Here is a 56,611-nt window from a genome sequence, read left to right as displayed (position 1 = left end):
CAACCCTGAGGGCACCAAGGCGAACCTGTTTGCCACGATCGGCCCCAAGGATATCGGCGGTGTGGTGCTGTCCGGGCATACCGACGTGGTGCCGGTGGACGGCCAGGCGTGGACGGTTGATCCATTTGAACTGACTGAGCGCGATGGGCGGCTGTATGGCCGTGGTGCCGCCGACATGAAGGGGTTCATTGCCTCGGTGCTGGCTGCGGTGCCGGCGTTTCTGGCGCAGCCGCTACGCATGCCGGTGCACCTGGCGTTCTCCTATGACGAGGAAGTTGGCTGCCTGGGCGTGCGCTCGATGCTTGCGGCGCTCGAACAGCGCCCGCACAAGCCGCGCATGTGCCTGATCGGCGAGCCCACCGAGCTCAAGCCGGTGCTCGGGCACAAGGGCAAACTGGCCATGCGCTGCCAGGTGCATGGCGCCGCGTGCCATTCGGCCTATGCGCCTTACGGGGTCAATGCCATCGAGTATGCCGCCAGGCTGATCGGGAAACTGGGCGAGATCGGGGATGCACTGGCGTTGCCTGAGCAGCATGACGAGCGTTTCGACCCACCGTTCTCGACGGTACAGACCGGTGTTATCAAAGGGGGCAGGGCATTGAACATCGTGCCCGAGGAGTGTGCCTTCGACTTCGAGGTGCGTGCCTTGCCAGGCTTCGAAGCACAGACGGTGGCCGACCAACTGCAGACGTATGCCGAAGCAGAGTTGCTGCCCCGTATGCGCAAGGTGAATACAGCCAGTAACATCCGCCTGGAGCCGATCAGTGCATATCCGGGCTTGGCGACGCCAGCCGACAGCGAGGCGGCGCGGTTGCTCGCCAAGCTCTGTGGGTCGCAGGCTTTCGGCACGGTGGCCTTTGGTACGGAAGGCGGGCTGTTCGATCAGGCGGGTATCCCGACCGTGGTGTGTGGCCCGGGGAGCATGGAGCAGGGGCACAAGCCGGATGAGTTTGTCAGCGTGGAGCAGTTGCAGGGCTGTGATGCAATGCTGCTGAGGCTGGTGGATTACCTCCAGCAGGGCTGACGGCGACGGCCGCTTCGCGGGGCGAGCCCGTTCCCACAGATTGGACAGTTGTTCCTGGAACCTGTGGGAGCGGGCTTGCCCCGTGAATGGGCCGCAAAGCGGCCCCGAAGCCTCAGAAAGTCGCCTTGACCTGCAGGCCGACCACCAGCGCGTTATCGATGTCCTTACCGGAGAAGGCTCCTGGCTCGATGATGTACTGCACATCCGGGCGCAGGTTCAACCACGGGGTAGCCTGGTAGCCATAGCTCAGTTCGATCAACTGCTCGGCACTGTCGATGTTCGAGAACTGCTGCCCGGCATTGAACGCGGCGTCTTCCAGCACGTCGCGGCTGCGCGGGTTGGGTACGGCGCGGCCATAGCCCAGCGACAGGGTGTCACGCGGGCGGCCTTCGAACGGCTTGTACAACACGACGCCGGTGCCATACCACTTGGTGAACGGCGAGGCTGCTTCGCTCGACGCCGAATACTGGCCAAAGGCATGCAGGCTGCGGCCTGGCGAGCTGGCATCGTTCCACACCGCCTGGTCGATCAGCAGGTAATGGCCGCCACGGCCGGACACTTCCTTGTCGCTGCCGATGCGTTTGACGTCGGAGCTGTCGTAGTAGTAGCCCAGCTTGTACTCACCCGGCAGTTCACCCTGCAGCTTGTACACCAGCTCAACCGGTACCACGGTGCCGGTGGTGTGCTTGGGGCCCAGGTGCCAGGCGCGGCTGGAGTTGCCGTTGCTTTCCGGGTCGACGTTGAACGCCGCCACGCGCAGTTGCCAGGACGGTGACAGGTCGTACTTCACGCGTACACCGAGGTGGGCGTTGGGGTAGTTGGTCCAGCCGCTGCCACCGGACATGTTCAGCGGGTGGCCGCAGAAGCCGGCGTTCATGAAGTTGCACAGGATGCCGCTGTCCAGGCCGCCGAGGTCGTTGCCCATGGCCATGTAGCCGAGCTTGACGTTGAGCGCCGGGGTGAACAGGCTGCGCTCGTAGCTCAGTTCGGTCAGACGGGTGTACAGGCCACCGTAGTTTTCCTGGATCGGCAGGCGGTTGCCCACCAGGTCCTCCGAGGCGCTGTTGCCGCGGCGGTCGTTGATGGTCAACTGGACCTTGCCGCCGTTGTCCAGGCCATACAGTTTCGACAGGTCGAACTGCACGCCGAACTTGAGGTTCTGCGAGTAGCGCGCCGAACGGTGCAGGCCACCGTGGGCGTTGTAGGCGGTTTCACCGCTGTAGTCGCCGGTGATCTTGACACCGTCTTCCTCGAGCTGGTGACGCAAGCCACCCCAGTCACCGGTCATGGTGCTGCGGGTCAGGAGGTCACCGTCGGCCAGGGCAGTGGTGCTGGCCAAGGCCAGAAGCAGGGGAGAAGTGATACGAATAACGGATGGCATTGCTGGGTCTCGGTTGAACTGTCAGGGCCTCATCGCCGGCAAGCCGGCTCCCACAACGGGTTTCAACCACCCAGGGGGAGCCGGCATGCCGGCGATGAAAGCGACGCGGTTTACGGCAGAGCGTAAGAAATCACATAGTCGCCACGGTCAGTCGACTGACGGGCGCCGCCCGCAGTGATTACCACGTACTGCTTGCCAGTCTTCGGCGAGACATAGGTCATCGGGCCGCCCTGGCTACCCACCGGCAGGCGAGCCTTCCAGATTTCGTTACCGTTGCTGCTGTCGTAGGCGCGCAGGTAGAAGTCCTGGGTGCCGGCGATGAACACCAGGCCGCCTTGGGTCGACAGGGTGCCGCCCAGGGTTGGCAGGCCAATCTTGATCGGCAGGTGCATGCGGATGCCGAGCGGGCCGGTATCTTCCACAGTGCCGACCGGTACTTGCCAGGCCACCTGGCGGGTCTTCATGTCGATGGCAGTGAGGGTACCGAACGGCGGTGCCTGGCACGGGATGCCGGCGATCGACAGGAAGCGGTTCTTGTTCACTGCATACGGGGTGCCCTTGAGCGGTACAGCGCCCATGCCGGTGTTCAGCGCTTCGCCACCGGAAGCGGCCTGGCCCTTGTTCTGCGACGGGATCATCTGGATCCACAGGCCCAGGCGCATGTCATTGACGAAGATGAAACCATGCACCGGGTCGGTGGAGAGGCTGCCCCAGTTCATGCCACCCAGCGAACCCGGGAAGCTCAGTGATATGTCGGTGCCCGGTGCGGTGTACAGGCCGTCATAGCGCATCTTCTTGAAGTCGATACGGCACAGCAGCTGGTCGTAAGGCGTGGCGCCCCACATGTCCGATTCGGTCAGGGTCTGCGCGCCGATCTGCGGCATGCCCACCGATTTGGGCTGGGTTGGGGAATACGGTTCGTTCGGGATGTCGCTTGGCTTGACCGGTACTTCGTCGACCTGGGTCAGCGGCTTGCCGGTGGCGCGGTCGAGCACGTAGATCTGCCCGGCCTTGGTGCCGATCACGACTGCAGGGACCGACTTGCCGTCGTCCTTGGTGAAGTCGATCAGGCTTGGCTGCATCGGCAGGTCGAAGTCCCACAGGTCGTTGTGCACGGTCTGGAACACCCACTTCTCGTTGCCAGTGGTCGCGTCCAAGGCCAGCACCGAAGCGCCGTAGGTGTGGTCCAGCTTGTTGCGCTCGACACCGTAGATGTCGGTGGACGACGAGCCCATCGGCAGGAATACGGTATTCATCGCCGGGTCGTAGGACATCGGCGCCCAGCTGTTCGGGGTGCTGCGCACATAGGTGCTGCCATCAGCCGGGGCGTTGCGGTCTTCCGGGTTGCCCGGGTCGAAAGCCCAGCGCATGGCCCCGGTGATCACGTCGAAGCCACGGATCACGCCGCCTGGCATGTCGGTCTGGACGTTGTCGGCGACACGCCCGCCAACCACCACGGTGGTACCGGCCATCAGTGGCGCGGAGGACAGCTGGTAGAAGGAGTCCGGCACATCACCGAGGCCTTCCATCAGGTTGACCTGGCCATTGTTGCCGAAGCCCTGGCAGAACTCACCGGTGTCGGCATCAACGGCGATCAGGCGGCCGTCGATGGTGTTGGTCAGCAGGCGACGCTGGCAGTTGGCACCGGCCGCTACGCTGCCGACGGTGATCGGCGAGCTGTTCGGCTGGGTTGGCTGGGCGATCGGCGCGGTGGCGTCGAAGTACGCCATGCCGCGGCAACGCTGCCAGACCTTGGACTGGGCGTTGATCTCGTTCTTCCACAGCTCTTTGCCGGTGTCGGCGTCCAGCGCGATCAGGTTGTTGTGCGGGGTGCAGATGAACACCTTGTTACCGACCTGCAGCGGGGTCAGCTGGTCTTCGGCACCGTTGCCGTCGCTGATGGCCACGTCGCCGGTGTGGTAGGTCCACGCCACCTTGAGCTTGTCGACGTTGTCGCGGTTGATCTGGTCCAGCGCGGCGAAGCGGCTGCCACCTTCGGTATTACCGTAGTGGGCCCAGTCCTTCTGCTCCTTGCCGGCTTCTACCGGGGTCATGCCCGGGCCTTTGCCGGTGGGCGCGACGCTTGGGTGGGCAACGAACATGTTGCCGGCGGCGATCACCAGCACCACGGCCAGCACGCCGGCGATGCCGTAGGCACCACGGCCGGTGCTACCGCCATTGGCGCGGACCAGCAGCGGGTAGACCAGCGCCACGACCATGCCGATTGCGCCGAACATGAACAGGCGCGAGAACAGCGGCCAGAACACCAGTCCGGCGTCGATCACTGCCCACAGGGCAGTACCGACCAGGAAAGCAGCGTACAGCCAGGCACCAGCTTTTTTGCGCCGGGCGATGAGCACCCCAGCGATGGCCATGGCCAGGCCGCCGATCAGGAAGTACCAGGAACCGCCCAGGCCAGCCAGCTTGATGCCGCCAGCAGCCAGGAGAAGGCCGAGCAGGGCGACGATAACGCCCAAGCCGACCAGGATGATTTTTGTGGCGCCAGAGGCGCGCGGTGTTTCGTTCATGCCAGGGATCTCAGCAGGTGGAATGGGCGCAGTTTAAGCCCTTAGCAAGCTAATTAACAAGTTAGTACATAATATTGTGAGGCTGATTGTCGCAGGGTTGAACTTGCGCGGTTGTCGCGAAAAGTGTAGATCACGCGGTGAAGTCTGCGGCAAACAACGTGTTTGCTCGCGGTTGATGAACGTGGATCATACTTTTGTCTTAGTCCTGAAGGCCTGCCGTAAAGCAGGCCTTTTTCTACTTAGAAGCGATAATTGCCGGTCAGGATTGCCGCCCGGCTCGCGCCGTACTCGACGGCCGATGAGCGTGCAGCGCCGCCCCTCTGCTGACGCACCCGCTCCACATAAGCCTTGTCGAATACGTTGTTGACGTTCAGCTGAAGGTCCAGTTGCCGGCTCACTCGATAACCGAGCATGGCATTGTGAAGCCAGTAAGCATCGAGCTTGGCGGTGGTGCTGGAGGTCACGTTGCGTTCGCTGACATGCCGGGCGCCGTAGCCTAGGGTCCAGTCATCGGTGACCTGGTAGGTAGTCCAGAGGTTCATCGAGCGGGGCGGTGTATTGCCCAGTGCCTGGCCTTTGCTGGCGAAGCTCTTCCCCTCGGCGACGGCTTCGAGGGTTTCACTGTCCAGGAAGGTATAGTTGGCAAACACCGTCCAGCGTTCGCTCAGGTGGCCCGTGAGCCCCAGCTCCACGCCTTGAACGCGTTGTTTGCCGGACAACTCGGTGGAGCCGTCCGCCAAGGCTTCGCGGGCGTTGCTCTTGATGATTTGAAATACCGCCGCATCCAGTTCCAGCCGCTGGTCAAGCAAGTCCCACTTGCTGCCCAGCTCCCAGGTCTGATTCCTTTCCGGGGCAAGGCCTGCGGTTGCCACGGTTAGATCGCGCCCGTTACCGGCCAATGCTTCGGCCGACGGGTTGAAGGAATTGCCCCAGGCGAGGTAGACGCGGCCGTGCTCCGTTGGCGAGTAGACCAACCCTGCACGGCTGCTCAGGGTGTTGTCCTCGGTGTTGAGCGCCGAGTTGCGAACGTTGGCCGAGGAGTAACCTTTGGCGCTGCCGGTGAAGCGGTCATGGCGCAGGCCAAGGTGCAAGCTCCAGGCGTCATTCAGCGCCACGGTGTCGAACAGGTACAGTGCCTGGTCGGTCAACGCGGTTTTGCTGTACCCCATGACCGCCTTTTGCTGTGGCCCGGTCCAATATACGGGCGGGTTACCCAGTTCATAGCCGTTGCCTGGGTAATGTTCTTTGCCAAGGCCGTGATGGTAGGTGTTCAAGTTCAGCGTCTCGCGGGACAACTCAACGCCAACTACCCAATCATGCCTCATGCCCAGCAACTGATTGTGGCCACGCAGGCTGGTCTGGCTGATCCACATGTACGTGCTGGCATCGCGGCCATACCCCTGTGGCCCAGCCGGGCGGTAACGCCCAGGCGGCAAACCTTCGGTGTTGACATGGGAGGCAGACACCACCGTGTCGCGCTTGAGCTGCCCATGGCGGGCCAACTGCTGCAGCTGCAATTGTTCGTTGAAGTCGTGCTCCAGCTTGAGCGTGAACTGGTTCTGCACGATGTGCTCCTTGTCGAGGTTTTTCCAGCCGAAGTAGGCCTTGCGGTCGACACCTGCCAGGCGCTTGCCATCCAGGGCTGGCACACCGTAGTCGGGCAGGTTGTCATCAACCTGATGCAAGGCGCTCAGGGTCAGCCAGGTGGCGTCGCTCAGGCCTAGCTGAAGCGCGGGCGCGATGCCCCAGCGCTGCTGTTCGATGCCGGGGCGGCCAGGCACCTCGTTGCGGTGCGTCATCAGGTTGATGCGCACCGCACCGCCTTGGCCGATGTTGCCCAGTGGCTGGTTGCTGTCCAGGGTCAGGCGTTGATAGTGGGCGCTGCCCACGCTGCCACCCAGGTGGGTGAAGGGCTGGTACTGCGGCTGCTTGCTGATGAGGTTGATGGTGCCGCCGGTAGTGCCGGCACCGCCAAACACCGAGTTGGGGCCTTTGATGACCTCGACCTGCTCGGTGTTGAACGTGTCGGAACGTGTGGTCTGGGCGCTGTCGCGCAGGCCGTCGACCTGGATGTTGTTGTTGGCGGAGAAGCCACGGATGTTGATGCTGTCGCCCGAGCCGCCACCGCCTTCACCGGCATTGAAGGTGATGCCGGAAACATTCGACAGCACCTGGCGCAAGCTGAGCGCCTGTTGCTGAGCAAGCACGGGGGCAGGCACCACCGTGATGGTCTGCGGTGTGTCGAGCAGCGGTGCAACCTGCTTGACCGACGCTGAGCGTTCGGTGCGCGGGCTGATCGCGGCCGGCGCTGTGACATCGGTGTCCTGCAGTTCGATGGCCGGTGGCGCGGCGAGGGCGGTGCCGCAGAAGGAGGCGGCACCCAGGCCGAAGGCGGAGCTGCGCAAGGCGTTGCGGATCGTGCGGTCGGTAGCGATGTGATGCATGCGGGAAGTCCAGCGTTGGGGTTGAAGCCGTGCTGTGAGTAGCGTTTCACAGGCGAGCGGGGGCACTGCGCCATGGCCGGGAGCCGCGCAGGCGTTAAAAGGGGCTGTTTGGAGCGGTCAGGTCAGCTGGCTGGCCAGGGCGCTGCGCTGCTGTAGAACACGGCGAGCCAGACGGTGTGGGTGCCGGGGGCGGTCCACTCGACGCGATGGCGGCAATGGGCGGGGATGTCGAGGCAATCACCCGGTGCCAGCAGCCGGGTGTGCGCTTCATGTTCCAGGCGCAGCCCTGCACCGCCGCTCAGCAGTACGATCCATTCGCCTTCGGGCTGGTCGTACCAGAAGCCTGGCGGGCTGCATTGGCCGCTGGAAACGATACGTTCGATGCGTAGCCCGGGGCGTTGCAGCAGGTCATCGACGCACTCGGGCGCGGCAGGGTCGCAAGGGGGAAGGGGGGTCAGCACGTTGGCGGGTTTCATAGGAATACTCACTCTATGGGAGGTAATTCACTATGGACTGCATTGAAAGGCGGCGCGCTTCTTGACCGCCCATGCAGGATGTAGGACTTTTCTGAGACTTCAAGCAAAGGGAATCATATGGACAAGCTGCTGGCGATGAAGATGTTCACCGCGACCGTCGACGCCCAGGGCTTTTCCGCCGCAGCGCGCACGCTTGGGGTGGCCACTTCGTCGGTGACCCGCCTGGTCGATGCACTGGAGTCGGCGCTCGGTACCACATTGCTCAACCGCTCCACGCGCCAGGTCACCCTGACTGAGGCCGGCGCCCGATATTACGCCCGTGCACGGGACATCTTCGCAGCGTTGGAAGAGGCCGACGCCAGTGTCGCCGACCGTGGCAATGAGCCTGTCGGTGTACTGCGCCTGTGCCTGCCGGTGGAGTTCGGCCGGCGCGTGATAGCGCCGCACCTGGGGCCGTTTCTGGCGCGCCATGCTGCGCTGGAGCTGGACATCGACATGAGCGACCGGCTCGACGACCTGCTGGACGGCCGCTACGACCTGTCGATTCGCCTAGGCGACCCTTCGCCGAACGACGAACTGGTGTGCCGGCAGCTCGGCCGCTTCGAGCGCTGGTTGGTGGCCAGCCCTGAATACCTGGCTGGGCGCGAAGCGTTGCAGCACCCCGGGCAATTGCTGGAACACGCCTGCCTGCGCTTTCGCTACGGGCAGAAGGCGCGGCCCTGGCGGCTGCAGCGCGGCGACCAGGCCCTGGAACTGGACGTGAGCGGCCCGCTGCGCAGTGCCAACGCCGACCTGCTGCGTGAAGCAGCATTGGCGGGCAGCGGCATCGCGCTGCTGGCCGACTGGCTGGTGCGCGAAGACGTGCTTGCTGGCCGTTTGCAGCGGCTGTTCAGCGATTGGCGGATCAGCCCTGGGGCCGCCAACGACAGCATCAATGCCTTGTACTTGCCCAACCATCGCGGGTCACGGCGCGTTCAGGCCTTCATCACGTTCTGCGAAGGCCTGATCGCGCCTTGAGCTGCTGGCGTTGCGCGCGGCGCAAAGGCTCGTTGCGCCGCGCCAGGATTCCCTTGCCAGCACGGCCCCGCTAATGTGCCCGGCATATTCCACCCCAATGCCGAGGAATCTCGCATGAACCCCTCCCTTGCCGCCACGCAGGCCACAGCGCCGGGCCTGAGCCGCGCCCTGGTTACGCTGCTGGCGTTCTGCTGCGGCGCGATCGTCGCCAATATCTACTATGCCCAACCCATCGTCGGGCTGATTGCCCCGGACCTTGGCTTGTCCAGCGAGCGGGCCAGCCTGATCGTCTCACTGACCCAATTGGGCTATGCACTGGGCCTGTTGTTGCTGGTGCCGTTGGCCGACCTGGTTGAAAACCGCCGCTTGATGATCGTCACCGCAGTACTTGCCTGCGTGAGCCTGCTGCTGGCAGGCACCAGCGGCCATGGTCAGGGCCAGTTGTTTCTCGGCTATGCCTTGCTGATCGGCTTCAGTTCGGTGGCGGTGCAGATGCTTATCCCCCTGGCTGCGCACTTGGCGCCGGAGCAACAGCGCGGCCGGGTGGTCGGCAACATCATGGGCGGCCTGCTGCTGGGCATCTTGCTGGCGCGGCCGTTGTCGAGCCTGGTGGCTGACCATTTCGGCTGGCGCACGGTGTTCATCGGTGCGGCGGGCCTGATGCTGGCGATCATCCTGCTGTTGGCGTTGACCCTGCCGCGGCGTGTGCCCGACCACAAGGCCAGCTATGCCCAGCTGATGGTGTCGTTGATCGCCCTGTTGCGCCAGCACGCCGTGCTGCGCCAGCGTTCGCTGTATCAGGCGTTGATGTTCGCGGCCTTCAGCCTCTACTGGACGGCAGTACCACTGGCCCTGGCGTCGGAGCATGGCCTGTCGCAAAGTCAGATTGCGTTGTTTGCCCTGGTGGGCGCGGTCGGCGCCATCGCAGCGCCGATGGCGGGGCGCCTGGCCGATGCCGGCCATGCCCGCGCCGCTTCACTGTTAGCCCTGATCCTGGCGCCCGCGGCGCTGCTGCTGGGGCTCACCACTCCAGGGTATAGCGTGGTCGGCCTGGGGCTCACCGGCGTACTGTTGGATTTTGCCGTGCAGATGAACATGGTGATCGGCCAGCGCGAGGTCTACGCGCTCGACCCTGCCAGCCGCGGGCGGCTCAATGCGCTGTACATGACCAGTATCTTCCTCGGCGGGGCCGTGGGCTCGGCAGTGGCCAGTGCGCTGTTTACCCACTATGGCTGGCAGGGCGTGGCAGTGCTGGGCGCCGCCTTGCCTGGCATCGCGCTGCTGGTGTTCCTGCTGGCTTCGCGGCGCAAACCCTAGCGCCCGAGCGGCAATGCCACGCCAATCAACGCAAACAAGCCCCCGCAGCAGCGATTGAAACCTCTACCGCCCTTGGCCAGCCAAGGCTTGATACGGAACGCCAACCGCGCCAGCAGGTATTCGACCACGAATTCCACGCTGGCGAAGGTCGCTGCCATGATCACGAACTGCACGAACAACCCCCGCTGCGGGTCGATGAACTGTGGCAGGAACGCCCCATAAAACAGCAGCACCTTGGGGTTGGCCATGGCCGACAGCAGCCCTTGGCGGAACATCCCGGCATTGCTCAGCCGTGCAGCCCGGGTATTCACCTCCAGCTGCAGCGCCGGGCTGCGCCACAGCTGGATACCCAGCCACAGCAGATACGCGCCGCCCACCCACTTCAGCACGGTCAGTACAGACGCCGATGCCTGCAGCAGGGCAGTGAGCCCGAACATGGCCAAAGCGATCAATGCGCTGAAGCCGAACACCCCGCCAATGATGGTCAACAAGGTGCGACGCGCGCCATACAGTGCGCCGTGGGTCAGGGCCAGCAGGCTGTTCGGGCCGGGTGTCAGTGACAGGCCGATGCTTGCCAGCAGGTAGAGAAGCCAGGTGTCCAGAGCCATGTCAGCGCCTTGCGTCAGCCAATGATCAAGGGCGCAGTTTAAGCGACCACAGCGAACAAGCAGGGTATTATCCGGACATCTGATGGTTGTTTCTGGACATCCTTGCATGCCCCCCGATATTCGCCTGTTGATCCTGCCATTGCCGGACTTCGCCTTGCTGCCGTTCGGTGCGTTTCTCGACAAGCTGCGCTTCAGTGCCGACGACGAAGACTACAGCCGCCAACGTTATTGCAGCTGGACACTGGCTGGGCTGACCCGCGAGCCCGTGGTGTCGAGCAGCGGCGCGGTGATGCAGGTGGAAGCGATTGCCGAGCAGCTCGCGTTGGCCGACTACGACTACCTGGTGCTGTTCGGCAGCCGCAATGCCGCGGCCACTGCCGGCCTCGCGCCACGCTATGAAAGCCTGCTAAAGCGCGCCGCCAAGGCGGGCGTCAAGCTGGTGGCCATCGACAACGCGGCTTTTCTGCTGGCGGCCTGTGGCTTGCTGGACGGCTACAAGATGGTTGTGCATTGGCGGCATGAAGCTGAGTTTCGCGCCTCATTTCCCCACCTGCAGTTGCTGCCCGAGCAGCTGTACTGCATCGACGGTGCACGTATTACCTGTGCCGGCGGTACCGCGGCCATCGACCTTGCGGTAGCCCTGCTGTCGGCCGCCTGCGGTCGCGCACGCGCGCTCAAAGGCCTGGCCGACATGCTGGTGGATGAGTCCCGCGATAGCCGCCACGCCTTGCGATCACTGGACGCCGAGGCGGGGCAGGGGCGTCAGGTACAACGCGCATTGGCGTTGATGCGCCATCATTTGGGGGAGCGTTTGACTATCGAACAACTGGCAGCGGAACTGGCGATCAGCCGACGGCAACTGGACCGGCAGTTCCAGGCCAGCCACGGCATGAGCGCCAAGGCCTGGTGGTTGGAAATGCGCCTGCAGCAGGCCCGGTGGCGCCTGCTCAATTCCAGCCACAGCCTTGCGCAAATTGCCGACGAGGTGGGGCTGGGTGACGCGAGCTACCTGGGCCGGTGCGTGCGCCGGCGGTTTGGCTGCACGGCGCTGGCGCTACGCCGTGATGGTCACTGCGGGGTACCGAACAACCCCGTCCAGTAAATGCCCGCATCGCTCTTCGGGTCCACGGCATAAGCAGCACCGACCTCACGGAAGTCCGGGTTCATCAACGTGGCGCAATGCCCGGGGCTTGCCAGCCAGCCATCGACTACTTTCTGCGCGGTGTCGCGCCCGGCGGCGATATTCTCGCCAATCTGTTGGTACAGGTAGCCCGCGAGCTCCGCACGGTCGCCCGGCGTACGCCCGTCGCGGTCGATGTGGTCGAAGAAGTTCTGGTTGGCCATGGCCCGCGTATGGTTGGCCGCGACCCCCGCCAGGGCAGTGCTCCAGCTAAGCGCAGGGGCTGCGGCGAACGGTTGCCCACCGCATTGGCGCGGGGCCTTGCGTGCAACGTTGATCGCCTGCATCAGCTTCTGCCCCTCGGCCTGCCAATCGCCGAGGCGCCCGCTGAGCAGCGGGCGCGCCAGCACCACGCGCCAGTCGCGGCCCTCCTGGCTGACGCCAATGTCGACGAATTGCGGGTCGAGCACCACCTGGCAGAAGCTTTCTTCGATGGCGTGCATGGCGGCGCGGGCATCGCGCGGGCCGGACAGGCTGATGGCCTGCACGTTGACCATCGGGTAGGCGGCACGGGTCATGGCCTGCTGCAGGTCGCGGGTGCCTTCTGGCGACAGCGCCAGGCGGGTATCGCTGTTGAGCGGTGGCAGCTCCAGCGATGCTTCGCCGCCGCAAGGCTGAGCCTGGCTGCGGTAGGCATTGATCGAATCGATCAGTTGCGCCTCTTCGCCGGTGGCCGCCAGGCTTGAAGTCGAAACGACCAGGCCCAGCGACAAGGCGGCAACGGATGACAGGACGCGCATGTGGATCTCCCTGTGACTGGCAGCGTCTTGGTATGCGCTGCTCATCCTACACAAGCCCAAGGCTTTTGGCCCGGTGTCGTGCAAAGCAATGAAAACGCCAGCAAAGGCTTGAAGGTGGCAAAAGAGGGAGTAGACCACTGTGGGCCTGAAAAGTGCGACGGTTTGGTAATCATTCGTAACTGTGCCGAGAAAACAGTGGTCGCCAGGCTCAGGGCGACCACTGCCTGGTCAACGGCTCGGGTCAGCGCGCCAGTGCCTGGTTCGGCTTGTAGAAGAGGAAGTGACGGGTTTCGGCGGTCCTGCGGTAGGCCTTGGCCCAGTCCGGGCGCACCCTGCGGTCATGGAAATACAGTGCGCCACCGGTACTGTCCTTGAGCTGCTGGTTGAGCGCCTTGCGCGCAATCTCCTTGGCGATGTCATAGCGCTGCGGTTCCTCGACCTGGTCGGAGCGCCCGTCACACCACCAGGAAAACTGGCAGGACTTGCTCTCCACACCCTGCTTGACCACACCGCAGATCGAGTCCGGGAAGCCGTCCTTGCCCAGGCGGTTGATCACCACGCTGGCCACTGCGCTCATGTCTTTTTCATCGGCGCCTTTGGCTTCCCAGTAGATGGTGCGTGCCAGGCAGGTGATGCTGTCGTCCATCGGTGCCTGGCCCGCCGGGTCGACCGCCTTGACCTCGACAGGCGTGAGGGTTTCGGCCTTTTTTGGTGGTGGCGCGTCTTCGACCACTTTTTTCTCCAGCACCTCGGCCTTGTCTTCGGCCACTGCGGCCTTGGCAGTGTCGGCGGCATGTGTAGGGCCTGCGAGCAGGGCCGAGGTCAAGCCGATCACCATCCACGAAAGGCGCATGGTCGAGGTTCCGAACTGTGGGTTGCTTGACAGTCTAGCCAAGCGTATTCAATTCAGCGAAAGCATTAACACCAAGGGCAAGGTCACGGCGGCGGCCACCGTCTGCAGGGCGATGATGGTCGCCATCAACGGTGCGTTGCCGCCCATCTGCCGTGCCATCACATAGGATGACGAAGCCGTCGGCAGCGCCTGGAACAGCACCGCCACCACCGCCGCCTGACCGCCCAGGCCAAGCAGGCGGCACAGGCCCCAGGTGGTCAAGGGCATGACTAGAAATTTGAACATCGAGGCGGCCAGCAGCGGCCGCACCTGGCGGCCGATGCTGGCGCCACCCAGCGCGGCGCCGACGCACAGCAGGCCCAGGGGCAGGGCAGCCTGGCCCAGTGCTTTGACCGTCGGCTCGATACCTGCCGGCAAGCCCAGGCCAGTGACGCGCAGCAGCAACCCACCGGCACAGCCGACGATCAGCGGGTTGGCGAAGATCGCCCGCAGCACCGTGGCCGGGGAGCTATGGCGTGCACTGAAACGAGCGAACACCAGCACACACAGCAGGTTCACCAACGGCACGATGGCGGCATTGGCCACCGCCGCCAGTGCAATGCCGGCACTGCCGTAGATACCCGCCGCCAACGTGGCGCCGATGTAATTGTTGAAACGCACGCCGCCCTGGAACACCGAGGTGAAGTCCGCACCGTCGTGGTTCACCGCGCCCTGATAGAGCACCAGCAGCGCAGCGCCGAGCACGGTCGAGAGCATCAGCACGCCGACCATGCCCAGCACCGGCACGCCATCAAGGTTGGCGGTGGCCAGGCCGTGGAGAAACAGCGAGGGCAGCAGCACGTAGTAGCTCAGGCGCTCCGCGCCCGGCCAGAAATGCTCCCCGAGAAAACCGTGCACGCGAAGCAGGGTACCCAGGGCGATCAACAGAACGATGGGCAGCAGGGTGGTCAGCAGCAACTGGAGCATGGGTGACGGTCCGTGGTCGGGTACCGGCACAGGGTAGCTTGGCTGACTGATTGGTAAAAACGCTGATTTCTGCAGTGACTGTTGAGAAAAACTGCAGGGTTATCGCAGCCCGATCAAGCTTCCAGTGCGGTCTTCAACACTGCACTCAGATGCCGTCGCTGGCTTTTCTCATGCTCCAGCAGCACCACCCGCCGTTTCAGCTGCGGTTCGCCAAACGGCAGGCAGGTGGCCGGCGGCAAGCGCTGCAGGTCTTCGTCCGACACGGGGATGATCGCAACCCCCAGGCCCATCACCGCCATGTGCGCCAGCGCTTCCTGGCTGTCGAGCTCCATCTGTTCGCTGACCTGCAGGTGCTGGCGGCGCAGTTCCTGTTCGATCTGCCGGCCAGCCCAGGCGCGCTTGTCGAAGCGCAGAAACGGCTGGCTGGCCAACAGCTGCGGCAGGCTCTGGCCAGCGAGCTCGGGGCTGGCAATGGCCCAGAAGCGGTCCTCGAACAAGGGGGTGAAGTTCAGGCTCTGCGGGTAGGGGCTGACTGGCTCGGTGGTGATGGCAGCATCCAGGTCGCCGTCCTCGATGCGCCGCGCCAGTTCCGCCGACATGCCCGACGCCACGCTGATGTGCAGGTCAGGGTGATGTGCCTTGATCCACACCAGCGCCTTGGGCAGGCGCCGCGCCAATACCGTATGGATCGCGCCCAGGCGCAGCCGGCCGCGCAGGCGCGGGCCGCTGGCCAGGGCATCGGCCAGTTCGTCGTAGGCCGCCAGGATGGTTTCGGCCCGCGCCACGGCCAGCTGCCCGGCCTCGGTCAGCACCACCTGCCGGCGGCTGCGGTCGAACAAGGGCACCTGCAGCTCATCCTCCAGCGTCTTGATGTGCAAACTCACCGCCGAGGGCGTGAGGCTGAGCAGGTCGGCGGCACGCGCGAAGGTGCCATGGCGAGCGATTGTCACGAGGGTACGCAAGGCTTTGAGGGACACGCGGACAGGCTCCGGAAGGAAGTATTTCATTCTGTGGCCGGATGGAATGCCTGGCAACCTGCGCAGTCCCACCTGTTATGTGGGTACGACACCCGCGCATCCCAAGCCATGGAGACACGACATGAAAGCAGTGCTATTCACCGCGTTACTGGCCACCGCCGGCCTCGCTCAGGCCGCGCAGACGGTGGAGCTCAAGCTCGCCGGGCCCGATGGCCCCGGCAAAGTGATCGGCACCATCAGCATCGAACAGAACAAATACGGCACCGTGCTCACGCCGGACCTCAAGGACCTGCCGCCAGGCGTGCATGGCTTTCACCTGCACCAGAACCCCTCTTGTGCACCGGCCGAGGAGAACGGCAAGCCCGTGCCTGCAGGCGCAGCGGGCGGCCATTGGGACCCGGACAAGACCAATGCGCACAAGGGTCCCTATGACGACAGCGGCCACCGTGGTGACCTGCCAGCGCTGTATGTCGGCGCTGACGGCAAGGCCACTTACCCCGTATTGGCGCCACGCCTGAAGGCGGCTGATTTCAAAGGGCATGCGCTGATGGTGCATGCCGGGGGTGATAACCACAGCGATCACCCCGAGAAACTCGGTGGCGGTGGTGCACGGTTTGCCTGCGGGGTCGTTGAGTAACGACAGCGCCAGTGGGCTGGCCGCGCATCCCGCAGCCAGCCCACGGTTTTCACCTGGCCAGCGCGCTACGCACTTTCACGGCCTATCAGCTCACATTCCAGCAAGTTCAGGCGTTGCACCTCACCCTCATGCGCCACGGCCCCCAGGTGCTGCAGTACTCGCAACGCAGCCAACTCGCCGATCTGCCGCGATGGCGGGCGCAAGGTGGTCAGGCTCGGCAACAGCATTTCGGCAAACGCATAGTCACCAAACCCCACGATTGCCATGTCCTCGGGCAGCCGCAGCCCGGCGCGCTGGCCGGCGAGGAGGGCACCTGCAGCCAGGTTGTCGTTGGCGAAGATGATCGCCTGCGGCCGCGGGCTGCGCCGAATCAATGCCTCCATGGCCTGCTTGCCCGCTTCGAACGGAGCGGTATTGGCAGACGGCACAAACACCCAGGGCTCAAGCCCGGCTGCCTTGAGCGTTTCGATGTAACCGTCGCGCCGCTTCAGGGCACTCAGGTCGCCCGCAGCGCTGTTCTGCACGAAGGCGATCCGTCGGTGGCCCTTGTCCAGCAGGTAACGGCAGGCCTGCACGCCAACCTGATGATGCAGAAAACCAACCTGCAAAGGCGTGCGCTGCGGGCTGTAGTCCCAGATCTCCACCACCGGCACGTCGGCGTCCGCCAGCATTTTTTCGGTGCCCGGGCTGTGAAAACGGCTGGTGACAACCAGCGCAGCAGGCGACCACCCCAGAAAGGCACGCACGGCGCTTTCTTCCTGCGCCTCATCGAAGTAACTGGAAGCCAAAAGCAGCTGATAGCCGTGCTGGCTGAGTGTGTCGCTGAAGGCCTGGATGGTCTGGGCGAAGATCGGGCCGGAGATGTTCGGGATCACCATGCCGACGATTCGCCCGCGGGCTGACGCAAGGCCGCCAGCCACCAGATTGGGTACATAACCCAATGCTTGCACGGCGGCCTCGATGCGTTCGCGCAGTGGCGGTGACACCTGCTCGGGCTGGTTGAAGTAGCGCGAAACGCTGATGGCCGAGACCTCGGCCGCGCGCGCCACTTCGGCGAGGGTGACCCGGCCGGCGCCGCGGCGTTTGCGGGGTGAATCCTTGGCTTGGCTCACAGGTGGATTCCTGGATGAAATGCCGCGATGTTAGCGCTAACGTACAGGCCGCTGGCAAATAGCTTAATGGCATATAAATCTGCTTTTTTAGTATTTGACCTGCTAAGCAGCGGTCCTGATACTTGCTCATGTTAGCGCTAACAAGCGCTGCTGTTGGCAAGCGCCTGCCACTCGCACGAGCGAGACCAGACACCCACAGCAACATCCGTGTCGGCCCATGCCCGGGCCTGGTCTGGTCTCGATTGGCAGAGTGAGCATCATGCATATAAGCCGTAGCGCCTTCCCCTTTACCCAACACCACCCTTTGGCTGCCGCCGTGCTGCTGGCCGCCGTCGGCCAATGCGCCCAGGCCGCAGAGACGGTCGAGCACGCGCCGCAGGCCACGTCGCTGGGCGCGGTGACCGTCACCGCCACCCGGCGTGAATCGACCCTGCAGGAAGTACCGGTGGCGGTGTCGGTGGTCGATGGCGAACAGCTTGAGCGTGACAACCGCAACAACGTTGCCAGCATCGTCCAGCAAGTACCCACCCTCAACTACCGTGCCGGTGCTTCGAACAAGGACACATCGCTGTTCATCCGTGGCGTGGGCACCATCTCCACGTCCCCAGGCGTGGAGCCTACCGTGGCCACGGTGGTGGATGGCGTGGTGTTCGGCCGCCCTGGCCAGTCCACCCTCGACCTGCTCGACCTTGAGCGCATCGAAGTGCTGCGCGGCCCGCAGGGCACGCTGTTCGGCAAGAATGCCTCGGCCGGTGTGTTGAACGTGGTGAGTAAAGCCATCCCTGAGCACACCCAGGGCTACGTGGACTATTCACACTTCGGCGGGGGTGACGAAAACCGCCTGCGCTTTGGCATTGGCGGGCGCCTGAACGAGCAGTTCAAGGGCTCGCTGAGCACCCTATGGGGCGACTACGACGGCAACGTCGAAAACGTCGCCAATGGCCATGACGTCAACGGTTACGGGCGCAAAGGTGTGCGCGGCAAGCTGGAGTTCGAGCCCAGCGAAGCCCTGCGCCTGACTCTGATCGCCGACTACATGAGGGGTGAAGACACCTTGCCCAGCGGCGTGGTCACCCGCGCCAGTACCGCCTTCACCAACCAGCTTCGTCCGGTAACGCCAAGCGCCCACAACCGCGACATCAACAGCGACTTCAAAACCCATGTCGAAGACCAGAACCAGGGCCTGTCGGCCCAGCTCGACTGGCAGTTGGGCGATTACACCCTGACTTCGATCAGCGCCTGGCGCGGCTGGGACAACACCCAGTACCAGGACGGCGATCGCCGTGCCTTGCTGCCCGTGACCGCTTCCCACGACAAGGGCACGGTTGATTACGACCAGTACAGCCAAGAGTTTCGCCTGACCTCGCCCAAAGGGCAGTTCAACGAATACGTGCTGGGCGCCTTCTACATGCATGGCACGTCCAACGAAACCTACCAGCGCCTGTCGGTCAATGATGCTGTGGCCAACCGCGGGCGGGCGGATTACTCCACCACCAACGACAGCGTCGCCCTGTTCGGCGAAAACACCTTCAACTTCACCGACGACCTGCGTGCCATCTTCGGCCTGCGCTGGACCCACGACGACTTCGACTATGACCACCGTCGCGTCTCCACAGCCGCCACTGCCGTGACCGGCATCCAGCCATCCACGTCCAGCTCCGGCTCGGTGGACGAGGACGGCTGGAGCGGCCGCACCGGCCTGCAGTACGACTTCAACGACAACCTGACCGGCTACGTGACCTATTCGCGCGGCTACAAAGGCCCGGCCTACAACGTGTTCTTCAACATGCAGCCGCGCGACACCGATGCGCTCAAGCCGGAAACCTCCGACGCTTATGAAATCGGCCTCAAGGGCACCGCGCTGGACAACCGCCTGATGGCCAACCTCGCGGTGTTCCACACCGACTACGACGACTACCAGGCCAACTTCTTCGATACCGTCGCCAACCAGGTGGTCACCCGCCTGGTCAACGCCGGCAAGGTCAAGACCCAGGGCGTGGAGCTCGACGCCAGCTTCCAGGCCACACGCCAGCTCAAACTGTCGGCGGCGATGGCCTACACCAAGGCCCGGGTCGACCACTTCAACTGCCCGGTAGGCGCGGCGGCCAACTGCAACATCGATGGCGGCCACCTGCCGTTCACCCCGGACTGGAAAACCTACGTGCGGGCCGACTACACCATACCGCTGGACAACGGCCTGGATATCGAGCTGTCCAGCGACTACAGCTGGCAGGACGAGGTGCAGTTCAGCCTCGATCAAAACCCCGACACCGTGCAGGGCGCCTACGGTATCTGGAACGCCAGCATCGCCCTGGCCGACTACAACGACGGCTGGCGCGTGGCGCTGTTGGGCAAGAACCTCGGTGACAAGTCGTACGCGCAAATGCTGGCCAGTGGCGGGGACTACATCTACCGCTCGGTGCCACGCGACGACGGGCGCTATTTCGGCGTGCAGCTTCGCAAGGACTTCTAAGCGCGTTTTTAACGGTGGGAGATTACCCAGCCCTTCGGGCCGCACAGCGGCCCCTGCAAGGAGATCGACATGAATCGTCAAATGAGCCTCGGCGCCTTCCTGATGGCCACCGGGCACCACCTGGCGGCCTGGCGCCACCCGGATGTGCCGGCCGACCCGATGGACTTCGCCAGCTACCGGCGCGCCGCGCAAGTCGCCGAGGCGGCCTGTTTCGATGCGCTGTTCGTTGCCGACAGCGTCGCCGCGCCGACCGATGCCCTGGCCAGCCACAGCGCCCGCTCGGTGTATTTCGAGCCGCTGACCCTGCTGTCGGCACTGAGCGCGGTGACCGAACGCATCGGCCTGATCGCCACGGCCACCACCAGCTATAACGAGCCCTACCACGTGGCGCGCAAGTACGCTTCGCTGGACCATCTTTCCGGCGGGCGTGCCGGCTGGAACCTGGTCACTTCCGATGCCGCCGCCGAGGCCGGTAATTTCGGCCGCGATGCGCATATCACGCACGCCCAGCGCTATGCCCGGGCCCGCGAGTTCCAGCAGGTGGTGCAGGGCTTGTGGGACAGCTGGGCGGATGACGCTTTTGTGCGCGACAAGGCCAGCGGCCAGTTCCATCGCCCGGACGCGGTACGCACCCTGGACCACGCAGGGGAGCACTTTCGCGTCAAGGGGCCGCTCAACGTTGCCCGTTCACCTCAGGGGCGGCCGGTGCTGGTGCAGGCCGGCTCCTCCGAGGCCGGTCGCGAACTGGCCGCCGAAAGCGCCGAAGTGGTGTTCACCGCCCAACCCAGCCTGGCCCGTGCCCAGGCCTTTTACAGCGACCTCAAGGGCCGCCTGGCGCGGCATGGGCGTGGCGAAGATTCGCTGAAGATCATGCCCGGCGTGTTTGTCGTGGTGGGGCGCAGTGCTGCCCAAGCGCAGGACAAGTTCCAGCAGTTCCAGGACTTGGTCGATCCCCGTGTCGGCGTCGCTTTGCTGGGGCGCATGCTGGGCAACTTCGACTTGTCCGGCTACCCGCTGGATGGGCCATTGCCCGAGCTGCCACCGACCCAGGACGGCCAGCGCAGCCGCCAGCAACTGCTGACCGAACTGGCCGGCAATGAACAACTGACCCTGGCCGAACTGGGCCGGCGCATCGCCGGCGGGCGAGGGCATTACAGCCTGGTCGGCACGCCATCACACATCGCCGACCAACTCCAGGCCTGGTTTGAAGGCCGGGCCGCCGATGGTTTCAACGTGCTGGTGCCGCATCTGCCCCAGGGCCTGGAGGACTTCGCCAGCCAAGTGGTCCCCGAACTGCAGCGCCGTGGCCTGTTCCGCCGCCAGTACCAGGGCCGCACCTTGCGCGAGCACCTGGGGCTGGCGCGCCCCGTCAACCCCAACTTTGCCGAGCGAGGCCAACCATGAGCTACATCGCACACCCCGAGCGCTATGCGCGCATGCCTTACCGCCGTGTCGGCCGCAGCGGCCTGGTGCTGCCGGCCCTGTCCCTGGGCCTGTGGCACAACTTCGGCGATGCCACACCCATCGATACCCAGCGCGCCTTGCTGCGCACCGCGTTCGATGCCGGTATCAACCACTTCGACCTGGCCAACAACTATGGCCCACCCTACGGCAGCGCCGAGACCAACTTCGGCCGCCTGCTGCGCGAAGACCTGGGCAGCTACCGCGACGAGCTGATCATCTCCAGCAAGGCGGGCTGGGACATGTGGCCGGGGCCGTACGGGCAGGGCGGCAGTTCGCGCAAATACCTGGTCTCCAGCCTCGACCAGAGCCTGCAGCGCCTGGGCCTGGACTATGTCGACATCTTCTACTCGCACCGCTTCGACGCCGACACGCCGCTTGAAGAGACCGCCATCGCCCTGGCCGATATCGTCCGCCAGGGCAAGGCGCTGTACATCGGCATCTCGTCCTACTCGGCCGGCAAGACCCGCGAGATCGCCGCGCTGCTGGCCGAGCTGCATGTGCCGCTGTTGATTCACCAGCCTTCGTACAACCTGTTCAACCGCTGGATCGAACATGACCTGCTGGACACCACGGCTGAGGTAGGCGCCGGTGTGATCGTGTTCACCGCCCTGGCCCAGGGGTTGCTCAGCGACAAGTACCTCAATGGCATCCCCGCCGATGCGCGGGTGAACCGGGCAGGCGGTGGCTCGTTGCTGCCCCAGCACCTGTCCGAGGCCAACATCGCCCGCGCCCGCGCCCTGAACGAAATCGCCCAGCGCCGCGGCCAGAGCCTTGCCCAGCTGGCCCTGGCCTGGACCCTGCGCGATCCACGGGTAAGCTCGGCACTGATCGGCGCCAGCCGGCCCGAGCAGATCATCGAGAACGTCGCCGCACTCGACAACCTGGCGTTCAGCGCCGAGGAGCTGGCCGAGATCGACCAGTACGCCGTGGAAGGCGGGATCAACCTCTGGGAAAAACCCTCGACCGACTGGAAGGAGTGACCGATGCGCCTTGTACGTTTTGCCCTGGTTGCACTGCTGGCCCTGGCCGGCGCGGCGCACGCGGCCGACCCTGCCGCCTTGCGCATCGGCTACCAGAAGGGCTCGATCAGCCTGGTGCTGGCCAAGCAGCACCGCCTGCTGGAGCAGCGCTTTGCCAACACGCAGGTCGAGTGGATCGAGTTTCCGGCCGGGCCGCAGATGCTCGAAGCCTTGAACATTGGCAGCCTGGACATAGGCTCCACCGGCGACATCCCGCCGATTTTTGCCCAGGCCGCCGGCGCCGACCTGTTGTACATCGGCGCCGAACCACCGAAGCCGAAAGCCGAGGTGATCCTCGTGCCCAAGGGCAGCCCGATCAACTCCGTTGCCGAACTCAAGGGCAAGCGCATAGCCCTGCAGAAGGGCTCCAGCGCGCACAACCTGCTGTTGCGCAGCCTGGCCAAGGCCGGCCTGAGCATCCGTGACGTGCAACCGGTGTACCTGGCGCCAGCGGATGCGCGTGCTGCGTTCGAGCGTGGCAGCGTGGACGCCTGGGCGATCTGGGACCCGTTCTATTCGGCCATCGACCTGGAAGGCAAGGCTCGCTTGCTGGCTGATGGCGAAGGGCTGGGCTTGATCGGGCCGTTCATGCTGGGCGCGCGCGGGTATGTCGAGGCCCACGGTGAGTTCGTCAAGCAGGTGCTCGACGAGATCACCCGCGCCGAAGCGCTGACGCGCAGCGATGAAGCCGGCAGCATTCAGCTGTTGGCGCAGTTCATGGGCCTGCCGGAAGCGGTGGTGCGGCGCAGCTTCAGCCATCGGCCCGCATCGCCGGTGATTGCGGTGAGTGACGAGATCGTGGCGGCGCAGCAGCGTACCGCCGCGTTGTTTTTCGAGAACCGGTTGTTGCCCAAACGGGTGGATATCGCCGGTGCGGTCTGGCAGGGGAATTGAGGTAGCCAATACCGGCCCTATCGCCGGCAAGCCGGCTCCCACAGAACTTACTGATTTGCCGGGGACCCTGTAGGAGCGGCTTCAGCCGCGAACACCGGCGAAGCCGGTGCCATCCACCGCGGCGCCTGCTTCGCGGCTGAAGCCGCTGCCACAGGTTCAGCAGCGCTGCCGGCCTTTGGAGCGGGCTTGCCCGCGATAGGGCCGGTGCAGGCCGGCAATCAACCCCGGGCAAACCGCAGCAGCTTGTCGCCATCCAGCCGGTACCGCACCCACTCATCCTGCGCTTGGGCCCCCAGCGATTCATAGAACCCGATCGCCGGCGCGTTCCAGTCCAGCACACTCCACTCCAACCGCCCACAGCGGTGCTCCACCGCCTCACGGGCAATGTGCCGCAGCAAATCCCGGCCAGCGCCACCGCCGCGTTGTTCCGGAGTGATGTAGAGGTCCTCCAGGTAAATCCCGTTACGCCCCAGCCAGGTCGAAAAACTGTAGAAATACACGGCAAAGCCGATGGCCCGCCCATCGCGCTCGCAGATCAGGCTGTGCACCGTGCTGCCCTCATCGAACAGGCTCTGTTCGATATCGGCAACGCTGGCGATCACTTCATGCCGCGCCCGCTCGTATTCGGCCAGCTCGGTGATGAAGGCGAGAATCTGCGTGGCGTCGGTGCGAACGGCAGGGCGAATGGTCAAACTCATCTGGGCTTCCTTTCTTCGTGCCTCGTGGACGATACAGTCATGTGTATCTGCTTAATTTAATGTAACTGTACCGGTCGCAATGCCGTGCGACTCCAGTAGTGTGACAGCACCTATAACGCTTCTGGAATCCGCACCATGCTTGCCTCTGCCGACCTGCTTACCGCCTTCGTGCTGTTTGCCTTTGTTTCCTCGATCACCCCAGGGCCTAACAACACCATGTTGCTGGCCTCGGGCGTGAACTTTGGCGTGCGCCGCTCGATCCCCCATGCGCTGGGTATCAGCATCGGCTTCATGGTCATGGTGCTTGCCGTCGGCCTGGGCCTGGGCGAGGTGTTCAAGGCCTGGCCTGCGCTGTACACCGTGCTGCGCTATGTGGGCGCTGCCTATTTGCTGTACCTCGCCTGGAAGATCGCCACCTCCGGGCCAATCGGCGCCGATTCGCCCGATGCCCGCAAGCCGATGGGCTTCTGGGGCGCGGCGGCGTTTCAGTGGGTCAACCCCAAGGCCTGGGTGATGGCGGTAGGGGCAATCACCACGTACACGCCGGCCCAGGGCTATGTGATGAACGTGATCGTGGTCGCCGCGGTGTTCGCCCTGGTCAACCTGCCCAGCGTCGGTGTGTGGGTGATGTGCGGCAGCGCGCTGCGCAACCTGCTGCAGAACCCCCGTTGGCTGATGCTGTTCAATGTCCTGATGGCCTTGCTGCTGGTGATTTCCCTGTACCCGCTGCTGTTTGTAGAATCGTCGTTTTCGTAACGCGTCGAGTACCGCAAGCCCATGCAGTTGATCCCCTGGTCCCACCCATGCTCCGAAGGCTTCACCTTGCGCGGCTGGCGCTCGCCGGCAAGCGGCAAGCCGCTGCTGCATTTTTTGCACGGCAACGGCTTCTGCTGCCTGGCCTACGAGCCGATGCTGATGCGCCTGGGCGAGCATTTCGACCTGTGGCTGTGCGATGTCCAGGGGCATGGCGACAGTGACCACGGTGGCGCGTTCCGCGGCTGGAACCGCACCGCCGCCCTGGCGGTGGAAGCATTCGAGGCGGGGCGTGGCGAGTATGGCGAGGTGCCGCGCTACGCGGTGGGGCACAGTTTCGGTGGCGTGCTGACGGGCTTGATCCTGGCCAGCGCGCCACGCCTGTTCGAACGTGCGGTGCTGCTCGACCCGGTGCTGTTCAGCCGGCGCATGATCGGCATGATGGGGGCCGCGGCGCTGGTCGGCCTGCACCGCCGGCATACCCTGGCGCGCAAGGCTGCCAGCCGCCGCAGCCACTGGCCGGACCGCGAGGCAGCACTGGCCTCGCTGCAGGGGCGGGGGATTTTCAAAGGCTGGAAGGACGCCGCGCTGCACGCCTATATTGAACACGCCATCGGCGATTGCGGTGAAGGTGTGGTGCTCAAATGCCGGCCCAGCCGCGAAGTGGAGATCTTCAGTTCGTTCCCCACGCGCATGTGGGCGCACCTCGCGGCCATCCAGGCGCCGACCCTGGTGCTTCATGGCGAGCACACCTATCCCTTTGTGCCGCACTCGGCCCAGCGCTTGGCCACCCTCAACGCCCAGGTAGAGGCTCGCCAGGTCGCCGGAGGGCATTGTTTCATGCAGGAGGAACCGGCCACGGCGGCGCAACAGGTGGTGGATTTCCTGCAGGGCTGAGCAACTGTTCCATTAATGGGACACTCAAAGCCATTTTCGCTGGCTACCCGTCGATTGGTCTCATTGATAAGGTTAACCCAGCCTTAGAGAGGAGACTTCTCATGAAAAAGATCCTGGGTATCCACCGCAGCCCGCACGCCCACTGGGTAGGCGATGGTTTTCCGGTGCGCAGCTTGTTCACCTACGACAACCTGGCCAGCCAGATCAGCCCGTTCCTGCTGCTCGATTACGCCGGGCCGCACACCTTTACCCCAACCACCGACCGGCGCGGCGTCGGCCAGCACCCTCACCGTGGTTTCGAGACAGTGACCATCGTTTACCAGGGCGAGCTGGAGCACCGTGACTCCACCGGCGCCGGTGGCTTCATCGGCCCGGGGGATGTGCAGTGGATGACTGCCGCCAACGGCATCATCCATGAAGAGTTCCATTCACCGGCGTTCGCCCGCAGTGGCGGCATGCTCGAGATGGTGCAGCTGTGGGTCAACCTGCCAGCGCGGGATAAACGCGCGGCGGCTGGCTACCAGACATTGCTGGCAACAGACATCCCTGAGGTGGCGCTGGACGGTGACGCGGGCAGCCTTCGGGTCATTGCAGGTAGCTACCAAGGCCATCAGGGGCCGGCGCGGACCTTCACCCCGATGGACGTCTGGGACATGCGCCTGCAGGCGGGTTCGCACGTGCAACTGCCCGTCGCCGCTGGCCGCAATGCGGCGCTGGTCGTGCTGCGTGGCACGCTGCGGGTCAACGGTGAGCGTGACGCCGGCCCGGCCAGCCTGGTACTGCTGGAGCGTACTGGCGAAGACGTGTTGATCGAGGCGCGCGAAGGCGCCAGCGTGCTGTTGCTCAGCGGTGAGCCAATCGATGAGCCCATCGTCGGCTATGGTCCGTTCGTGATGAACAGCCAGGCGGAAATCGCCGAGTCGTTCGACGATTTCCATGCCGGGCGGTTTGGGCAGATGGAGGGTCAAGCGCACTGACGTTCAGGCCCTCTGGCGGCAAGCTGACCGCCTGTCGCCAGGTGCCATCATTGGATCGAACGGTCATGGCCCTTCGCCGTTCTTCCACTAAGGTGCTAGATGATCTCCCGCATTATCATTGCCTTGGCGCATGGACGGCCGCTTGGGCATGCGCATTATCAATTGGCACCCTGCCTGCCAAAGGCGTACTCACATAGCTTCAGGCCATCCATAAGAAGAGAGGGTCGTGACATGTCGTTGATTGGAGTTTCGATGCTTGAAATGCGCCAAATGATCGAACAGGCCTGCCTGCCTGACCGCTGCGAAGTCAGTTGCACCGACGGTACCAGCCTGACCATCCGGCTGGGCCAAGGGCAAAGCCTGGAGGAGGGCGTTACCCTCACCGGGGTGCCATTGCAGCAGCTGAACAGCTGCCGCGACGTGGTGAACCTGGTCGGCCAGTTGCATGCGCTGCGTGCCAGCCACCCAGCGCCGATGCGGGCGATCGCCTGACCGCCCCTCGCGTGCCGGTCAGCCCAGGCTGGCCGGCCGCACGTACTCCGGCATCAAGCCGTTGGTCCAGAACAGGATCATCGACACCAGGATGGTCACCAACAGCAACAACCCCACGCCCCAGACACAGGTCGCGAACAGCATCGCCTGTTCCTTGCGCAAGCGCAGAAAGGTCTGCAGCCCGCCATACAACAGCACCGTGGCGTAGGCGGAAGCCGCTACCAGCACGATAAGCGCCAGCCAGCGGATCGGCACCAGGCCAATTACCCCGGCAAAGAACCACGGCGAGGCACAGTAGGCGGCAAAGCCAATGCACTGGCCCAGTGTGGGTTGCACGTCGAAGCCGCGTGACATCCAGCGGATCATCACGCCCATCAGCATGACCCCGACCACCGTGGTGGCATACAGCAACCCGGCCAACTGCGCCGCGCTGCCCATACTCAGGCGCACCCGCTCCTCGGCGGCCAGGCTCCAGCCGAAGGTGGTGGTGCCAACGAACAGGCACAGTGCGGGGATGAGTGCCAATACCAGCAGGCGCGGAAGGTATTGCTGAGGGTGGTCTTCTTCGGCGCGGCGGATGTCCATCCAGGCGTCGGAAGGGTGAGTGAAGAGCTTGAGCAACGGACTGTTCATGGCGTTCTCCTCAAGGCGCAGGCCTTTAATTATGGAGACGCGCTGTTTGCGGCAGGTTCAGCCAGGTTCGCCGCCGTTGATCGGCTTATTGCAGCTCGACCAGTAGATTCAAGCCGCCATCACCACATTTGCCCTGATCGCGGACTACGCCATGGTAACTACGCCCGTCCCATACGAACGCCACGCTGTGGGCGCGTTCGACTTTATCGGGGAGCGGTGGGCAAATGTGCAGCCGCAGGGCAGGGCGGCCCTGCAGGTTGAGGGCGGCGAGCTGGCACTGGCATTCAACGCTTTGGGCTATCGGGCCGAACAGCGTATCCCGCACGTAGTCGAGCTGCAGGTTGGCATTGGGCGAACGGCCGGGCATCTTCATTGCTGCTGGGCTCCTGCAAAAGGACCTATATCGTTTTTTTGAAAGCACCCATACGCAGACGTTCAACTTTTTTGCAGGAGGCCAATCGCCTGCAAATGACAATGCATATCGTCCCCCGATGTGGGGAATTCTTGCGGGGGATCCTCCCCAAACTGGTTCGATTGCTAACATAAACTATTGATTCAATACGGTATTTTGTTCTGGCATACACCTTGCTGAACCTCTCGCAGAGTTTCTGTGTCCCGGAGGTGCAGCATGTCCATCCCGAACAAAGGCCCCGTCCTGACATCACTCGTCATCGCCCTGCTGGGCTGGGCAGCGACCAGCGAAGCGGCGGTGCAATGCCAGCGTACCTTGGTGGCCAACGTAGTTGCCCTGGACCAGCCACTGATGTTCAACCGCCTGGGCGCGCAAAACGCCAATGGCATGATGTTCGCCCTGCGTGAGGACGTGGTGGACGACAAGCAGGTGCCGCTGAGCAAGGGCGGGGCTGCGGTGCCGGGCAAGGTGACCCTGCGCCCGGACAAGCGCCCGCGCCCCATCGTGCTGCGCGTAGCGGCTGGCGAATGCCTGACGGTCAACCTCACCAACCTGCTCGACTACCGCGCCAACCCCAACAAGCATGGCATCGAAGCCGAGGAACCCGAGGGTGAGGAAGGCGAAGAAGGGCCGGAAACCGAAGTCGAGAACGAAAGCGGCGAAGGCCTGGTGGCAGACGAGCAGGTTGCCGAACGCCTGGTCGGTTTCCAGGTCAATGGCATGCAGGCGGTCAACAGCATTGCCGACATTTCCGCCAACACCGGCCGCAATGGCAATTTCCTGGTAAGCCCGGGCAGCACCCGCAGCTATACCCTCTACGCCGAACGCGAAGGGGCCTTCGCCGCCACCAGCAAGGCGGCCACCTTCGGCGGCGAAGGCACGGCGGGCAACGTCTCCAATGGCCTGTTTGGCCAGGTGGTGGTAGTGCCCAAAGGTGGGCGTGCCTACCGCAACACGTTGACCGAAGAAGAAATGCGCCTGGCCACCACCGGGCGCACGCCGACCGGGCAGCCGGTGGTCAACTACGAAGCCCGCTACCCACAGCAGGAGCCCTGGATCACAGAAGGCAAGGCGGGCAAGCCGATCATCGCCATGGTCGACGGCAACCAGATCCTCAACAGCGAAACCGATGCCATCGTCATGGGCCCCAACCCCGATGGCAGCTTCCCCAAGGCCACCTACCCGCTGGAAAGCATCGGCAAACGCAACCCGGCGCTGCCCAACCGCCTGGATGCGTTCCGCGACTTCGCCGCGCAGTTCGCCGACGAGGTTGCCGGCACCCAGGCCTTCCCTGGGTACTGGGCTGACCCGGTGATGGGGCATGTGCTGGAACCGGCGCGTGACTCGTTCATGATCAACTACGCCTCGGGTGGCATGGGCGCCGAAGTGGTGGCCAACCGGCTGGGTGTCGGCCCTATGCATGACTGCCTGTCGTGCGCCTATGAAGAGTTTTTCCTCAGTGCCCATACCGTGGGTGATATCGGCACCCTGGTGGATGTGCCGGCCAACGTCGGCCTGGAGCATATCCGCCCCGGCGAAGTACCACCGGCCAGTGCCACCGGGGTCAAGGCCAGCATGGCGCTGTACCCGGCCGAGCCTGCCAACGTGCACCACAGCTACATCGGTGACTTCACCAAGTTCCGCAACACCCACAACGGCCACGAGCAACACATCTTCCATTTGCACGGGCACCAGTGGCTGTTCAACCCCAATGACGACAATTCCGACTACATCGACGCCCAAGGCATCGGTGCGGGTGTCGGCTACACCTACGAAATCGCCAACGGCGGCTCCGGCAACCGTAACCGGGTAGCTGGCGATGCCATCTACCACTGCCACTTCTACCCGCACTTCGCCCAGGGCATGTGGGCCATGTGGCGGGTGCACGACGTGTTTGAAGAGGGCACCCGCCTGGAGGTCAGCGGGCAGGGCGCCAACGGCTTCCACACCACCCCGTTTGCCCTGCGCAGCGGCAAACCGGCAGCCGGCGCGCGGGCCTTGCCAGACGGCGAGATCGTTGCCGGCACGCCGATCCCGGCCATCGTGCCGCTACCCGGCAAAGCCATGGCACCGATGCCGGGCAAAGTGGTGGTGGTGCCCAAACTGTCCGAAACCCTGGTCGCCGCCCAGGACGAAGACGACGAGGAGGAGGGTGACGATGACCACGGCCATGAGCCTGCAGCACCCAAGGCCATCGGCTCACTGGCGCTGGTCGACCGCAGCGAGAGCAACCGCAACGCCGACGGCACCCTGAAAAACCCAGGCTACCCGTTCTGGATCGGCGGCATGGAAAGCAGCGTCGGCAACCGCCCGCCAACCCCGCCACTGGACATGCTCGACCCGGCCCTGGCCCGGCAACTGAAAGACAGCGGCAAGGCCCTGTGGGCCAACCTTGACCCCAACCAGGTCGATGGCTGGGACGGTGGCCTCGGCCGCCATGCCCTGGACGGCGTGTCGGCAGGCGGCGAAGCCGTGACCACCACCACCAAGCTGGACTTCTCCAAGGTGGTGCACAAGGCCAAGCCGATCTACATGCCCGAAGAAGGCACCGATGTCGAGCAGGCCGCCATGCAGTTCCATGCCCAGGCCGAGCACGCCAGCTATGCGTTGATCCCTGGCAGCCAGCCGGTGGCCAAGGCGTTTCGCACCAACGGCGCGCTGCCCACCGCAGGCGCCCCGTTCTACGAACCGTGCATGGATGACCGCGGCAAGCGCCTCACGCAGTCTTCGGGGGTGGGCGAGTTCTTCAGCGGCGAGAGCCCCACGGGCCTGAACTTCCGTGGCGCGTCCACCTTTACCGCCGACCGCCCGCGCATCTACAAGGGCGCCAACATTCAGTTCGACGCGGTGTACAACAAGGTCGGCTACCACTTCCCGCAGGCACGCATCATCGCGCTATGGGAAGACGCCTGGCCGGTGATCACCAAACAGCGGCCGCCTGAGCCGCTGGTGATGCGCATGAACACCTTCGACTGCACCATGTACCAGCACACCAACCTGATCCCATCGTTCTACGAGATGGACGACTACCAGGTGCGCACCCCGACCGACGTGATCGGCCAGCATATCCACCTGCCCAAGTGGGACCTGACCGCCGCCGACGGCTCGGCCAACGGCTGGAACTACGAGGACGGCATTCTTTCGCCCGGCAGTGTGGTCGAGCGCGTGCATGCCATCCGCGCCTTCAACAACTGCAGCGAAGGCGACAGCCGTGACGGTACCGCCGCCTGCCCGAAAGCCAGACAGCACCCGTACTTTGGCCGCTTCGGCCGCGCCGACTGGCTGGGTGCACGCACCGCCATGCAGCGCTGGTTCGCCGACCCGTTGGTCAACGTGCACAACGTCGACCGGGGCCTGGGCACCATCTTCACCCACGACCACCTTGGCCCATCGACCCATCAGCAATTGGGCCTGTACGCCACCGTGCTGGCCGAACCTGCCGGTTCCACCTGGTACCACGCCGAAACCGGCGAGCAACTGTACAACCCGGCCACTCGCCAGGACGGTGGCCCAACGTCGTGGCAGGCGGTGATCCAGACCGGCGACCACGATGGCGATGGCAAGAACGACAGCTACCGCGAGTTCTTCCTCGAATACAGCGACTTCCAGCACGCCTATGAAGCCGGCGTGTATGTGGGCGCAGGCCCAGACGGTGTGCCTAACGGCCAGGCCTACCCTGCAACCGCCGACAGCTTCCGCTACGCCATCAACCCACCCGTGCGTGGCAAGGCGTCGAACCTGCTGGAGGCCATCGTCGAGGAGCGCGGCGGCATCAACCCTGGCTGCCCGAGCCGGCCGTGCCCGCAGGCGATTTCGGTGGATGACCCGGGCATGTTCGTCGTCAACTACCGCAACGAGCCGCTGGCGCTGCGCGTATTCGACCCGAACAAGGTCGGCCCGGATGGCAAACGCGGCATGCAGGCCGACGGCCTGGGCGGTGACTTGAGCTATGCCCTGCAGACCCGCACCGACCGTGCCATCCCGGCCATGAACCTGGCGCCTTCGGCGATCACCTCGGCAGTCGGCCCCACCGGCGGCACCACGCTGTTCCCACCCCACATCAACAAGGCCGGCAGCGAACCGGGCGACCCGTTCACGCCGATGCTGCGCACCTACTCCGGTGACAACGTGCGCCTGCGCATGCACGCCGGTGGCCATGAAGAGGAGCACAACATCACATTGCACGGCGTGAAGTGGCTGCAGAACGGCACGGGCTTTGGCAACAGCTCCAACTCGGGCTGGAAGTCGTCGCAGATGATCGGCATCTCCGAGCAGCTGGGCTTCATGGCGCCGGTGTCGATGATCTCCAGCTCCGCCGCCACCAACGGTGACTACCTGTACTCGCTGGACGCGGCCCTGGAAGGCTACTGGAACGGGATCTGGGGCGTCATGCGCAACTACACCGCGCAACGTGCCGACCTGTTCCCGCTGCCCAACAACCCGCAGCCGGTGGCCATGCGCAACACCGTGAACTTCGACGGTATCTGCCCGAAAACCACGGCCAACCCCAACGGCATCGGTACCCGCACCACGGTCAAGCGCAGCTACGAGATCGTCGCCGCGCTGGCCAACGACATCCTCGAGAACCGCAACGGGGTCAGCATCAACGACCCGGCCGGGCTCGGCCAGCATGTCGGCGGCCCGCTCAAGGCCAATGGCGGCACGCTGGTGTTCAACAGCCGCAAGACCAGCATCGCGCAGGTCAGCGGCGTCGACCCCGAGGATGGCGAGCCCTTCACCATTGGTGGCCACAGTGCCCCGCTGCACGACCCGACCGCGGTGCTGTACGTACGCAAGGCCGACCTCGACGCCAGCACCGGCAAGCTCAAACCGGGCGTGCCCGTGGAGCCGCTGATCCTGCGTGCCAACGCCGGTGACTGCATCAGCATCACCCTGGAGAACCGCCTGCCGCTGGTGATGCCAGACCTGCCGACCACCGCGGTGATGCACAACGTGGTCAAGCGCGACCGGTTCGACAGCGAAGGGGCCACGGCGTTTGCCAACAACCTGATGCGCCCGTCCAGCCACGTGGGCCTGCACGCGCAACTGCTGGCCTATGACATCACCAAGTCCGACGGTGCCAACATCGGCCTCAACCCGGTGCAGACCGTGCCACCCCGCGCCGGCACCAGCGGCGCCTACCCCAGCAAGGTGTACCAGTACTACGCGGGGCACCTGGAGCGTGAAGGCAAACCCGTGCTGCAACTCGGCCGCACGGTAGACAACATCAACACCACGGCGATCGAATTCGGCGGCTTCAACCTGACCCCGTCGGACTTCATCAAACAGCCGCAGAAAGGCCTGGTCGGCGCCATGAGCGTCCTGCCGCAGACCGCCACCTGGACCGAGGACACCGCCAGTCGTGCCCAGGCCACCGTGAAGGTCACCGGCCAGCCAGACTACCGCGACTTCGTCACCGTCTGGCAGCGCGCGCTGAACATGCGCTGGGCCGATGGCCGCCCGGTGGAGGGCATCAACACCGAAGGCAACGGCGCTGCGGGCGACCCGCAGGACAACGGCAACATGGCGGTCAACTACAAGACCGAACCGCTGTGGCTGCGCTTCGCCATGGCGCCCGACTCGCCGTTCGGCCGCGCCGATGGCTTGGGCTTCGGGGATGTCCCCAATGCCCACATGGCCTATGCCAACGCCCTGATCGGTGGCGACCCGCAAACCCCGGTGCTGTACGCCAAGCCAGGCCAGCCGGTGCGCAACCACATCGTCATGCCCAGCGGTGGCAGCCGTGGCATGACCTACCAGCTCGATGGCCACCTGTGGCCGCTGCACAACTACCAGGCCGAGAAGAACGACCTCGACGGCTACCCGATGAACCTGCCTGGTATCGGCTCGGTGCGCTTCGGCTACAACCCGATGGCCATGTACATCGGCGCCCAGGAGAGCGTGCTGCCCGCAGCGCACTTCAGCTTCATGTTGCCGAGCGCCGGGGGGGCCAACGCGGTGCCGGGGGACTACCTGTTCCGCGACTATGCCGCCTACGGCAACCTCTCGGGGTTGTGGGGGATTCTGCGGGTTACCAACGATGCACCGCCAGCAACGGCACCGGCACAATAAGAAAAGGGGCGTACCACCATGTATAACAAGAAAACTCGCCCTGCCATGCTGGGGGTATTGATAGGCGCGGCGCTGATCGGCCTGGGCGTGGCCTACGAAACGCTCTGGTGCGACCCGCGCGAGCTGCTGCAGGAGCCTGCCGACCCGCAGGCCCTGCACCGGCTCAGCCGCGACGGCTTGACGGTGGAGTTCGAGGCTCGGCCACTGGCGGGCGGTGAACTGCGCGAGGGCGCCTTCGCCAACATCCGCTTCAAGGTCACCGACCAGGCCAGCGGCCAGCCGCTGTCGGGCATGGCGCCGGGGGCGTGGATCGACCCGGCCCAGGCGGCCCCGCTGGAAACCACCCGTGAGCAGAGCTGCAAAGCCCGTGTCGCGCTGTTTCTCAAGAGCAGCATCGGTGCAAGGCCGCTGCTGGACCTGAACAGTTACTTCCTGCTGGTGCTGAACAAGGACGCCAGCCTGACGGTAATCGACCCGACGGTGTCGGTGGGCGGTATCACCAGCACCCTGGCGCGCATCGAGCTGCCGGGCCGGCCCATGGACTGGGTGGCCACTGGCGATGACAAGCAGGTGTTCGTGTCGATCCCCGAGCGCGGCCAGGTTGCGGTGATCGACACCGAAACCTTCACCCGCGTGGCGACCCTGGAGGCCGGCGAGGTGCCCTTGCGTGTGGCGCTGCAACCCGACCAGCACCGGCTGTGGGTCGGCAACAACAGCGACGACCCGGCCAAGGGCGGGGTAACGGTGATCGATGTACCGGGCCGCAGCACGCTCAAGAGCTTCGCCACAGGGTCGGGGCACCACGAAATCGCCTTCAGCACCGACTCGCGCTACGCCTTTGTCAGCAACCGCGACGGCGGCACCCTGAGCATCATCGACATCCCCGAAATGCGCCTGGTAAAAACCCTGGAGGTCGGCCCGCACCCCTTGGCGGTGGCCTATTCGGCGCTGTCCCAGGCGGTGTACGTGAGCGATGGCTCGGAGGGCACGGTGCGTGTCTACGATGCCCGCACCCACCAATTGCGCCACACGGTACAGGCCGAGCAGGGCCTGGGCCCGATGCGCTTCAGCAGCGATGGGCGCTACGGCATCGTGCTCAACACCCTGGAAAACCAGGCCTTGGTGATCGATGCCAGCACCGACAAGCTGATCCACCGCATCCCGGTGGCGGCCGAGCCCTACCAGCTGACCTTCACCAAAGGCTATGCCTACGTGCGCGGCCTGGCGTCGTCCAGGGTCAGCATGATCAACCTGAGCAGCCTGGGCGAGGGGCGTCAGCCCATCGTCCAGGGCTTCGAAGCCGGCCCTGCCGCGCCGCGCCAGGCCGGTGACCTGCCGCTGGCCCAGGGGCTGTCGGTGTCACGCGATGACAACTCTGTGTTCGTGGTCAACCCCGTGGACAACACCACCTACTTCTACGCCGAGGGCATGAACGCGCCGATGTCCGGCTACAACAACCGTGGCCACCAGGCCCGCGCGGCCATCGTCATCGACCGCAGCCTGCGCGAGCTGGCACCGGGGGTGTATGGCTCGACGGTGAAAATGCCGGCGGCGGGCAAGTTCGACGTGGCGTTCCTGCTCAACCAGCCGCAGATCATCCACTGCTTCAGCACCGATGTGGCGGCTGCGCCCGACGCCAGCAAGCGCAAGGGCGCGCACGCCGAGTTCATCGGCCTCGACCAGCCCCTGCCGCAGCACAGCGCCTTCACCGCCAAGGTGCGCATCGTCGGCGACGATGGCCGCCCGCGCGTCGGCCTGGACGACCTGACCTTGCGCTACTTCCTGGCACCGTCGTCGATGCCACGCAACCTGCGCCTGGAAGAAGTGGGCGAGGGCGTGTACCAGGCCGCGCTGCAGCTGCCCGAGGCCGGTGCCTGGTACCTGCATGTGCAGTCGCCGTCGCTCGGGCGCAAGTTCACCGAAGAAAACTACACCAGCCTGCGCGTCCTGCCGGCCGCAGCGTCTGCCGCTTCCCAGACTGAAGTGAGGAATGTGCAATGAACGCCAAGCATTCTTGCAAGCTGCTTGCCCTGAGCCTGGCCCTGGCCGGCTTCAGCAACCTGGCCCTGGCCCATGCCGGCCATGACCACAACGGCCCTGCCGAACCACAGGCAGCGGCGCGCCAGGAAAAGGCCAGCGTGCGCTTTGCCGATGTGTCGCTGCTGGACCAGAACGGCATGCCGGTGCGCCTGGAGAAGGACCTGGTTGGCGAGCACCTGGTGGTCATGGGCTTCATCTACACCAGCTGCACCACCGTGTGCCCGGTGGTGTCGTCGATCATGGGCAAGGTCCAGCAGCAATTGGGCGGCAGGGTTGGCGAGGAAATCCGCCTGGTGTCGATCAGCGTCGACCCGCAGCGTGACGATTCCAGGCGCTTGCAGAACTATGCCAAGGCCTTCCAGCACGGCCCGGGCTGGAGCTGGCTGACCGGCTCGCCATACGCCATTACCGAAACCCTGAAAGGCCTGGGCAGCTTCAGCGCCGACCTGACCCAGCACCCGCCGTTGATCCTGGTGGGTGACGGGCGCAGCGGCCACTGGACACGCTACTACGGCTTCACCGACCCGGCCGTGCTGATTGGCGAAATCAACCGCCTCAGCGCCCGCCGTGTGCACGCCAAGAGCACCGCCATCGCCGAACATCAGGAGGTGCAACCATGAGCACTCACGCCCCCCGCCATGGCGCCATGCGCAGCTTCGACTGGCTGGTCCTGGCCGGTTGCCTGTGGATTTTCGCCTCGATGGCCATGGCCCACGAAGGCCATGCGCCCCAGGCCCCCAGCCCGCAACCGGCGCCACCGACCATGGCCAGCGGCGGCGGCACCCGCGATGCCCAGGCGTGGTTCACCGACACCGTGCTGCAGGACCAGAACGGCCGTGCGCTGCGCTTCTACAGTGACGTGCTCAAGGACAAGGTGGTGATGCTCAACGTGATCTTCACCCACTGCACCGACGCCTGCCCGCTGATTACCCGCAAGCTGCGTGAAGTCCGCGAGGCCATGGGCCCGGCGCTGGCCAGCCAGGTGACCTTCGTGTCGATCAGCAGCGACCCGCTCAACGACACCCCGGCAGCGCTCAAGGCGTTTGCCCAGAAGCAGGGCGTGGACAGTGCCAACTGGCTGTTCCTGACCGGCGACAAGGCCAGTGTCGACCTGGTGCTGGGCCGCATCGGCCAGTTCCTGCCCAGCCCCGAACAGCACTCGACCCAGCTGATAGCCGGTGACGTAGCCGGCAAACGCTGGAGCAAGATCCGCCCCGATGCGCCGCCAGCGGCCATCGCCCAGCGCATGCAGCTGCTGGCCCAGCCTTTGGCGGGGCGGTAAATGGCACTTGACCCTGGAGCCGTCAGTGTTCCTGTGGGCCTCATCGCCGGCAAGCCGGCTGCCACAGGGTATGCAGCGCGGCGCCCAACCGTGTGGGAGCCGGCTTGCCGGCGATGAGGCCAGAATGAACAGAGCTGGATTCATGCTGATGCTTGGCTTGGCTGTCTGTGCCCCAGCCTTGGCGTTGGAGCTTACTGCCAGCGAACAAGCCGGCAAGCGTCTCTACCGCGAAGGCCTGTCCAGCAGCGACGCCCAACTCACCGCCCGCGTCGGCGCCAGCAACATGACCGTGCCCGCCAGCGTGCTGCCCTGCGCCAGTTGTCACGGCACGGACGGCCAGGGCCGCGCCGAAGGGGGGGTGCGCCCACCAAGCCTTGACTGGCAACGCCTGGCCCTCGGCCAAGGCCCACGCCAGAGCAACGGGCGTAGCTATCCAGCCTACACCGGTGCCACCCTGGGCAGGGCCATCCAGCACGGCGTAGACCCTGCCGGCAACCGTCTCGACCCGGCCATGCCGCGCTTCGAGCTGACCCTGGCCGACCAGCGCAACCTCAACGCCTACCTGAAACGCCTGGCAGAAGACCGCGACCCGGGTGTAGAGGAGGGGGTATTGCGCCTGGGCACCTTGATACCCACCACGGGGCCATTGGCGGGCGCCGGCCATGTGGTGCGCGCCGTGCTTGAAGACGGCGTAGCACAACTCAACCAGCAGGGCGGCATTCATGGCCGGCGCCTGGAACTGCTGGTGGCCGACCCCGGGGACGATCAGGCCAGCGCCGAGCAAGCCCTGCAGCGGTTGCTCGGTGAACAGCAGGCCTTTGCCCTGGTCAGCCCATTGGCGCCGATGCTCGACCAGCGCCTGGCCACGGTGCTTGAACAGCAAGGCGTGCCCTTGATCGGCAGCGCGCCGCGCAGTGGCGGCAGTGTGCAGATATTCGACCCGCTGCCGGGCATCGACACCCAATTGCTGAGCCTGGCCGCCCATGCCCGCGCCAACCTTGGCCTGGCACCGGGCGCCCTGCGCGTGGTGTACGCCGGCACCGATCAGGCAGCGTTGGCCGAGCTCGTGCGCGAGCGCTTGCAGCAGCAGGGTTGGCAGCCCGCACCGATCGAGGCCTTCAGCGGCCAGGCCGTGCAGGGGCAGGGGGTAGTTTTCATCGGCCGCGCCCAGGCCTTTGCCGAACTGGCGGCGGCGTTGCAGGCGGCAGGCCGAGCACCCTACCTGTTCGCCGCCTCCAGCCAAGTGACCGGCGCCGTGGCCGCGCTGCCTGCGTACTGGTCGCAACGGGTATTCCTGGCCTATCCGTTCGTGCCTGGCGACTGGACCGAGCAGGGCATGGCGAGCTTGGCCGGCCTGCAGCAGCGCCAACGCCTCGACCCGCGCCAGGCGTCGCTGCAGGTCAACACCCTGTGCGCCCTGCGCCTGCTGACCGAGGCCCTCAAACAAAGTGGCCGCGACCTCAGCCGCGAGCGCCTGGTGGCGGCCCTGGAGGGCCTGCATGACATCGACACCGGCCTTACCCCCGCGCTCGGCTTCGGCCCGGGCCGGCGCCAGGGCATGGCCGGTGCCCACGTGGTCGCGGTGGCCCTGCCCGGGCCGCGCTTCACATCTGTCGCCCCGTACCGGCCGGTGCCGGTCAGCCCTTGAGCGGAGGTTGCCATGCGTACCCTGTTGCTGTGCCTGTTACTGGTGGTCGCCAAGGCGAGCTGGGCCGATATGCCTGCCGCGCGGGTCAATGGTGTGGACATCGGCGTGCTGCGCCTGGAGCGCTATTTCAGCGAATACCTCGAGGCCCAGGGCCGTGCGCTCAGCAGTATCCGCAACCCGACGTTGTACAAGCGCCTGCGCAGCCAGGCCCTGGATGAGCTGATCGACAAGGAGTTGCTGTGGCAGGAAGCGCAACGCCGCGGCATCGCCATCAGCGACGAACAGGTAGCGGCGCAGGTGGGTGAGGTGGAGGCGGCATTCGGCAGCCCGGCGCTGTTCGAAAGGCGCCTGGCCGATGCAGGTTTCGACCGGGCAGCTTACGCTGAGTACATGCGCCACGAGCTGGCTTCGCAGCAGGTATATGCCCAGCTCAGCGCGGTGCCGGCGCCCACCCAGGCCGAGGTAGAGGCGTTCTACCAGGCCAATCGCAAAACACTGCAAGGCGTACAGAACCAAAGTGATAACCCTTCGGTCATACGCGAACAGGGCCTGGTGCTGGCCAGGGGCGCGCTCATCGCGCAATTGCAGACGCAGGCACGGCAAACCGTGCGCCAACGTTTGCGCGAATCCGCTAAAGTGGAACTCGCTGACTGACGGCCCCTCCAGCGTTTCCCCAAAGCTGGGGAATAAAGGCTTGGCAAAGTGCCATCAGGTGCCCCGGATGTGGGGCACCGCGCCTGCGGCTGTTTCTGGGGGCATTAAAGATACTAGCCAGATCAATGGCTTACAGTGGTGCGACATGACTATTCACGCCTGGCACGAAGCCTGCTCAAGCCTTACCAAGGCCGCACTTCGCAGACCGGGGAACCGGGCAGTTCTTGGGAGTCGACCTTGGTGAACAGAGTATTGGTAGTCGATGACGAACAGACCCTTGCGCAGAACCTGCAGGCGTATTTGCAGGCGCAAGGCCTGGAAGTCCATGTTGCCCACGACGGTGCCAGTGGTATCGGCCTGGCTGAGAGCCTGGCACCGGGTGTGATTGTGCTGGATTACCGCTTGCCCGACATGGAGGGGTTTCAGGTCCTGCAGACCGTGCGCAAGAACAGGCAGTGCCATTTCGTGCTGATCACCGCCCACCCGACCGCCGAGGTCCGTGAGCGCGCCGCCGAACTTGGCGTGACCCATGTCCTGTTCAAGCCGTTCCCGCTGGTGGAACTGGCCCGCGCGATCTTCGACCTGATGGGCATCGAGCGCCGGCGCAGGGCCACGGACAACCCGGCAGAAGGGTACGTCGAACGACGCCATACCAGGAACGAATCGTTCCCCCTGCAGTTGTACGATGGTAGCTGGGTCCTGGCAGACCGCCGCCGTAATGGCGGCAAGCCCCCCGGGCCTGACGACGACCAACTGCTCACAGGGGAATAGCGGCGCCCGCAGCCCTCACCGAGCCTGCGACGCGCCCCCTGAGCGGAGTCGCAGGCCATGTCCGATGCATTCGATATAGGAGCGGGTTTATCCGCGATAGGGCGCAACCCGGCCTGCCTGCCAGCGGGCTACCCCCGGGAGCTCCTGGCCCAGGCCCGCCTGCAAGCCAGCGATGAGCGCCTGCTCAACTGCCTGGAACGTCTTGCCTGCGACACCCCCGACACCTTCGTCCGCCGCCTGGGCGCCACCCTGCATTACCCGGTGCTGTGCAGCCAGGCGTTGCTGGCCAGCACCCCGCGCTTCGACAAGGCCAGCCTGGCCCAGTGCCTGAAGCGCGAATTCGTGCTGATAGAGCAGGGCGGCAACCTGTGTGGCGTGTTCGCCGACCCCTTCGACCACAGCCGCCTGGCCTGGATCGACGACGTGCTGCAAGGCGCGCCGCTGTACCTGGCCCACGCCGCCGACCTTGCCACCTTCCTGGCGCGCCACGAAGAAAGCTTCCACGCCGTCGATGCCCTCGACCACGACGCCGAGGCCAGCAGCGAAAGCGACCCGCTGCAGCGGCTGTCGCTGACCAGCATCAGCGAAGACCAGAGCAAGGTGGTCAAGCTGGTCAACTCGACCCTCTACGACGCCCTCAAGCAGCATGCCAGCGATATCCACCTGGGCATGACCGGCCAGGGCCTGACCATCAAGTACCGCATCGACGGCGTGCTCAACGGCGCCGGCAAGGCCAGCGGCAGCGCCTTCGCCGACCAGGTCATCTCGCGCATCAAAGTGATGGCCGAGCTCGACATCGGCGAGAAGCGGGTGCCCCAGGACGGCCGCTTCAAGGTCGCCGTAGGTGACCGCCAGATCGACTTTCGCGTGTCGATCATGCCGAGCATCTTCGGTGAAGACGCGGTGCTGCGGGTGCTCGACAAGCAGGACTTGTCCGACCGGGTCAGCGGCGTGCAGCTGCAGGCCCTGGGCTTTGCCGACGAAACCCTGCGCGCCTTGCGCCGCCTGGCTGCCGAACCCTATGGCATGATCCTGGTCACCGGGCCCACCGGCAGCGGCAAGACCACCACCCTGTACGCCATGATCAGCGAGATCAACCACGGCGTGGACAAGATCATCACCATCGAAGACCCGGTCGAATACCAGCTGCCCGGCGTGCTGCAGATCCCGGTCAACGAGAAGAAAGGCCTGACCTTCGCCCGCGGCCTGCGCTCGATCCTGCGCCACGACCCGGACAAGATCCTGGTCGGCGAGATCCGCGACCCCGACACCGCGCAGATCGCCGTGCAGTCGGCGCTCACCGGCCACCTGGTGTTCACCACCATCCACGCCAACAACGTCTTCGATGTGATCGGCCGCTTCAGCCAGATGCAGGTCGACCCCTACAGCTTCGTTTCTGCGCTCAATGCCGTGCTGGCCCAGCGCCTGATCCGCCTGGCCTGCCCGCACTGCTGCACCCCCTGCGAGGCCGATGACGAAATCCTCGCCGCTTCCGGCCTGACCCGCGACGCCGTGCATGGCTGGCAGTTCGTCCGCGCCCAAGGCTGTGGCCAATGCCGCGGCAGTGGCTATCGCGGGCGCAGCGCCATCGCCGAACTGCTGCACCTGGACGACGACCTGCGGCAGATGATCGTCGAACGCCGGCCGCTCGCGCAGATCAAGGCGCTGGCCTGCCAACGCGGCCTGCGCCTGCTGCGCGCATCCGCCCTGGACCTGGTCCGCGAGGGCCGCACCACACTCGAGGAGATCAACCGTGTCACATTCATTGCGTGATCATGCCTCCCACAAATACTGCGCCGTGCTCGGTGCAGAAGGTGTCGGCCTGGGCCGCTGGCACGCTAACCAGCACCAGTGGCTGGGCAGCCGCGAGTTCACCTGCGACGCTGCGCAACCGGCCTGGGAAGCCGCCTTGCAGGTGCTCGCCGCACTGCTGGCCGAACACACCGTGCGTGGTGGCCAGTTGCAGGTGCTGCTGTCGGCCCGCTTCAGCCGCTTCTGCCTGGTGCCCTGGAGCGATGCCATCAGCCATCCGCGCGAGCTGGACGCCTACGCCCGTGCCTGCTTCGAGAACCTGTATGCGCAGCCGCTGGACGACTGGCGCATCGTTCTGTCACCAGAGCCGGCTGGCGCCGCGCGCATCGCCACCGCGCTGCCCCAGGCCCTGCTGCAAGGCCTGCAAGCGCTGGGCCGGGACAGCCACCTGCGGCTGCGCTCGGTGCAGCCGTACCTGATGGCCGCGTACAACCGCTGCTCGGCACAACTGCAGCAGGGCGACTTCCTGTTCGTGCTCGCCGAACCCCGCCGCAGTGTGCTGCTGCTGGCCGCAGGCGGCGCCTGGCAGCAGGTATTGGCGCAAGGCTGCGCCGACAGCGACCAGGCCTTGCAGGCACTGATCGAGCGCACCTGCGAGCTGTATGGCGAGCAGATGCCACGGGTCTACCTGCATGCCCCGGGCCGGGGTGACGTGCCGCAACTGGCGGCGGTGCAGCTGTGCCAACCGGCCAGCGAAGCCGACCCACTGTGCGCCATGTGGCGAGCGGTGGCCTGAGATGCGCCGCCTAGACCTGGAATTCCAACCCCGGCGCAGCAGCCCGCTGGCCTGGTCGCTGCTGGTGCTCGGCGGCGCCGTAGTGGCCGTGCTGGTACTGCTGCAACAGCACCTGCAAACCGAACAGCTGGCCCTGGAAACCCGCGTGCACGGCCTTGAGTTGCAACTGGGCCGCCGCCCGGCCACCGCTGCACCGCAGAGCAGCGCCGCCAGCCGCGAACAGGCGGAAAACCTGGCACAGATGCGCAGCGTCTCGCAGCAACTGCAGCGGCCCTGGCAGCAACTGTTCGCCATGCTCGAAGCGCAGCCGCAGGAAGACGTCGCCCTGCTCAGCATCACCCCCGATGCGCGCAAGGGCCAGGTCCGCATTGCCGCCGAAGCGCGCAACCTCGAAGCGATGCTGCAATACCACCACCGCCTGGAGCAGAGCGCCGAGCTAAGTGATGTGTCGCTGCTCAACCATGAGGTGGTGGCGGGCCAGCCCGAGCACCCGGTGCGCTTCACCCTCACTGCCACCTGGGAGACCGGCCATGCGCGCCCCTGACTCCATAAGCAGCCTGATCCTCCACGAGCAGCTGCGCCGCATTGGCCCGGTCGGCCTGGCTGGCGCCGCGGTCGCCGCACTGGCGGTGGGCATTGCGCTGGCCGGTGTACTGCCGCAGTGGCAAACCCTGCGCGAACTGCGCGCCACCGAGGCCGATGCCAGCGCCCAGGTCGAGCGGGTCAAGCGCGGCGAACTGAAGATTGCCGTCAAGCCCGAGCAGCTAGCGCTGGACACCCTGCGTCAGCAGCTGCCGGGGCAACCCGAGGCCAGCGAGCTGATCGAGCGCCTGTACCACCTGGCCAGCGCCGAGCACATCAGCCTGGCGCGTGGCGAGTACGCCCTGGGCGTCGATCCGAAGACCCAGCTGGCGCGCTACCAGATCGTCCTGCCGGTACGCGGCAGCTACCCGCAGATCCGCGGCTTCCTGCGCGGGCTGCTGGGGCAACTGCCCACCCTGGTGCTGGAAGACCTCGAGCTGCAACGCAAACGCATCGGCGACAGCGAGCTCAACGGCCGCCTGCGCATGACCCTTTACCTGTCGAGGTCGTGATGAACACTCAGCGCGCAGTGATGTGGGTCGGGTTTCTGGGGGTAGCCGGGGCATTGGCCTGGGCGCCAGGGCATTGGTTTGGCCAGGAAGGTGAGGTGGCCCCCATCGCCGGCAAGCCGGCGCCTACAACACCGACCTCTGTGGGAGCCGGCTTGCCGGCGATGAGGCCGGAACAGGCCTCCAGAGACCTCTTCCCCCGCCAGCAATGGACCGCCCCGCAAACCCTGGCCACGGTCACCGAACAACCTGTAATCACCACGCCGGTAGTGGCGGCTGCCCCCACGGCGCCCGCGCTGCCTTTCCAGTTCATCGGCCGCATCGGCGACCGCGACGACCTGCAGATCTTCCTGCAGAGCGGCGAAAAGCTCTACGTCGTGCGCCAGGGCGACGTGATCGAAGACACCTACCGCCTTGACCGGGTCTCGGCCAACGAGCTGGACCTGGTCTACCTGCCCTTGCATCAGTCGCAGACTCTGTCTGTCGGGAGCGCACCATGAAGCCGTCCAAGTTGTGCAAGCCTGCTCCGTTCATGCTCCTGGCGCTCTGCGTGGCCATTGCCGGCTGCGGGTCGAGCGGGGTGCGCAAGGATAGCCAGGAGCTGATGCAGGAAGGCCAGTACGAGGCCGGCATCGCGCGCCTGGAAGAGGCCCTGCGCGAAGACCCGCGTGACACCGACCTGAACATCGCCCTGGCCCACGGCCGCCAGCAAGCGGTCGAGGCGCTGCTTGCCCAGGCCGACAGCGACCGTGCCCGCCACGACTTCGCCGGCGCGCGCATGGGCTATGGCCGCGTGCTCACCTTCGAGCCGAACAACCGCCGCGCCCAGGAAGGCATCCGCCAGATCGAGCTGATGCGCACCCTCGATGACCGCGTGGCGCTGGGCCAGGCCGCCCTGCGCCAGGGCGACCTGTTCGGCGCCGAGCGCTACATGCGCGAAGTGCTGCGCCTGGACCCGCAAAACCAGAAGGGCATCATGCTGCGCAGCGACATCGAGAACGTCCAGGCGCGCACCGCGCAGCCGTTCCCGCAATTGCGCAGCAAGCTGGAGCGCCCGGTCACCCTGGAGTTTCGCGACGCCGCGGTGAAGACCATTTTCGAAGTGCTGTCGCAGGTGGCGGGCATCAACTTCATCTTCGACAAAGACCTGCGCCCGGACATGAAAGCCACCCTCTTCGTGCGGGATGTGCGCATCGAAGATGCCGTGGCGTTGCTGCTGGAGCAGAACCAGCTGCACCAGAAGATCGTCAACGACAACACCCTGCTGATCTACCCCGACTCGCCGCAGAAGACCAAGGACTACCAGGAACTGGTCATGCGCACCTTCTACCTGACCAGCATCGATGCCAACACAGCGCTGAACATGGTCAAGACCATGCTCAAGACCCGCGACGTGTTCGTCGACGAGCGCCTCAACACCCTGACCATGCGCGACACCCCGGATGCCGTGCGCATGGCCGAGAAGCTGCTGCAGTCCCAGGACCAGTCCAACCCCGAGGTGGTGCTGGAAGTGGAGGTCATGGAAGTGGCCCGCTCGCGCATCCTCGACCTCGGCCTGCAATGGCCCAACACCTTCGGCGTGCTGAGCGACGACGGCAACCCGGTCAGCGTGCTCGACCAGCTGCGCGGTATCAATTCCGGCCGCATCAGCATCTCCCCGGCGCCGCAGGCGAAGATCAACGCGCAGGACAAGGACATCAACACCCTGGCCAGCCCGGTGATCCGCGTCAGCAACCGTGAGCAGGCGCGCATCCACATCGGCCAGCGCGTGCCGATCATCAGCGCCACCTCGGTGCCTTCGACCCAAGGCCCGGTGATCACCGAAAGCGTCACCTACCTGGACGTCGGCTTGAAGCTTGAAGTGCAGCCCACCGTGCACCTGAACAACGAAGTGGCGATCAAGGTGGCGCTGGAAGTCAGCAACGCCACCCCGCTGGAGCCGACCCGCCAGGGCACCATCCCGGTCCAGGTGGACACCCGCAACGCCCAGACCAGCCTGCGCCTGCATGACGGCGAAACCCAGGTGCTGGCAGGCCTGGTACGCAACGACAAGACCTCCAGCGGCAACAAGATCCCAGGCCTTGGCGACATCCCGGGCCTCGGCCGGCTGTTTGGCAGCAACCGCGACGACATGAGCAAGTCCGAACTGGTGCTGGCCATCACCCCACGCATTGTGCGCAACCTGCCGTACCAAAGCCCATCGGACATGGAGTTCGCCACCGGCACCGAATCGAGCCTGCAGGTGCGCCAGCTGGCCCAGCCGCTGCCGGCCGGTGCGTTGCCGGCCGACACGCCCAACGCCGAGCCGGGTGAGGCACCGGTGGTCGAAAGCCAGATGGCGGTGGTGCCGGCAACTCGGAGCCCACGTCCATGAAACGCCGCCAGCAAGGCTTCAGCCTGATCGAGGTAGTGCTGACCCTGGCATTGCTCGGGCTGCTCGCCAGCATGGCCGCACCGCTGACCGAAACGGTGGTGCGCCGGGGCAAGGAGCAGCAACTGCGCGAGGCGCTGTACCAGATCCGCGATGCAATCGACGCCTACAAGCGCGCCTTCGATGCAGGCTTCATCGAAAAACGCCTGGACGCCAGCGGCTACCCGCCAAACCTGCAGGTGCTGGTCGATGGCGTGCGCGATGTGCGCAGCGCCAAAGGCGCGAAGTTCTACTTCCTGCGGCGCATCCCGCACGACCCGCTGCTGGCGGCCAAGGGCGAAGACGGCGGTGGCTGGGGCGTACGCGCCTATGACAGCAGCCCGGACAACCCGCGTGAAGGCCAGGACGTCTTCGACGTGTACTCCAAAGCCCGCGGCAAAGGGCTCAACAATATCCCCTACGGGCAATGGTGACGGCCATGAAACGCAGCCAAGGCTTCACCCTGATCGAACTGCTGGTGGTGATGGCGATCATCGCCACGTTGATGACCATCGCCATGCCGCGCTACTTCAACAGCCTGGAGAGCGCCCGCGAGGCCAGCCTGCGCCAGAGCCTGGCGGTGCTGCGCGAATCGCTCGATCACTTCTACGGCGACACCGGGCACTACCCCGATTCGCTGGAGCAACTGGTCGAGCTGCGTTACCTGCGCAACACCCCGGTGGACCCGATCACCGAACGCAGCGATGCCTGGCAGCTGGTGCCACCGCCGGAAGGCGTGGCAGGCGGTGTGGCCGATATCAAGAGCGGTGCAACAGGGAGGGCACGTGATGGCAGCCTCTTCGCTGAGTGGTAAGGCCTGCACCGGCTTCACCTACCTGGGCGTGCTGTTGCTGATTGCGGTCAGCAGCGTGGCCTTGGCGGCCACTGGCACGGTGTGGTCGAGCGCTGCCCAGCGCGATCACGAACGCCAGTTGCTGTGGGTGGGCAGCCAGTATGCCCAGGCCCTGCGCAGCTACTACCGCGCCTCGCCGGGCCTGGCCCAGTACCCGCAGGCGTTGGCCGACCTGCTTGACGACAACCGCTTCCCCGAGGCCCGGCATCACATTCGCCGGCTGTACCCGGACCCGATCACCGGCAGTGACGAATGGGGCCTGCTGCGTTCGATCGATGGGCGTATCACCGGCGTGCACAGCCGCTCCGACGCGACCCCGTTCAAGCGCAGCGGCTTCGACACCCAGTGGTCGGGCTTCGAAGGCCTTGAGCACTACAGCGACTGGCAGTTCGTCGCCGAACAAGCCTTCAACGAAAGCGCCAGCGGCGCGCAAACCCATAGCGCGGGTTCCGGAGACACGCCATGAAAGGCCTCAATGTGTTTTGCCTGAGCCTTGGCCTGCTGCTGGCCGCCGGGGTGTCCGGTGTGGCCCGGGCCGAAGCCGAGGACGAGATGAAGGGTTTTATCGTCGACAACACCATCTCGCACATCGGCCACGACTTTTACTACTACTTCGCCGACCGCCTGCGCGCCACCAGCCGCCTGGATTTCAACCTGGTGGTGCGCGAACGCCCGGATGCCCGCTGGGGCAGCCTGGTGACGGTGGAATTCGAGCGCGACGTGCTGTACCGGCGCTTTCTGCCGCCCAACGTCACCCAATTGAAAGAAGAGGCCGTCGCGGCCGCCGACCTGGTCAAGCAGGAGGTGATTCAGCGCAAGCTGCAACGCCTGCTCCAGGACACCACTGATCTGGAGAGGGATGAGCTATGAACACCCGCATTGCGCACTGCATCGCAGCCAGCCTGCTGGCCGGCGCCTTCGCCGCCCAGGCCACGGAGCTGGTGTACACCCCGGTCAACCCGGCCTTCGGCGGCAACCCGCTCAACGGCACCTGGCTGCTGAACAACGCCCAGGCGCAGAACGACTACGACGACCCCGACCTCAAGGACCGCACCGCTGCCTTTGGCGGCACCTCGGCCCTGGAGCGCTTCAGCAACCAGTTGGAGTCGCGCATGTTGTCGCAGCTGCTGGACAACATCAGCAACGGCCAGACCGGCAGCATGGCCACCGACGCTTTCCTGATCGATGTGCTCGACGACTCTGGTGCCCTGAGCATCCAGGTCACCGACCGCGCCACGGGAGAAATTTCGATCATCGAGGTCAGCGGCCTGAACCCCTGAGAGGGAAGGGCTTTTAGTTGGGGAGAGAACACCATGAAACGTCTGTTGAGCACTTTGCTGATCCTCGCCGCGCTGCAAGGCCTTCAGGGTTGCAGCCTGCGCGAACCGATGTCGGCCGAACAGGACTCGGAAACCCCGACCCTGACCCCGCGCGCCTCGACCTACTACGACCTGATCAACATGCCGCGCCCCAGAGGCCGGCTGATGGCGGTGGTCTACGGCTTCCGCGACCAGACGGGCCAATACAAACCCACCCCGGCCAGCTCGTTCTCCACCAGCGTCACCCAAGGTGCCGCGAGCATGCTGATGGATGCCCTGAGTGCCAGCGGCTGGTTCGTGGTGCTGGAGCGCGAAGGCCTGCAGAACCTGCTGACCGAACGCAAGATCATCCGCGCCTCGCAGAAAAAGCCCGACGTGGCGGAAAACATCATGGCCGAGCTGCCCCCCCTGCAGGCCGCCAACCTGATGCTCGAAGGCGGCATCATCGCCTACGACACCAACGTGCGCAGCGGTGGGGAAGGTGCGCGCTACTTAGGGATCGACATCTCCCGCGAATACCGGGTGGACCAGGTGACGGTCAACCTGCGCGCGGTGGATGTGCGCACCGGGCAGGTGCTGGCCAACGTGATGACCAGCAAGACTATCTATTCGGTGGGGCGTAGCGCCGGGGTGTTCAAGTTCATCGAGTTCAAGAAGCTGCTGGAGGCGGAGGTCGGGTACACCACCAACGAGCCGGCGCAGTTGTGTGTGCTGTCGGCGATCGAGGCGGCGGTGGGGCATTTGCTGGCGCAGGGCATCGAACGGCGCTTGTGGCAGGTGGCGGGGGATGCGGGGGAGGGCAAGGCTGGGGTGGACAAGTACCTGAGCCAGTCGCAACAGCAATGAGGTCTCAATGCGGACATCCATGGCCTGTCAGACTGCGGCACATTGCAATAAACCGTAGGAGCGGATTCATCCGCGATGCGCCGCGCGGGCGGCGCTCGATTTGCGCGACGCTGCAAAGCTCAAGGCATGCGCCTCGGATAACACCGGGAACACAATCTGCCCGGCCTGAGACCGTGTTGAGATTGGCAGGCGCCTGCCTTGATTTCTGCGGGGCGTCGGATATCGAGCGCCGCCCGCGCGGCGCATCGCGGATAAATCCGCTCCCACGGTTTGTTAACCCGCCTTGCGCAACGTCAGATTGATCCGCCGCTCCCCCATCCTCGGATGCACGCCCGGCTTGATAGGCAACACCCCATGAAAGCGCAACCGGTCCTCGCCACCCCACACCAGCACATCGCCATGGCTCAACGGTATCCGCTGGGTTCGGTCCGAACGCTGTAGCCCGCCGAACAGAAATACCGCCGGCAAACCCAGAGAAATCGACACGATCGGCTGGCCGAAATCCGCCTCGTCGCGGTCCTGGTGCAGGCTCAGGCGGGTGCCGGGGAGGTAGTGGTTGACCAGGCAGGCATCTGGCACAAAACCGTCGAAGCCCGCCGCCGTAGCCGCGCGACCCGCGAGGGCGAGCAACACCTGGGGCAGAGCCGGCCAGTGCTTGCCGCTGAGCGGGTCGGTCGGGCTGTAGCGATAGCCTTTGCTGTCACTCACCCAGCCCAGCGAACCGCAGTTGGTCAGCGCCACTGCCATGTTCAGGCCGCCCGGCGTCTGCATGTGCCGGAACGGTGCAGCGCGCAGCACCGGGCGCAGGGCATCGAGCAGCGCTTCGACCTCGGCCAGGGCGAAGCCGGGCAGCAGCACGGTGTGGCTGGCCAGACGTTGCGGCTGGGGGCCGAACAGGTCGAGGTCGGACTGGATCATGGTGGTGGCGCTGGTGTGGGGAATCGCCATTCTAACGCTGTTGGCCTGTCTGGCCTATCGCCGGCAAGCCGGCTCCCACAAGACCACCACAGCTTTTGATACCTGCGCAGTACCTGTGGGAGCCGGCTTGCCGGCGATAGGGCCCGCACAGACTATTGAAGACCCAGGCATGAAAAAGGAACCGCGGACGCCAGGGAGAGAAGACGCCGCGGTTCAAGGGGGGAGCCGTTAACGCTGAGTAGCGGTAGCCGTGTTGCCGTTGCCCATCTGGGTGATGGTGGCGCTCTGGTTGGCGCCGGCCTGGTCGACGATGGCCTTGTTGTTGTTGCCGCCCTGGGTCACGTAGGCGACGTTGGCGGTGTCGGTCTGCTTGATGTTGGCGTTGTTGCCACTGCCGTACAGCTGCGTGGTGTAGCTCTGGTTGGCGTAGCCGGACTGGTCGAGGGTGATGGTGCTGCCGGTACCGGTGGTGTCGCCGGTGGCGTAGTTGTCGGTGCCGCGCTGGTCGGCGACCAGGATGTTGTCGGTGCCGTTCTGCTCGAAGTACAGCTCGTTGTTACTGTCGGCCTGCTTGGTTTCCATCGAGTTGTTGGTGCCTTTCTGGCCCAGGTTGGCCAGCTGCAGATTGCCGTTCTGGGTCAGGTTGACGGCGTTGCCGGTGCCTTTCTGGTTGATCACGGCGGTCTGGTCGCTGCCGAACTGGCCACCCAGTTTCTCGCCCTTCCAGTTGCTGGCCATGACCTTGTTGCCCGTGCCTTGGGTGTTGATGGTCAGGCTCTGGTTGTCACCGTTCTGGTAGGTGAAATGCAGGTTGCTGGTGCCGGCCTGCGAGACCCTGGTGTTCGAGTGGGTGGTTTCGAACTGATCCGACCAGCTGGCGTTGGACTTGCCTTGTTGGTACAGGCTGGCGGTGTTGTCGTTGCCCAGGCTCTGGTCGATGTAGCCTTCGTTGAGCTGGCCGTTCTGGTTGACGGTGGCCTGGCTGCCGATTTGCGTGTCCTGCCAGACTTCCATCGAGTTGCCGGTACCGTTCTGGTCGATGGCGATGATGCCGCCAGTGCCATCGCGCTGGTCGCCGTAGGCCCAGTTCTGCTTGCCTTGCTGGTAGATCTGGATGTTGCCGTCGTTGTGCGTCAGGTGCTCGGCCGCGGCGTAGTTGTCCTGGCCGTCCTGGTTAACCAAACTTTTGTTGTTGCTGCCGCCGAACAGTTGCTCGACGAACGCTTCGTTGCGCTGGCCGCTTTGGCGGGTGGTGGCCTGGCTCCCCAGTTGGCTGTCCTGCCACACCGTCGAACGGTTCTCTGCGCCTTGCTGCACTTGCAGCGCCTCATTGTTTTCGCCCAACGACTGGCTGGCGAAGGCGTCGTTGTAGGTGCCGGCGGCCTGCTGGGTGATCTGGCTGGCGTTTTCGATCAGTTGCTCACCGTAGCCGGCGTTGTACGAGCCCGTGGCGCTCTGGTCGATGTAGCTGGTGCTGGTGTCCTGCACCGCCAGGTGGTTATGGCCCTTGCCGGACTGGGTCTGGGTGGCTGCGGCGAAGGGCGCGACGGTCTGTTTGACTTCGGCGACGTTCTGGTTACCGGTCTGCGACTGGGTCGAGGTGCTGTCGTCCGCCATGACCTGGCCGGCGAGGGCCAGGACGATAGCGGCGCTTAACGGAGCGAGCTTGAACATGGTGGTGCCTCCAGGTCTATCGGTATTGGGTGATCTGCACATGCTGGCCATTGCCGGCCTGGGTCACGGAACTGCTCAGGCCCGAGCCGGCTTGCACGATGCTGGCGCTGTTGTCGTTGCCGATCTGCTCGATGCTGGCGCTGTTGCTGGTGCCGCTCTGGCGGATCGACGCGCTGTTGCCATTTCCCTGTTGGCTGATGCTGGCCATCAGGTCACTCCCTTCTTGCAGGATGTACGCCTCCTGCGCGCCCCCGGCCTGGACGATGCGGCCCAGCAGGGCCTGGCCGTTCTGGTCGAGGGCGGCGCGGTTGCCCGCCCCTTGCTGCTCGATCACCGCTACTTGGCCAGCACCGGCCGGCAGCAGGCGGATGATCACCGGGTCACCGAGGTCGTTGCCGGCGGCAAGGTCGGCGTTGTCCATCAGGTCGTCGGCCTGTGCCTGGCCGGCAAGTGCCAGGCACAACAGCAGTGGGTACAGACGGTTCATGGCGTTCTCCCGGCCTCACTGCACGGTCACGTTGACAGTGCGGGTGGTGCCTTGGCTGGTGGTAACGGTTGCCGTCGGGGCCGCTGTCGGGATCACCGTCGTGCTGTTGCTCACCACCAGGCGCCAGCGGCCGGTCAGCGGTACCGTGGTGGTGCCCAAGGTCTGCACACCGGTGGTAGTCGTGACGCGCACGGTGATGGTGTTACCGGTGGTCACCGAGGACGTGCCGCTGATGTCCCAGTTGTACCGGTTGTTGGAGCGTGCCTGGACCGTTGCGGCCGTGACCGCGAAGGTCTCGGCGGCGGGGCGTGGTGACACGTTGACGGTGACGGTGCCGGGGTTGGACAGCGCGCCGAGCGCGTCACGTACCTGGAAGGTGAACGTGGTACTGAACGCCGCAGTGACCGTGGCCGGCGGGGTGTAGGTGACCGTGCTGCCGTCGGTGCTGACCGTGCCGCGACCGGCAGCCGGCTGCGTGACGGCAGCGACCACCAGCGGGTTGTTGCCTTCAGGGTCGGCGGCGCCTGCCAGCACGTTGATGGTCAGCGGTACACCCAGTGTCGCGACGGTTTGGGCAGCCACGGTTGGCGGCTGGTTGGGGGCAACGTTGACGGTCACGGTAGCCGGTGTCGACTTCAGCCCTTTGGCATCCACCGCCTGATAGCTGAAGGTGGCCACCAGAGGTTGCGTTGCGCCTGCTGGCGGGGTGTAGGTGACCGAGGTAGTGCCGTTGAGCACGACGCCGCCCAGGCCCGTACCCGGTTGAGTGAGGTCACTGATGGCCAGCGGCACGTTGCCGTCGGGGTCGCTGTCGTTCTGCAGCAGGTTGAGGGTCAGTGGCACGCCGACGCTGGTGCTGCCGGTGTCGGCCTGGGCCAGCGGCGGCTGGTTGGCGGCTTCGACCGGCGCGTTGCCGACCACGATCACGGGTTCCACATCGCTGCCGCCATGGGCGGATTTGATGGTAACGCTAGCCGGTGGTTGAGCCAGGTCGTTGACCGTCAGGCTTTGCACGGTGCCGGACTTGGACAGCCGACCATAGCCTTGAGCGACCAGGTCGGGGATCACCACTTCGTCGCTGGAGCGCGCTTCGATCACCAGGCGCTTGTTGGCCCAGTCGTAGCGTGCGGTGTTCACCTTGACCACGTCGCTCAACTTGCTCGACAACGCGGTCGGGCGGGTGCCGCCGGCCGTCGTGCTGGCGGTGACCACCACCACCGGTGGCGGTGCGACCTGGCTGAGCTGCTGGCTGAAGAACAGGCCGTTGTTATCCGCAAGCAGGCTGAACTGGCAAGGCGAGGGCGGTGTGCCCACCAGCGCCAGGCCATTGCGCAGGCACACGCTGGCGTCGTTGGGGGCCTTGGCGAAGACCTCGACGCGGGTGCCGGTGCCGTTGCGCGAGTACGTGGCCCGTTCCAGGGTTACCGGGGTTTGCGCACGTTGGTCGAGCACCTTGCCCGACACCGTGAACACGTTGGTCTGGATAGCCCCGGGTGGGCCTTCGATGCGTACGAAGTTGGTGTTGAACGGGCTGCCGGTGACCGCTTCGGTGAGGTTCGGGTCGCCGACGAAGGTCTCGCTGGCGCCGGTGTCCGGGTTGACCTCGGTATAGGGCCCGCCGGCGCCACGCAGCCATGGGCCGAGGTTGCCGTTGAGCGCGCCGGTGAAGTTGCCGGGGGCGCCGATGCCGATGTCGCGGGTGATGTTGATCGCCCGGCGACCGGCTGTGGTCACGTTGACCGTTTCCACACCATAGGGGTGGGTAATGGTGTAGGTACCGGTACGGGGCACCGAGGCGCGGATACGGATACGGGCAAAGCTCTGCTGGTCGCCGTCTACCGGGTTTTCCGCCGCGAAGGCGGCTTCCAGCCCCGCCACATAGACTTCCAGCTCGTAGCCGCTGTTGCCTACCTGCGGGATCTCGGTTTCGGCCAGGAACCAGAACATCTCCGGTGGCCAGTTGTCGGGGAACACCAGCGGCAGGGCGTCGTCATACACGCCCGGCTCTGGCAGCAAGGTGCACATGTACGCCGGTGCACCCGGTGCGCCAGGCGCTCGGGTGCTGGTGGCGCGCGACTGGCACAGCTCCAGGGACAGGTTGTTGGCGTCCTTGTACCACATCGGGTAACCACCCGTGGCGAAGGTGTAGGGGCCCGGGTCGACATCGGACAGTGCGGCCCAGGCCGCGCTGCTGACAGTGAGGGAGAAACCGGCGGCCAACAGCGCGCGGCGTTGCCAAGTGTTCATGCTGCCTCCTTGAAGGCGGAGCCTTTGTCTGTTCATGGCACCAGCACCACGTCTTCGCTGTCGCTACCGCCATTGGCGCTGGTGACCTGCACCTTGGCCGGCGGGATGGGCGAGAGGGAGGTGCTTAGCGTCTTCACCGCACCGTTACCCGCCAGGTTGCCGATGAAGGTGCCGTTGCCGGTTCGCGCCGAAAGCACCGGCGGGCTGGTCTCGTCACTGGTGCTTGCCACCAGGGTCAGCTGGCCGCTGGCCAGGCTGAATTCGGCGCGGGTGATGGTCACCAGGTCGGTAAGTGGCAGGTTGGCGGTGGCCGGGCTGCTGGTAGGGATCGCCACACTGTTGTCGGCGGTCAGCAGCAACGTGGCCGGGACGATCGGGTTGAGCACCGACTGGGCATACCAGGCGCCGGTACCGTTGGCTTCGGTCAGGTTCAGGTTGGGCGTCTGGCTGGTCAGGGTGACGGCAGCCGGCGGTGGCGGGGCCATCACGAACACATCCTGCTGGGCACGCAGGTCGCCGTTTTCGGTATGCCGTGAGTAGGTGCTGCGCAGTGGCATCAACGGGGTCGGCCTGGCCACATCGGAAAGCTTGCCCGAAATCGAGAACAGCTCGGTACGCAGGTCGATGCCGCCAGGGCCTTCGATGCGCACGAAGTTGGTATTGAACGGGCTGCCGGTGACGCGCTCTTCCAGGTTGGGGTCGCCGATGAAGCGTTCGCTGCCCTCGGTGTAAGGGCCGTTGACGCTGCGCAGGAACGGCCCGACATCACCCTTGAGCGCGCCGCTGAAATCGCCGGCGCCGGCGATGCCGATGTCGCGGGTCATGTTGATTGCCCGCCGGCCTGCGGCGGGTACGTCGAACACTTCGACGCCGTACGGGTGGGTGACCACGTAGGTGCCGGCAGTGGGCACATCGACGCGGATGCGCACCCGGGCGAAGCTCACCTGATCGCCTTCTACCGGCTCTTCGGCGGCGAAGGCCGCTTCGATTGCCGTGCCGTAGCTGAGGTCGATGCCGCGGGCGGCGTCGACGATGGCAGCGTCGGCAGTGAACCAGAAGGCCTCGTCGGGGAAGTTGCTGGGGAAGACGATGGGTTGGGTGTCATCGAATACGCCCGGTGTTGGCAGCAGGGTGCACATGTAGCTCGGGGCCCCAGGGGCGCCGGCGACACGTGAGCTGACCGCCTTGGTCAGGCACAGGTCCAGGGTTCGCCCGTGGGTGTCCTGATACCAGGCGGCAAAGCCGCCATTGGCGGGGTTGTAGGGACCGGTGTCGACGGCAAACAGCGCTGCCTGCGCCGGGAGCTGGAGCATGCTGGCGAAAATCGCCACGGCCAGCGGGTTGGGGATCGGTCGGTGCATGAGTCTATTCCTCCTGCAAACGGGCCCATGGACTTGGGGCGTCTGGCAGGGGAGCGGCAACTGCCGTGCCAAGTGCCTGGAAATGGGCTGGAGGGCTTGTGGGGCGGGGGGTTGGGGTTTGGGCGGGTGTTTTTGTGCAGGTTGAATTTGGGGGGTGTTCCCCAGGGTTGGGGGGTGGGAATGGTGGTGGGGCTGGGGGTAGGGCTTGGGGTTTGCGGTGCGGCGTAGATCGAGCGCCGCCCGCGCGGCGCATCGCGAAGCGCTTGCCTTGGGATTTTCAGCGCCGTTGAGATCGAGCGCCGCCCGAGCGGCGCTTCGCGGGGCAAGCCCGCTCCCACATTTGTTGCAACGCGCCGTTCCAGTCAGGCCATGGTTGTTCGCCTTGGCGCATGACTGAAGACAGGTGAGGCGGCAGCAG

General features: G+C 65.3%; 50 protein-coding genes (1 of these 50 cut by a window edge). 32 read left to right on the top strand and 18 right to left on the bottom strand.

Going from position 1 to position 56,611, the window contains the following annotated elements; translation table 11 throughout:
• Positions 1-1,024: the 3' portion of an acetylornithine deacetylase gene (gene argE, locus ACNQPL_RS19490; RefSeq protein ID WP_416467619.1), read on the top strand. The gene continues 137 nt to the left of window position 1, outside the view; 1,024 of the gene's 1,161 nt are visible here — the last part of the coding sequence; the start codon falls outside the window, past its left edge; the stop codon is at positions 1,022-1,024.
• A gap of 112 nt (positions 1,025-1,136) precedes the next feature.
• On the opposite strand, the gene ACNQPL_RS19485 is transcribed toward argE, so the two are convergent.
• The 4 genes from ACNQPL_RS19485 to ACNQPL_RS19470 form a co-directional block, all read right to left on the bottom strand.
• Complete coding sequence (locus tag ACNQPL_RS19485) at positions 1,137-2,405, bottom strand: carbohydrate porin (protein WP_416467618.1); 1,269 nt, start codon at positions 2,403-2,405, stop codon at positions 1,137-1,139.
• A gap of 110 nt (positions 2,406-2,515) precedes the next feature.
• On the bottom strand, positions 2,516-4,933 hold the full coding sequence (locus tag ACNQPL_RS19480; protein ID WP_387525932.1) for a glucose/quinate/shikimate family membrane-bound PQQ-dependent dehydrogenase: 2,418 nt from the start codon (positions 4,931-4,933) through the stop codon (positions 2,516-2,518).
• Positions 4,934-5,172: 239 nt separating this feature from the next.
• Complete coding sequence (locus tag ACNQPL_RS19475; protein ID WP_416467617.1) at positions 5,173-7,377, bottom strand: TonB-dependent receptor; 2,205 nt, start codon at positions 7,375-7,377, stop codon at positions 5,173-5,175.
• A gap of 122 nt (positions 7,378-7,499) precedes the next feature.
• Positions 7,500-7,853, bottom strand: a complete 354-nt coding sequence (locus ACNQPL_RS19470) for a cupin (protein ID WP_346615833.1) — start codon at positions 7,851-7,853, stop codon at positions 7,500-7,502.
• A 117-nt stretch (positions 7,854-7,970) separates the two neighbouring features.
• On the opposite strand from ACNQPL_RS19470, the gene ACNQPL_RS19465 reads away from it, so the two are divergent.
• Together ACNQPL_RS19465 and ACNQPL_RS19460 are read left to right on the top strand one after the other, a co-directional pair.
• Positions 7,971-8,870, top strand: a complete 900-nt coding sequence (locus ACNQPL_RS19465) for a LysR family transcriptional regulator (protein ID WP_416467615.1) — start codon at positions 7,971-7,973, stop codon at positions 8,868-8,870.
• 114 nt (positions 8,871-8,984) lie between these two features.
• On the top strand, positions 8,985-10,187 hold the full coding sequence (locus tag ACNQPL_RS19460; RefSeq protein ID WP_346615835.1) for an MFS transporter: 1,203 nt from the start codon (positions 8,985-8,987) through the stop codon (positions 10,185-10,187).
• Here the strand turns inward: ACNQPL_RS19460 and ACNQPL_RS19455 are convergent.
• Entirely contained in the window at positions 10,184-10,795 is a 612-nt protein-coding gene (locus tag ACNQPL_RS19455) for a LysE family translocator (protein WP_416467614.1), read from the bottom strand. The two genes, ACNQPL_RS19460 and ACNQPL_RS19455, sit on opposite strands and share 4 nt — an antisense overlap.
• Before the next feature lie 106 nt (positions 10,796-10,901).
• Here ACNQPL_RS19455 and ACNQPL_RS19450 point away from each other — a divergent pair, with 106 nt between their 5' ends.
• Positions 10,902-11,897 (top strand): GlxA family transcriptional regulator, encoded by a 996-nt coding sequence (locus ACNQPL_RS19450; protein ID WP_416467613.1) that lies wholly within the window; start codon positions 10,902-10,904, stop codon positions 11,895-11,897.
• Here the strand turns inward: ACNQPL_RS19450 and ACNQPL_RS19445 are convergent.
• The 4 genes from ACNQPL_RS19445 to ACNQPL_RS19430 form a co-directional block, all read right to left on the bottom strand.
• A complete protein-coding gene (locus ACNQPL_RS19445) occupies positions 11,864-12,715 on the bottom strand; it encodes a CAP domain-containing protein (protein ID WP_346615838.1) in 852 nt (283 codons plus the stop codon). The two genes, ACNQPL_RS19450 and ACNQPL_RS19445, sit on opposite strands and share 34 nt — an antisense overlap.
• Positions 12,716-12,956: 241 nt before the next feature.
• The gene (locus ACNQPL_RS19440) at positions 12,957-13,568 is read right to left on the bottom strand and encodes a cell wall hydrolase (RefSeq protein WP_346615839.1); all 612 of its coding nucleotides are present in this window, start codon (positions 13,566-13,568) and stop codon (positions 12,957-12,959) included.
• Between the two features lie 48 nt (positions 13,569-13,616).
• On the bottom strand, positions 13,617-14,534 hold the full coding sequence (locus ACNQPL_RS19435; protein WP_346615840.1) for an AEC family transporter: 918 nt from the start codon (positions 14,532-14,534) through the stop codon (positions 13,617-13,619).
• A 113-nt stretch (positions 14,535-14,647) separates the two neighbouring features.
• Positions 14,648-15,511 (bottom strand): LysR family transcriptional regulator, encoded by an 864-nt coding sequence (locus ACNQPL_RS19430; RefSeq protein WP_416467612.1) that lies wholly within the window; start codon positions 15,509-15,511, stop codon positions 14,648-14,650.
• A 121-nt stretch (positions 15,512-15,632) separates the two neighbouring features.
• On the opposite strand from ACNQPL_RS19430, the gene sodC reads away from it, so the two are divergent.
• On the top strand, positions 15,633-16,148 hold the full coding sequence (gene sodC, locus ACNQPL_RS19425) for a superoxide dismutase [Cu-Zn] SodC (protein WP_346615842.1): 516 nt from the start codon (positions 15,633-15,635) through the stop codon (positions 16,146-16,148).
• Positions 16,149-16,213: 65 nt separating this feature from the next.
• On the opposite strand, the gene ACNQPL_RS19420 is transcribed toward sodC, so the two are convergent.
• Positions 16,214-17,260 (bottom strand): LacI family DNA-binding transcriptional regulator, encoded by a 1,047-nt coding sequence (locus ACNQPL_RS19420; RefSeq protein ID WP_416467611.1) that lies wholly within the window; start codon positions 17,258-17,260, stop codon positions 16,214-16,216.
• A gap of 259 nt (positions 17,261-17,519) precedes the next feature.
• Between ACNQPL_RS19420 and ACNQPL_RS19415 the strand changes: the two genes are divergently transcribed.
• From ACNQPL_RS19415 to ACNQPL_RS19400, 4 genes are all read left to right on the top strand, one after another.
• The gene (locus ACNQPL_RS19415; RefSeq protein WP_416467610.1) at positions 17,520-19,733 is read left to right on the top strand and encodes a TonB-dependent receptor; all 2,214 of its coding nucleotides are present in this window, start codon (positions 17,520-17,522) and stop codon (positions 19,731-19,733) included.
• 69 nt (positions 19,734-19,802) lie between these two features.
• Entirely contained in the window at positions 19,803-21,137 is a 1,335-nt protein-coding gene (locus ACNQPL_RS19410; RefSeq protein WP_416467609.1) for an LLM class flavin-dependent oxidoreductase, read from the top strand.
• Positions 21,134-22,177, top strand: a complete 1,044-nt coding sequence (mgrA, locus tag ACNQPL_RS19405; protein ID WP_416467607.1) for an L-glyceraldehyde 3-phosphate reductase — start codon at positions 21,134-21,136, stop codon at positions 22,175-22,177. Before ACNQPL_RS19410 ends, mgrA begins: the two co-directional genes overlap by 4 nt.
• Before the next feature lie 3 nt (positions 22,178-22,180).
• Entirely contained in the window at positions 22,181-23,110 is a 930-nt protein-coding gene (locus ACNQPL_RS19400) for an aliphatic sulfonate ABC transporter substrate-binding protein (RefSeq protein ID WP_416467605.1), read from the top strand.
• Between the two features lie 218 nt (positions 23,111-23,328).
• Here ACNQPL_RS19400 and ACNQPL_RS19395 read toward each other — a convergent pair whose 3' ends face one another.
• Positions 23,329-23,808 (bottom strand): GNAT family N-acetyltransferase, encoded by a 480-nt coding sequence (locus ACNQPL_RS19395; RefSeq protein ID WP_416467604.1) that lies wholly within the window; start codon positions 23,806-23,808, stop codon positions 23,329-23,331.
• A 135-nt stretch (positions 23,809-23,943) separates the two neighbouring features.
• Here ACNQPL_RS19395 and ACNQPL_RS19390 point away from each other — a divergent pair, with 135 nt between their 5' ends.
• The 4 genes from ACNQPL_RS19390 (at position 23,944) to ACNQPL_RS19375 (ending at position 26,927) form a co-directional block, all read left to right on the top strand.
• Positions 23,944-24,564, top strand: a complete 621-nt coding sequence (locus ACNQPL_RS19390) for a LysE family translocator (RefSeq protein WP_346615849.1) — start codon at positions 23,944-23,946, stop codon at positions 24,562-24,564.
• A gap of 21 nt (positions 24,565-24,585) precedes the next feature.
• The gene (locus tag ACNQPL_RS19385; RefSeq protein ID WP_416467603.1) at positions 24,586-25,458 is read left to right on the top strand and encodes an alpha/beta fold hydrolase; all 873 of its coding nucleotides are present in this window, start codon (positions 24,586-24,588) and stop codon (positions 25,456-25,458) included.
• A 101-nt stretch (positions 25,459-25,559) separates the two neighbouring features.
• A complete protein-coding gene (locus ACNQPL_RS19380; RefSeq protein WP_416467602.1) occupies positions 25,560-26,435 on the top strand; it encodes a pirin family protein in 876 nt (291 codons plus the stop codon).
• Positions 26,436-26,666: 231 nt separating this feature from the next.
• Positions 26,667-26,927, top strand: a complete 261-nt coding sequence (locus ACNQPL_RS19375) for a DUF1652 domain-containing protein (RefSeq protein WP_346615852.1) — start codon at positions 26,667-26,669, stop codon at positions 26,925-26,927.
• Positions 26,928-26,945: 18 nt separating this feature from the next.
• Here the strand turns inward: ACNQPL_RS19375 and ACNQPL_RS19370 are convergent, their stop codons facing one another.
• Together ACNQPL_RS19370 and ACNQPL_RS19365 are read right to left on the bottom strand one after the other, a co-directional pair.
• Positions 26,946-27,560, bottom strand: coding sequence for a Yip1 family protein (locus ACNQPL_RS19370; protein ID WP_416467601.1), 615 nt, complete (start codon positions 27,558-27,560; stop codon positions 26,946-26,948).
• An 85-nt stretch (positions 27,561-27,645) separates the two neighbouring features.
• Positions 27,646-27,933 (bottom strand): hypothetical protein, encoded by a 288-nt coding sequence (locus ACNQPL_RS19365; protein ID WP_346615854.1) that lies wholly within the window; start codon positions 27,931-27,933, stop codon positions 27,646-27,648.
• A 255-nt stretch (positions 27,934-28,188) separates the two neighbouring features.
• Between ACNQPL_RS19365 and mnxG the strand changes: the two genes are divergently transcribed.
• The 19 genes from mnxG (at position 28,189) to ACNQPL_RS19270 (ending at position 49,506) form a co-directional block, all read left to right on the top strand.
• Positions 28,189-34,044: a manganese-oxidizing multicopper oxidase MnxG gene (gene mnxG / locus ACNQPL_RS19360; RefSeq protein ID WP_416467599.1), complete on the top strand. Its 5,856-nt coding sequence runs from the start codon at positions 28,189-28,191 to the stop codon at positions 34,042-34,044.
• 18 nt (positions 34,045-34,062) lie between these two features.
• A complete protein-coding gene (locus tag ACNQPL_RS19355) occupies positions 34,063-36,045 on the top strand; it encodes a cytochrome D1 domain-containing protein (protein WP_416467598.1) in 1,983 nt (660 codons plus the stop codon).
• A complete protein-coding gene (locus ACNQPL_RS19350) occupies positions 36,042-36,704 on the top strand; it encodes an SCO family protein (RefSeq protein WP_416467597.1) in 663 nt (220 codons plus the stop codon). Before ACNQPL_RS19355 ends, ACNQPL_RS19350 begins: the two co-directional genes overlap by 4 nt.
• Positions 36,705-36,730: 26 nt before the next feature.
• Positions 36,731-37,366 carry an SCO family protein gene (locus ACNQPL_RS19345; protein ID WP_416467644.1) on the top strand — a complete coding sequence of 212 codons (636 nt, stop codon included), beginning with the start codon at positions 36,731-36,733 and terminating at the stop codon, positions 37,364-37,366.
• Positions 37,367-37,490: 124 nt separating this feature from the next.
• A complete protein-coding gene (locus tag ACNQPL_RS19340; RefSeq protein WP_416467596.1) occupies positions 37,491-39,014 on the top strand; it encodes an ABC transporter substrate-binding protein in 1,524 nt (507 codons plus the stop codon).
• Between the two features lie 12 nt (positions 39,015-39,026).
• Positions 39,027-39,668 (top strand): SurA N-terminal domain-containing protein, encoded by a 642-nt coding sequence (locus ACNQPL_RS19335; RefSeq protein WP_346615859.1) that lies wholly within the window; start codon positions 39,027-39,029, stop codon positions 39,666-39,668.
• 237 nt (positions 39,669-39,905) lie between these two features.
• The gene (locus tag ACNQPL_RS19330) at positions 39,906-40,439 is read left to right on the top strand and encodes a response regulator (RefSeq protein WP_346615860.1); all 534 of its coding nucleotides are present in this window, start codon (positions 39,906-39,908) and stop codon (positions 40,437-40,439) included.
• Between the two features lie 57 nt (positions 40,440-40,496).
• Positions 40,497-42,212, top strand: a complete 1,716-nt coding sequence (locus tag ACNQPL_RS19325; protein WP_416467595.1) for a GspE/PulE family protein — start codon at positions 40,497-40,499, stop codon at positions 42,210-42,212.
• Positions 42,193-42,987 carry a hypothetical protein gene (locus tag ACNQPL_RS19320; RefSeq protein ID WP_416467594.1) on the top strand — a complete coding sequence of 265 codons (795 nt, stop codon included), beginning with the start codon at positions 42,193-42,195 and terminating at the stop codon, positions 42,985-42,987. Before ACNQPL_RS19325 ends, ACNQPL_RS19320 begins: the two co-directional genes overlap by 20 nt.
• Before the next feature lies 1 nt (position 42,988).
• A complete protein-coding gene (locus ACNQPL_RS19315; protein WP_416467592.1) occupies positions 42,989-43,531 on the top strand; it encodes a PilN domain-containing protein in 543 nt (180 codons plus the stop codon).
• A complete protein-coding gene (gene pilO / locus ACNQPL_RS19310; RefSeq protein ID WP_416467591.1) occupies positions 43,518-44,081 on the top strand; it encodes a type 4a pilus biogenesis protein PilO in 564 nt (187 codons plus the stop codon). Before ACNQPL_RS19315 ends, pilO begins: the two co-directional genes overlap by 14 nt.
• Complete coding sequence (locus tag ACNQPL_RS19305; RefSeq protein WP_416467590.1) at positions 44,081-44,578, top strand: hypothetical protein; 498 nt, start codon at positions 44,081-44,083, stop codon at positions 44,576-44,578. The genes pilO and ACNQPL_RS19305 overlap by 1 nt, the downstream gene beginning before the upstream one ends.
• A complete protein-coding gene (locus ACNQPL_RS19300) occupies positions 44,575-46,452 on the top strand; it encodes a secretin N-terminal domain-containing protein (protein WP_346615866.1) in 1,878 nt (625 codons plus the stop codon). The genes ACNQPL_RS19305 and ACNQPL_RS19300 overlap by 4 nt, the downstream gene beginning before the upstream one ends.
• Positions 46,449-46,922: a type II secretion system protein gene (locus tag ACNQPL_RS19295; protein ID WP_346615867.1), complete on the top strand. Its 474-nt coding sequence runs from the start codon at positions 46,449-46,451 to the stop codon at positions 46,920-46,922. The genes ACNQPL_RS19300 and ACNQPL_RS19295 overlap by 4 nt, the downstream gene beginning before the upstream one ends.
• Positions 46,923-46,927: 5 nt before the next feature.
• On the top strand, positions 46,928-47,302 hold the full coding sequence (locus ACNQPL_RS19290) for a type II secretion system protein (RefSeq protein WP_346615868.1): 375 nt from the start codon (positions 46,928-46,930) through the stop codon (positions 47,300-47,302).
• Complete coding sequence (locus ACNQPL_RS19285) at positions 47,277-47,807, top strand: type II secretion system protein (protein ID WP_416467589.1); 531 nt, start codon at positions 47,277-47,279, stop codon at positions 47,805-47,807. The genes ACNQPL_RS19290 and ACNQPL_RS19285 overlap by 26 nt, the downstream gene beginning before the upstream one ends.
• Positions 47,804-48,211 carry a curli production assembly/transport protein CsgE gene (csgE, locus tag ACNQPL_RS19280; protein ID WP_346615870.1) on the top strand — a complete coding sequence of 136 codons (408 nt, stop codon included), beginning with the start codon at positions 47,804-47,806 and terminating at the stop codon, positions 48,209-48,211. The genes ACNQPL_RS19285 and csgE overlap by 4 nt, the downstream gene beginning before the upstream one ends.
• Positions 48,208-48,621 (top strand): curli assembly protein CsgF, encoded by a 414-nt coding sequence (locus ACNQPL_RS19275; protein WP_387532089.1) that lies wholly within the window; start codon positions 48,208-48,210, stop codon positions 48,619-48,621. The genes csgE and ACNQPL_RS19275 overlap by 4 nt, the downstream gene beginning before the upstream one ends.
• Positions 48,622-48,654: 33 nt before the next feature.
• Entirely contained in the window at positions 48,655-49,506 is an 852-nt protein-coding gene (locus ACNQPL_RS19270; RefSeq protein ID WP_387532086.1) for a CsgG/HfaB family protein, read from the top strand.
• Between the two features lie 273 nt (positions 49,507-49,779).
• On the opposite strand, the gene alkB is transcribed toward ACNQPL_RS19270, so the two are convergent.
• The 5 genes from alkB to ACNQPL_RS19245 all read right to left on the bottom strand — a co-directional run bounded on the left by alkB (position 49,780) and on the right by ACNQPL_RS19245 (position 56,193).
• On the bottom strand, positions 49,780-50,424 hold the full coding sequence (alkB, locus tag ACNQPL_RS19265; protein ID WP_346616203.1) for a DNA oxidative demethylase AlkB: 645 nt from the start codon (positions 50,422-50,424) through the stop codon (positions 49,780-49,782).
• A gap of 228 nt (positions 50,425-50,652) precedes the next feature.
• Positions 50,653-52,098: a curlin gene (locus tag ACNQPL_RS19260; protein WP_416467588.1), complete on the bottom strand. Its 1,446-nt coding sequence runs from the start codon at positions 52,096-52,098 to the stop codon at positions 50,653-50,655.
• A gap of 16 nt (positions 52,099-52,114) precedes the next feature.
• Complete coding sequence (locus ACNQPL_RS19255; protein ID WP_416467587.1) at positions 52,115-52,585, bottom strand: curlin; 471 nt, start codon at positions 52,583-52,585, stop codon at positions 52,115-52,117.
• 15 nt (positions 52,586-52,600) lie between these two features.
• Positions 52,601-54,832, bottom strand: coding sequence for an Ig-like domain-containing protein (locus tag ACNQPL_RS19250; RefSeq protein WP_416467586.1), 2,232 nt, complete (start codon positions 54,830-54,832; stop codon positions 52,601-52,603).
• A gap of 32 nt (positions 54,833-54,864) precedes the next feature.
• A complete protein-coding gene (locus ACNQPL_RS19245; protein ID WP_416467585.1) occupies positions 54,865-56,193 on the bottom strand; it encodes a hypothetical protein in 1,329 nt (442 codons plus the stop codon).
• Positions 56,194-56,611: the final 418 nt, after the last annotated feature.

Source organism: Pseudomonas sp. LFS044, assembly GCF_047978245.1.
Taxonomy (GTDB): Bacteria; Pseudomonadota; Gammaproteobacteria; order Pseudomonadales; family Pseudomonadaceae; genus Aquipseudomonas.
This window is presented reverse-complemented; position numbering and strand designations above follow the sequence as displayed.

What these genes read in the sequence shown, in the direction of transcription:
- ACNQPL_RS19485 (WP_416467618.1), bottom strand. Translation starts at nt 2,405, where the DNA reads ATGCCATCCGTTATTCGTATCACTTCTCCCCTGCTTCTGGCCTTGGCC.
- ACNQPL_RS19480 (WP_387525932.1), bottom strand. Translation starts at nt 4,933, where the DNA reads ATGAACGAAACACCGCGCGCCTCTGGCGCCACAAAAATCATCCTGGTC.
- ACNQPL_RS19475 (WP_416467617.1), bottom strand. Translation starts at nt 7,377, where the DNA reads ATGCATCACATCGCTACCGACCGCACGATCCGCAACGCCTTGCGCAGC.
- ACNQPL_RS19470 (WP_346615833.1), bottom strand. Translation starts at nt 7,853, where the DNA reads ATGAAACCCGCCAACGTGCTGACCCCCCTTCCCCCTTGCGACCCTGCC.
- ACNQPL_RS19465 (WP_416467615.1), top strand. Translation starts at nt 7,971, where the DNA reads ATGGACAAGCTGCTGGCGATGAAGATGTTCACCGCGACCGTCGACGCC.
- ACNQPL_RS19460 (WP_346615835.1), top strand. Translation starts at nt 8,985, where the DNA reads ATGAACCCCTCCCTTGCCGCCACGCAGGCCACAGCGCCGGGCCTGAGC.
- ACNQPL_RS19455 (WP_416467614.1), bottom strand. Translation starts at nt 10,795, where the DNA reads ATGGCTCTGGACACCTGGCTTCTCTACCTGCTGGCAAGCATCGGCCTG.
- ACNQPL_RS19450 (WP_416467613.1), top strand. Translation starts at nt 10,902, where the DNA reads ATGCCCCCCGATATTCGCCTGTTGATCCTGCCATTGCCGGACTTCGCC.
- ACNQPL_RS19445 (WP_346615838.1), bottom strand. Translation starts at nt 12,715, where the DNA reads ATGCGCGTCCTGTCATCCGTTGCCGCCTTGTCGCTGGGCCTGGTCGTT.
- ACNQPL_RS19440 (WP_346615839.1), bottom strand. Translation starts at nt 13,568, where the DNA reads ATGCGCCTTTCGTGGATGGTGATCGGCTTGACCTCGGCCCTGCTCGCA.
- ACNQPL_RS19435 (WP_346615840.1), bottom strand. Translation starts at nt 14,534, where the DNA reads ATGCTCCAGTTGCTGCTGACCACCCTGCTGCCCATCGTTCTGTTGATC.
- sodC (WP_346615842.1), top strand. Translation starts at nt 15,633, where the DNA reads ATGAAAGCAGTGCTATTCACCGCGTTACTGGCCACCGCCGGCCTCGCT.
- ACNQPL_RS19415 (WP_416467610.1), top strand. Translation starts at nt 17,520, where the DNA reads ATGCATATAAGCCGTAGCGCCTTCCCCTTTACCCAACACCACCCTTTG.
- ACNQPL_RS19410 (WP_416467609.1), top strand. Translation starts at nt 19,803, where the DNA reads ATGAATCGTCAAATGAGCCTCGGCGCCTTCCTGATGGCCACCGGGCAC.
- mgrA (WP_416467607.1), top strand. Translation starts at nt 21,134, where the DNA reads ATGAGCTACATCGCACACCCCGAGCGCTATGCGCGCATGCCTTACCGC.
- ACNQPL_RS19400 (WP_416467605.1), top strand. Translation starts at nt 22,181, where the DNA reads ATGCGCCTTGTACGTTTTGCCCTGGTTGCACTGCTGGCCCTGGCCGGC.
- ACNQPL_RS19395 (WP_416467604.1), bottom strand. Translation starts at nt 23,808, where the DNA reads ATGAGTTTGACCATTCGCCCTGCCGTTCGCACCGACGCCACGCAGATT.
- ACNQPL_RS19390 (WP_346615849.1), top strand. Translation starts at nt 23,944, where the DNA reads ATGCTTGCCTCTGCCGACCTGCTTACCGCCTTCGTGCTGTTTGCCTTT.
- ACNQPL_RS19385 (WP_416467603.1), top strand. Translation starts at nt 24,586, where the DNA reads ATGCAGTTGATCCCCTGGTCCCACCCATGCTCCGAAGGCTTCACCTTG.
- ACNQPL_RS19380 (WP_416467602.1), top strand. Translation starts at nt 25,560, where the DNA reads ATGAAAAAGATCCTGGGTATCCACCGCAGCCCGCACGCCCACTGGGTA.
- ACNQPL_RS19375 (WP_346615852.1), top strand. Translation starts at nt 26,667, where the DNA reads ATGTCGTTGATTGGAGTTTCGATGCTTGAAATGCGCCAAATGATCGAA.
- ACNQPL_RS19370 (WP_416467601.1), bottom strand. Translation starts at nt 27,560, where the DNA reads ATGAACAGTCCGTTGCTCAAGCTCTTCACTCACCCTTCCGACGCCTGG.
- ACNQPL_RS19365 (WP_346615854.1), bottom strand. Translation starts at nt 27,933, where the DNA reads ATGAAGATGCCCGGCCGTTCGCCCAATGCCAACCTGCAGCTCGACTAC.
- mnxG (WP_416467599.1), top strand. Translation starts at nt 28,189, where the DNA reads ATGTCCATCCCGAACAAAGGCCCCGTCCTGACATCACTCGTCATCGCC.
- ACNQPL_RS19355 (WP_416467598.1), top strand. Translation starts at nt 34,063, where the DNA reads ATGTATAACAAGAAAACTCGCCCTGCCATGCTGGGGGTATTGATAGGC.
- ACNQPL_RS19350 (WP_416467597.1), top strand. Translation starts at nt 36,042, where the DNA reads ATGAACGCCAAGCATTCTTGCAAGCTGCTTGCCCTGAGCCTGGCCCTG.
- ACNQPL_RS19345 (WP_416467644.1), top strand. Translation starts at nt 36,731, where the DNA reads ATGCGCAGCTTCGACTGGCTGGTCCTGGCCGGTTGCCTGTGGATTTTC.
- ACNQPL_RS19340 (WP_416467596.1), top strand. Translation starts at nt 37,491, where the DNA reads ATGAACAGAGCTGGATTCATGCTGATGCTTGGCTTGGCTGTCTGTGCC.
- ACNQPL_RS19335 (WP_346615859.1), top strand. Translation starts at nt 39,027, where the DNA reads ATGCGTACCCTGTTGCTGTGCCTGTTACTGGTGGTCGCCAAGGCGAGC.
- ACNQPL_RS19325 (WP_416467595.1), top strand. Translation starts at nt 40,497, where the DNA reads ATGTCCGATGCATTCGATATAGGAGCGGGTTTATCCGCGATAGGGCGC.
- ACNQPL_RS19315 (WP_416467592.1), top strand. Translation starts at nt 42,989, where the DNA reads ATGCGCCGCCTAGACCTGGAATTCCAACCCCGGCGCAGCAGCCCGCTG.
- pilO (WP_416467591.1), top strand. Translation starts at nt 43,518, where the DNA reads ATGCGCGCCCCTGACTCCATAAGCAGCCTGATCCTCCACGAGCAGCTG.
- ACNQPL_RS19305 (WP_416467590.1), top strand. Translation starts at nt 44,081, where the DNA reads ATGAACACTCAGCGCGCAGTGATGTGGGTCGGGTTTCTGGGGGTAGCC.
- ACNQPL_RS19300 (WP_346615866.1), top strand. Translation starts at nt 44,575, where the DNA reads ATGAAGCCGTCCAAGTTGTGCAAGCCTGCTCCGTTCATGCTCCTGGCG.
- ACNQPL_RS19295 (WP_346615867.1), top strand. Translation starts at nt 46,449, where the DNA reads ATGAAACGCCGCCAGCAAGGCTTCAGCCTGATCGAGGTAGTGCTGACC.
- ACNQPL_RS19290 (WP_346615868.1), top strand. Translation starts at nt 46,928, where the DNA reads ATGAAACGCAGCCAAGGCTTCACCCTGATCGAACTGCTGGTGGTGATG.
- ACNQPL_RS19285 (WP_416467589.1), top strand. Translation starts at nt 47,277, where the DNA reads ATGGCAGCCTCTTCGCTGAGTGGTAAGGCCTGCACCGGCTTCACCTAC.
- csgE (WP_346615870.1), top strand. Translation starts at nt 47,804, where the DNA reads ATGAAAGGCCTCAATGTGTTTTGCCTGAGCCTTGGCCTGCTGCTGGCC.
- ACNQPL_RS19275 (WP_387532089.1), top strand. Translation starts at nt 48,208, where the DNA reads ATGAACACCCGCATTGCGCACTGCATCGCAGCCAGCCTGCTGGCCGGC.
- ACNQPL_RS19270 (WP_387532086.1), top strand. Translation starts at nt 48,655, where the DNA reads ATGAAACGTCTGTTGAGCACTTTGCTGATCCTCGCCGCGCTGCAAGGC.
- alkB (WP_346616203.1), bottom strand. Translation starts at nt 50,424, where the DNA reads ATGATCCAGTCCGACCTCGACCTGTTCGGCCCCCAGCCGCAACGTCTG.
- ACNQPL_RS19260 (WP_416467588.1), bottom strand. Translation starts at nt 52,098, where the DNA reads ATGTTCAAGCTCGCTCCGTTAAGCGCCGCTATCGTCCTGGCCCTCGCC.
- ACNQPL_RS19255 (WP_416467587.1), bottom strand. Translation starts at nt 52,585, where the DNA reads ATGAACCGTCTGTACCCACTGCTGTTGTGCCTGGCACTTGCCGGCCAG.
- ACNQPL_RS19250 (WP_416467586.1), bottom strand. Translation starts at nt 54,832, where the DNA reads ATGAACACTTGGCAACGCCGCGCGCTGTTGGCCGCCGGTTTCTCCCTC.
- ACNQPL_RS19245 (WP_416467585.1), bottom strand. Translation starts at nt 56,193, where the DNA reads ATGCACCGACCGATCCCCAACCCGCTGGCCGTGGCGATTTTCGCCAGC.